The sequence below is a fragment of the Klebsiella indica genome, assembly GCF_005860775.1.
In the GTDB taxonomy this organism is placed as follows: Bacteria; Pseudomonadota; Gammaproteobacteria; order Enterobacterales; family Enterobacteriaceae; genus Klebsiella; species Klebsiella indica.
Map to the genome: position 1 here is coordinate 1 of NZ_VCHQ01000025.1, position 57,671 is coordinate 57,671.

Sequence of the window (57,671 nt, forward strand, 5' to 3'; positions counted from 1 at the left end):
CGCGGCACGTGTGGGAAGAGGCGAAAGAGAAAGCGAACGCGCTGCGGCTGACGAAATGGGGTAAAAAAGTGTACGCGAGGCGCAAGGAAACGGTGGAGAGAAGCTTCGCGGACGCGAAACAGCATCACGGTCACCGGTATGCACGGTTCCGTGGCCTGATGAAAGTGCAGATGCAGTGTCTGCTGGCGGCGACAGCGCAGAATATGAAGAAGTTGGCGCTTCTGGCGCTTTTTTACTGGCTGTTAATGGTGCAGAAAGGGCAGTCAGGAAGACCCGTAACGTCATCAGGATGGCAAAACGCCATGATGGGGTGATAAGCGAAAAAAATCGCGATCGCGACCTGTGGTCGCTACAAAAGAAGAACCCCATGCAAAAATATGGGGTTCGTCAGCAATCTGTGGCTGCCTGAAAGGGCAGCCTGTTGCTCCTTCGTCCCCGCTTTCTGCTACAATCTCCACCCCGTTCGAAGATTGAGCAAAATACTCCCATGCGTTTAAACCCTGGCCAACAACAAGCCGTCGAATTCGTTACCGGACCGTGCCTGGTGCTGGCGGGCGCCGGTTCTGGCAAGACCCGCGTTATTACCAACAAAATCGCCCATCTGATCCGCGGCTGCGGCTATCAGGCGCGTCATATCGCGGCAGTGACCTTTACCAATAAAGCGGCGCGTGAAATGAAAGAGCGCGTCGGGCAAACGCTGGGGCGCAAAGAGGCGCGCGGTTTGATGATCTCCACTTTCCACACGCTGGGGCTGGATATTATCAAACGCGAGTATGCCGCATTGGGGATGAAATCGAACTTCTCGCTGTTCGACGATACCGATCAGGTGGCGTTGCTGAAAGAGCTCACCGAAGGGTTGATTGAAGATGATAAGGTGCTGCTCCAGCAGCTGATCTCCACGATCTCCAACTGGAAAAACGATCTGAAGACCCCTTCGCAGGCTGCGGCGGGAGCAAAAGGGGAACGGGAGCGGATTTTTGCGCATTGTTACGGGCTGTACGATGCGCATATGAAAGCCTGCAACGTACTCGACTTCGACGATCTGATCCTGCTGCCGACGCTGCTGTTGCAGCGCAACGAAGAGGTACGGGAACGCTGGCAGAACAGAATTCGTTATCTGCTGGTGGATGAATATCAGGATACCAATACCAGCCAGTATGAACTGGTGAAATTGCTGGTGGGGCAGCGGGCGCGCTTTACGGTGGTAGGCGACGACGATCAGTCAATCTACTCCTGGCGCGGCGCGCGTCCGCAGAACCTGGTGCTGTTAAGCCAGGATTTCCCGGCGCTGCAGGTGATAAAGCTGGAGCAGAACTACCGCTCTTCCGGGCGTATTCTGAAGGCGGCCAATATCCTGATTGCCAATAACCCGCACGTTTTTGAGAAGCGTCTGTTTTCCGAACTGGGTTACGGCGCGGAGCTGAAGGTGCTCTCCGCGAATAATGAAGACCATGAAGCGGAACGCGTAACCGGCGAGCTGATCGCCCATCACTTTATTAATAAAACCGAATATAAGGATTATGCGATCCTTTATCGCGGCAACCACCAGTCGCGGGTTTTTGAAAAGATGCTGATGCAGAACCGCATCCCGTACAAAATTTCCGGCGGCACCTCGTTCTTTTCTCGCCCGGAAATTAAAGACCTGCTGGCCTATCTGCGGGTGTTGACCAACCCTGATGATGACAGCGCCTTCCTGCGTATCGTCAATACGCCGAAGCGTGAAATCGGTCCGGCGACGTTGCAAAAGCTGGGCGAGTGGGCGATGGGGCGTAACAAAAGTCTGTTTACCGCCAGCTTTGATATGGGGCTGACCCAGACGTTAAGCGGGCGCGGCTATGACGCGTTAACCCGCTTCACCCACTGGTTAAGGGAAATTCAGCAGCTTTCAGAGCGTGAGCCGATCGCCGCCGTCCGTGACCTGATCCGCGGGGTGGATTATGAATCCTGGCTATATGAAACGTCGCCCAGCCCGAAAGCCGCCGAAATGCGGATGAAAAACGTCAATACGCTCTTCTCGTGGATGACTGAAATGCTGGAAGGCAGCGACATCGATGAACCGATGACGCTCACTCAGGTTGTTACCCGCTTCACGCTGCGCGATATGATGGAGCGCGGCGAGTCGGATGAGGAGATGGATCAGGTGCAACTGATGACGCTTCATGCTTCAAAAGGGCTGGAGTTTCCGTACGTCTATCTGGTTGGCATGGAGGAGGGGCTGTTGCCGCACCAGAGCAGTATTGATGAAGACAATGTCGATGAAGAACGCCGTCTTGCCTACGTTGGTATTACCCGCGCGCAGAAAGAGCTGACTTTTACCTTATGCAAAGAGCGTCGCCAGTACGGCGAACTGGTGCGGCCTGAGCCGAGCCGTTTCCTGCTGGAATTGCCGCAGGATGACCTGATCTGGGAGCAGGAGCGCAAAGTTATTTCGGCGGAAGAGCGCATGCATAAAGGTCAGGCGAACGTCGCCAACATCCGGGCGATGCTGGCGAAAGCGCGTAAATAGCGGTTAACGGCTCTCTTCCTGTCGCAGCTGGAACCGGCGTAGCTGCTGGCGAGTGGGCGCGCCGTCTGAACCGGGTTTACTGACGACGATCGCCGCCACCTGGTTGCCCAGCAGCGCGGCCTGACGCAAATTCATCCCGCAGGCCAGCCCGGCGATCGTGCCCGCGCAGTGGCTGTCTCCTGCGGCAATGGTGTCGTGGACTTTCACTCGGCAAGCCGGGACATGCCGTGGCTTCACATCGGGTTCTACCACCCATGCGCCCTCTCTATCAAACCGACAAATCGCCCGCAACAGCCAGTCTCTGGCGAGCCGTGAGGCGGCGTCAGGCGTGGCGCCATCCAGGTCATACAAACGTGCGCATAGCGTTCTGAGTTCATCGCGGTTCAGGGTGAGAACGGGACGTTTTCGCAGTAACGCCTGAATAAAGTGAATATCCAGATCGTCCAGGCGGGGGCCAAAATCAACGAATAGCGTCTTATCCTCCGTAAGCGCGAGGATCCACTGGCGCAGCTCTGCGCTGGCCAGTTCGTAACCTGAAACATAAATGATAGCGCCCTTCGGCTGCGGGATTTGCGCCAGCAGACCGGCGTTCCAGTGCTGCTCGCAACCCTCAATGGTGATAAACGTCCGCTCTTTGTTTGCCTCAACGAGAGCCAGACACCAGCCGTTATCGTGGTCAGGGTGACGTAAGAGTACGGGTAAATTTTCCTGCGCCATTTTTTGCGCCACGGCTTGCCCCCACTCGCCGTTGCCTACCGGTATGGCGTTAACAGGGGCCAGTTCAAGGCGCGCGAGCGCGCGGGCGACATTAAACGCGCAGCCGCCAATCTGCCGTCCACCGTCGCAAGCGGAGATATCGCCACCGCTTTGCGGCAGCGTATCGAGATGGAGAATCATGTCGACAAAAGCGGCGCCGATAACCACGATCGGCCGCTGCGGCGATAGCCGATCAGCCGTTATTATCATGATAAGCCCCCTTTTTGGCTCCGAACATGAGATACAGCATCAGGCTCAGAATAAAAGAGATGAACAGTCCGAGGCTGGAATCCGCGAAAATCCCGACAGCAAAGGGCCCGTCGATAAAGCCGGTTTTCGATACCATCAATCCAGCCAGCGCGCCGACAATCCAGCAGGCGAGCGCGATTCGGTTTGCGCCGCTTTCGCGGAATAAGTCCGCTTCGGCATATCCGCCATGGCGGCGCAGCCGGTAAAAATCGACGATAAAAATGGCGGCCCAGGCGGCCAGAAAGACGCCGCAGAAAATCAGGAATGCGATGAACGGCCCGAGAAAATCTTTCGAGACGAACAGCACGTAGAGGGCGATCCCCAGCACCAGCACGGCGTCCAGGGCGACGGCGGAACGTTGCTGTAGCTTGATCCCCATGCTTAACAGGTTAAGACTGGCGGAATAGAGGCTCAGGACGGCGATCGTCACAACCCCGGCGGTCGCGGCGGCCAGATAGGGGATTGCCATCCAGGAAGGCAGCAGTTTGCCGATCGCGGAAATCGGGTTCTCGCTGGACGCCAGATCGGGGATCTGGGCGGTAAGCAGTATGCCGGTGAGCATCAGCAGCAACAGGGGAACGGCGGCGCCGCTGACGACGGCGAGAAAAATGCGCTTTTCACCGGAACCAGGATGCTGATCCCGGCTATAGTCGGCGCCGGCGATAGCCCAGCTGATACCGGTGCCTGCGGCAATAATAGAGACTGCCGGGAGAAAACCGGTCATCCAGTTGCCCGGAGGCAGCGCGAGGATGGCCTGCCAGTCTGCGGTAAACAGTAAATAAATCACCACCAGCAGCGTCATGGCGCCAAAGATACGGGTGATCCATTTTTGCATCATCAATACGGTATTCTGGCCGAGCACGCTGACCAGCACGGTCAATCCGCCAAACAGAAAAAGTGATAACGCGGTGGTGGTCAGACTCTCTGCAAACCCCATGGCGGCAAACATCGCGACGAGCGTGAGCGTGCCGGTAATCATATTCACCGATTCCCAACCCATCAGGTTGATCCAACAAAAGCTGGTGGGCGCGATATTACCGCGTTTGCCAAATATGATGCGGGAGAGCGTCAGCGTCGTGGTGCGCCCAATTTTTCCGGCGATACTGGTTACCCCAACCAGCGCAAAGGAGGCGACTCCCGCCACGGCGGCAAGTATCGACTGCCAGAATGAGAGCCCGAACGACACAATGACCGCGCCGTAAACGACCCCGAGAATGCCGATATTCGCCGCGCACCAGACGAAAAATAGCTGGATCGGTTTTTGGGTCTGGTGGACGGGAGGTACCAGACCGATTCCCAGCTCCGCCATGCCGGGGGTCTGGATGGTGCCATCGTATGAAGCTTTGCTGTCCATATAGATACCCTCTATGAATTATGCGAAGCGATAACCTGCAAGTTGCTGTGCGTAAGGCGTGAAATCTATATTGTTGGCCTGATTAATCTGGTGTATTGCGTCTTCAGGGAAGGCGTCGATTCCATGAAGCGCGCCGCAGATAGCGGTTGCCATCGCGCCAATGGTGTCAGTGTCGCCGCCCAAATTTGCCGCCAGCATGGCGCATTTCATTGGCTGCGTTCCGGATAGATCGACCAGCGCAATTGCTGCGGGGACGGATTCGATGACATCCATACCAGCACCGATATCCGTATAAATACGATCAATGCCTTTCAGGTGATCTGTTTCCCCCGACATCTTTTCCAGCGCCAGCTGGATGCGATTACCGAGAAGTGGACTAAAAGTGGACTCATAATGGCGCTGAGTTTCGTTCGCCAGCGATACCAGCTCCGTTTTGATTAATGACCAGTCGGCACTTTCAATGGCGCGACTGATGGCCCAGGCAATTACCACCGCACCGGCAATGGCGATATCTGATTTGTGTGTAGGCAGGCAGGACAGCCGTACTTGCTCAATGAAAAAGGCTTTGTCCCGGGTTGGCAGCAGGCAACCCATCGGCGCCACGCGCATTGCCGCGCCGTTGGTCACGCCGTTGGCGGCGATGTCATCCAGCAACTGCCCCTGCTCAAGTGCAATCAGGGACGCTTTCGAGGTCGGGCCGAGGATATTTTTTTCAAATGCCTGACAGCCTCTGGCCCACAGCAGAATATGTCTGGCGATAAGCAGTGGATTGGTGACACCGTTGTTTTCATTCAGCGCATCCATCAGTGCGATACACTGATGGGTATCATCGGTGAATTCAGCGGCGTTAAATTCGCAGGCGGCGATATTTTCTTTCGGACCGGGAAGAAAGCGTTCTATCCAGCCAAAATAGTTAATGATTCGACGCTTAGCCCATAATTCAGAAGGCATTCCCATTGCATCGCCAGTGGCTTGCCCGTAAAGGCAGCCAAGAATGCGGCGTTCCGCGGTAGACGCAGGGCGAATATCAGACATCAATGACTCCCGGCAAGAAGTGAACAAAAGTTATACTGAAAATAGATCCAGATTAAGTCCAGTTAAAGTCCTTTATCATCACACTGTGATCGACGGGACATTTTGATGATAAGAAGGGAGGCGGGAGCGTGCCGGGAGACGCGATGATGGCGCTACAGATTCCAGTATGGATCCACTATGATAAATCCACAGCCACATAATTCTGGAAGGCCACGAAATGATGCCGCAACCGCTGCTTGAGTACATAAAAGCTCGCCTGAATGCAGAGGCGCCCGCGCCGCTTTATATGCAACTAAAACAAGCTATTGAAGCAGCGATGGCGGATCGGTTACTGACTCATGGCAGTATTTTGCCCTCTGAACGTAAAATGTCTCAGGCGCTTGAATTATCACGGGTGACGGTGGTGAAAGCGCTGGAGGCTTTGCAGGAAGGCGGGCGGGTTATCAAGCGGCACGGGAAAGGGACGGAAGTGAATCAGCCGGTAAGTTATAACCTTGCCAGCGGCGGATTTTCTGCCCAGCTACAACATGCCGGGACGCTGTCCGACCGCTGGCTGGTGAGGGAAAAACTGGCGGCGGATGACGTTCTGGCACGTGAACTGGAGATCGCTGTCGGGGATCGCGTGGCGAAAATAAAACGCGTACGCCTGGTAGATTCCCTGCCGGTTTCTATCGAGACCATGTTTATCCCGGCGCGTTTCTTGCCACGCCCGGATTTATTCGAAGGTTCACTGTATGCTCACTGGGCTGAAAACGGAATTTTTCCCGATCTTCAGGATTACTCCCTGACGGTACATGTCCCTTCGGCAGAAGAACTGAGTTTACTGGATTTACCGCATGGGGTCCCATTAATGAAAATTACGCTGAAAAGCCGTAACGCTCAGGGAGACGTGTTGGAATACGGAACCGCGTTTTGCCTGAGCAATTACTTCAATTTTGATTTCAGGGTGAAGCTACAATAACGGGGCGTCGCACCAACGCACCCGCAACCTGAAATATGACGGATATCAACTCAGGATGGCTGTTCTTTGATCAACAGCGGCCAGTGAACGTAACTTTGCCACTGGCACTCCTGTTCTACCATTTCCTGGCCCAGCGGATGATTTTCCAGCCAGCCGTGCGGCAGCGTCAGCGTCAAACTTTCATCTTCGGCGGCCAGCGTAATCATCGGCAGCAAATCGTCGCGTCGGCGACTGGCGAACAGAATAGCCAGTCTCAGCAGGCGGCACATATGCTCCGCGACCTTCGGCGGAACCGCGTTTTGTTGATGAATTGAAGAGAGGTCGACAGCATTGGTCTGGTTTAACAGCAGCGTGGCCAGCAGCTTCTTTTGCGCAGGTGTAAAGCCGGGCAGGTCGAGATTGCGTACCAGCCAGGCGGAATGCAGCGGTGCTTGTTTGTATTCCACGCTCAGGCCGATTTCATGCAGCTGACAGGCACTTTGCAGCAGATCAAAGCACAATGGCTCAATTTCCCAGCGCTTTTCCACCTGATGAACGAAATGGTCGGCCAGGCGGGCAACGCGTTGTGCCTGAGCGGTATCCACCAGAAACCGGCGCTGAATATTACGTAGCGTGCGGCTACGAATATCCTGATCGACCGACAAATGCAGCATACCGTAAACGAGGCCTTCGCGTAGTGCACCGCCCGCCAGGGTCATGCTCTGTATGTTTAGCTCGCTGAAGATAGCCATCAGAATGGCCAGGCCGCTGGGGAAAACGAGCGCGCGTTCGAGCGTCAGGCCTTCAATTTCCAGCTCTTCCAGACGGCCACACTGAATCGCGCGCTGTTTAAGCTGCCGGAGCTTATCCAGAGTGATGCGTTCATCCATCCCCTGGGCCATCATGATTTCCTGTAATGCCTGAACGGTGCCGGACGCGCCGACGCACACTTTCCAGCCGTGATAGCGCAGAACATCGGCGACGGGGCGTAATACCTCACGTGCGGCGGTTTCCGCAAGATCGAAATTTTCTTTGGTGAGACTACGATCGGCGAAGTAGCGCTCCAGCCAGGTGACGCAGCCCATCGACAGGCTGAAAAGCGAGGTGGTTTGTGCTCCGGTACCGGTAACCAGTTCGGTACTGGCGCCGCCGATATCCACGACCAGGCGCTGATCCGCGCCGCCGGTGGTATGCGCCACGCCCTGATAGATCAGGCGAGCTTCTTCTTCTCCGCTGATGACCTGCACCGGGCAGCCGAGGATCTCCTGCGCTTTCTCCAGGAACTCTCCGGCGTTAACTGCCAGACGTAATGTTGCGGTAGCAACCACGCGGATTTGCGCCGTAGGGATATCCTGCAAACGCTCGGCAAACAGGCGTAAACATTGCCAGCCGCGCTCCATGGCTTCCGCTGAGAGGGTGTTGTCATTACTCAATCCAGCAGCCAGACGGACTTTACGTTTGATACGATTGAGGGTCTGGATGCTCCCGGCCACCTCGCGTACAACCAGCATATGAAAGCTATTGGAACCAAGATCGATAGCCGCATAGAGCGAGGGGGAACTCATACATTTCATCCTTCAGGCTGCCTCAGTGTTGGCTGCGTTGATTATTCGGCCCGCTCCTGGGACCCAACCCGACGGGGCGTTGTAAGCGGCGTGCAAATCTGTTGCTGACAAATTTATCACCCGAATCACTTACCCGAAAAAGCCCGTCGGGATTCGCTTCTTTGCTGCCCTGATGCAACCTGAATGACGTTGTGTATGGCATATCGTTAACCTGAACGACGACGATTACGGGGCGGACCGTTACGACGCGGGCCGTTGCCAGGGCGCGTACGCGTGAGACGTAGCGGTTTAGGCAGTCCGGTCATCAGCGCATCTGAATTGTATTTGCTTACCGGAATCGAGTGGCCGATATAGGTTTCGATAGCCGGGAGGTTCAGCGCGTACTCTTCACAGGCCAGGCTGATGGAGTGACCACTGGCGCCAGCGCGACCGGTACGACCAATGCGGTGAACGTAATCTTCGCAATCGTCCGGCAGGTCGTAATTGAAGACATGGGTAACGGCCGGGATGTGCAGGCCGCGGGCGGCGACATCGGTTGCGACCAGAATATCAATATCGCCGCGGGTGAATTCATCGAGAATACGCAGGCGTTTTTTCTGCGCCACGTCGCCGGTCAACAGACCAACGCGATGGCCGTCCGCCGCCAGATGACCCCAGATATCTTCACAACGGTGTTTGGTGTTGGCAAAAATAATGGTGCGATCCGGCCACTCTTCTTCCAGCAGCGTCTGCAGCAGACGCATTTTTTCTTCGTTGGAAGGATAGAACAGTTCTTCCTTGATGCGGTGGCCTGTTTTCTGCTCTGGTTCAACTTCGACATATTCGGCGTTGTTCATTTGTTCGAACGCCAGTTCACGTACGCGATATGAAAGGGTGGCGGAGAACAACATGTTCAGGCGCTGATTTGCGGGCGGCATCCGACGGAACAGCCAACGGATATCTTTAATAAAGCCGAGATCGTACATGCGATCGGCTTCGTCAAGGACGACAACCTGAATGGCGCTGAGGTTGATATGGTTTTGTTTGGCATAGTCGATAAGACGACCGGTTGTGCCGATCAGAATATCCACGCCGCTTTCCAGCACTTTCAGCTGTTTGTCATAGCCATCACCGCCGTAGGCCAGACCAAGCTTCAGGCCGGTTGCCCGCGCCAGCGGTTCTGCATCGGCATGAATTTGCACCGCCAGTTCACGCGTTGGCGCCATGATTAGCGCGCGCGGCTGGTTGACCTGGCGGTCAGCGATAGCCGGGTGTGTGAGAAGATAATGAAACGTTGACGTCAGGAACGCCATCGTTTTACCGGTACCGGTTTGCGCCTGCCCGGCGACATCACGACCTTCCAGCGTTAGCGGGAGGGCGAGTGCCTGAATGGGTGTGCAATTATGAAACCCTTTTTTTTCAAGGGCCTCGACGACTGCAGGGTGCAGGGCGAAGTCGGAAAACTTCTGTTCTGTTAAATGTGTTTTGCTCATAGTGTGGTAGAATATCAGCTTACTATTGCATTAAGAAAGCGTATCCGGTGAAATAACGTCAACCTTTCGTTGGCTATGCATGAAATTATTCAAGGTACGTCTGCGGCAACAGAACGCATCCTCGAAAGCTTAGACGACTAAGCGAGCCGAGGGTGGCAAATCTGCGATAAGCCAGTTTGAGCGCAGGTTGCTTTAACGTCTGCCGGTGGGAAGCCTATGATGGGGCTTATCTCGCAGGCAGTGAAAAGATGCACCCTGAAGAACAGCGTGCGTAACGTAGCATTGACACGTCGTTGATGGCTGCGACACCAACACACCAGGCTTATTCCTGTGGAGTTAAATATGAGCGATAAAATTATTCACCTGACTGACGACAGTTTTGACACGGACGTACTCAAGGCTGACGGGCTAACCCTCGTCGATTTCTGGGCAGAGTGGTGCGGTCCGTGCAAAATGATCGCCCCGATTCTGGATGAGATCGCTGAAGAGTATCAGGGCAAACTGACCATTGCGAAACTGAACATCGATCAGAACCCGGGTACGGCGCCGAAATACGGCATTCGCGGCATCCCGACTCTGCTGCTGTTCAAAAATGGCGAAGTTGCGGCGACCAAAGTTGGCGCGCTGTCTAAAGGCCAGTTGAAAGAGTTCCTCGACGCCAACCTGGCGTAAGCGGTTTGTTATTCCGGCGTCCGGGCTCCTATTTTTTGTGGATCTCTGGACGCCCGGCCAGAGTCGTGCTAAGTTAATCCCAGACTTCGTTTTAAACATACCTTTTGTTTGAATCTTGTTTTACCCAAAGCGTCCCGCAGAAAATGCGCGTGAAGCTAATAATTCCTGGCTTATCACTCATTCCGTCTAGTCGTTTCAGTTCTGTGTTTTTTCCTGTGACCAGGCAACGTACAGACACGAGATGAAGGCCGTTAACAGGCATGGATGTTCCTGCCATACCATTCACAACATTAAGTTCGAGAATTACCCCGAGTTTAAGAACCCACATCATTATGAATCTTACCGAATTAAAGAATACGCCGGTTTCTGAGCTGATTACTCTCGGCGAAAATATGGGGCTGGAAAACCTGGCCCGTATGCGTAAGCAGGATATTATTTTTGCCATCCTCAAGCAGCATTCGAAGAGTGGTGAAGATATCTTTGGCGATGGCGTACTGGAGATACTGCAGGATGGATTTGGTTTCCTCCGCTCTGCAGACAGCTCCTACCTCGCCGGTCCTGATGACATCTACGTTTCTCCCAGCCAAATCCGCCGTTTCAACCTCCGCACTGGTGATACCATTTCTGGTAAGATTCGCCCGCCGAAAGAAGGCGAACGCTACTTTGCGTTGTTGAAAGTTAATGAAGTTAACTATGACAAACCGGAAAACGCGCGTAACAAGATCCTCTTTGAAAACCTGACGCCACTGCACGCAAATTCACGTTTGCGTATGGAGCGTGGTAACGGCTCAACGGAAGACTTAACCGCGCGTGTTCTCGATCTGGCATCGCCGATCGGTCGCGGCCAGCGTGGTTTGATTGTGGCGCCGCCGAAAGCCGGTAAAACCATGCTGCTGCAGAATATCGCGCAGAGCATTGCCTACAACCATCCTGATTGTGTGCTGATGGTCCTGCTGATTGACGAGCGTCCGGAAGAAGTGACTGAGATGCAGCGTCTGGTTAAAGGTGAAGTGGTTGCTTCAACCTTTGACGAACCTGCCTCCCGTCACGTTCAGGTTGCGGAAATGGTGATCGAGAAAGCGAAGCGTCTGGTTGAACATAAAAAAGACGTTATCATCCTGCTCGACTCGATTACTCGTCTGGCGCGCGCTTACAACACCGTAGTGCCGGCTTCCGGTAAAGTCCTGACCGGTGGTGTGGACGCCAACGCCCTGCACCGTCCGAAGCGTTTCTTTGGCGCCGCGCGTAACGTCGAAGAGGGCGGTAGCCTGACCATCATCGCGACCGCGCTGATCGATACCGGTTCTAAAATGGACGAAGTTATCTACGAAGAGTTTAAAGGCACCGGTAATATGGAGCTGCACCTCTCGCGTAAGATTGCCGAAAAACGCGTCTTCCCGGCTATCGACTACAACCGTTCCGGTACCCGTAAAGAAGAGCTGCTCACCACGCAGGAAGAGCTGCAAAAAATGTGGATTCTGCGTAAAATCATCCATCCGATGGGTGAAATCGACGCGATGGAATTCCTCATCAATAAACTGGCGATGACCAAAACCAACGATGACTTTTTCGATATGATGAAGCGCTCGTAATTTAAAAAAAGCCAGAGAACGCCACGCTATTGCGTGGCGTTTTGTTTTCCGGGTTTGTATGATCCATGCAGGGAAGAAAAGCGGGTGTAAACGAATGATGTATTCAGCACGATGGCAAAGAGAGTGCGGTGCTTTAACAGCCTAAAATTTCTACAATAAATTTGTAATGTTCTGCCTTTACCCCTTCTGGAGCTGAGATATCGTCGTTATACTTCCCGCATTAACTATGCTGAGAGCACTGCATTGTGAATTTACTCACTGCTATTACTGAATTAATCAGTATTTTCTTATTTACTACCCTGTTTATATTTGTTGCTCGTAAGGCGGCGGAAAAAATTGGGCTAGTGGATAAACCAAACTATCGCAAACGGCATCAGGGATTGATTCCGTTAGTCGGTGGTATCTCAGTATATGCAGGTATATGTTTTACATTTGCCATTGCCGATTATTATATTCCCCATGCCCGGCTATATCTTGCGTGTGCCGGGGTACTGGTGCTGGTCGGCGCGCTGGACGACCGTTTCGATATCAGTGTCAAAATTCGCGCGGTTATTCAGGCCGCGATTGCCATCATTATGATGACGGTTGGCCATCTTCATCTGAGTAGCCTCGGGTTTATTTTTGGCGCGTGGGAGCTGGTTCTCGGCCCCTTTGGCTTTTTCCTTACCCTTTTTGCCGTTTGGGCCGCGATCAATGCCTTCAATATGGTGGATGGTATTGATGGCCTGCTTGGCGGCCTCTCCTCTGTCTCATTCGCGGCAATGGGAATCATCCTGTTGTTTGATGGTCAATATAGCCTGGCGATGTGGTGTTTTGCGATGATTGCCGCCATTTTACCCTATATTTTACTTAACCTCGGCGTGCTTGGCCGTCGCTATAAGGTCTTTATGGGGGACGCTGGCAGTACCATGATTGGTTTCACTATCATCTGGCTGCTGCTGGAGACCACGCAGGGAAAAACGCATCCTATTAGCCCGGTAACCGCATTGTGGATTATTGCTATCCCGCTGATGGATATGGTGGCGATTATGTATCGTCGTCTGCGTAAAGGGATGAGCCCGTTTTCTCCGGACCGGCAGCATATTCATCACTTGATTATGCGTGCCGGGTTTACTTCCCGCCAGGCGTTCGTTCTGATTACCCTGGCGGCAGCGCTACTGGCGCTGGTTGGCGTGGTGGCGGAATATACCCGCTTTGTTCCTGAATGGGTGATGTTAATACTCTTTTTATTAGCCTTCTTTCTTTATGGCTACTGTATTAAACGCGCGTGGAAAGTGGCGCGCCTGGTTAAGCGCATTAGACGCAGAATACGGCGACACAGCGGCAATAATCCAAAATTAACCAAGTAAATCTGGGGACCTGATGAGTCAACCATTACCGGGAGTTCGTGCAGTGAATGTTGAGAATGAACTGGATATTCGCGGGTTGTTTCGCGCCTTATGGTCAGGGAAAAGCTGGATAGCCGGTATCGCGGTGCTTTTTGCACTGATTGTTCTGGTTTATACCTTTTTTGCTCGCCAGGAGTGGAGCGCGACGGCGATTACCGATAGGCCAACGGTGAATATGCTGGGAGGGTACTATTCGCAACAGCAGTTCTTACGTAATCTTGATATCAAGGCCAATCTTGCTTCGGTCGATCAACCTTCGGTAATGGACGAAGCCTATAAAGAGTTCATTATGCAGCAGGCGTCATGGGATACTCGTCGTGACTTCTGGCTGCAGACTGACTACTACAAACAGCGCCAGTCGGGTAATGCTCGCGCCGACGCCGCACTGCTGGATGACCTGATTAACGATATTCAGTTTATACCGGGCGATGCGCAAAAAAACGTCAACGATAGCGTGAAGCTGACAGCCGAAACGGCACCGGATGCCAATAATCTGCTGCGACAGTATGTCGCTTTTGCCAGCCAGCGCGCGGCGGGGCATCTCAATGACGAGCTTAAAGGCGCCTGGGCTGCCCGCACCATACAGATGAAAGCGCAGGTGAAACGTCAGGAAGAGGTGGCGCGCGCGATTTTCAATCGCCGCATGCATAGCGTGGAACAGGCGCTGAAAGTTGCGCAGCAGCATAACATCTCCCGCAGTGAAACCGACGTTCCGCCAGACCAGTTGCCGGATTCTGAACTGTTTTTGCTGGGAAGGCCGATGCTGCAGGCGCGGCTGGAAAATCTACAGGCGGTGGGGCCGGAATACAGTCTGGATTATGATCAGAGCCGCGCCATGCTAACGACCTTAAACGTCGGGCCGACCCTGGACCCGCGTTTCCAGACTTACAGGTATCTGCGCACGCCTGAAGAGCCGGTAAAACGCGACAGCCCGCGTCGCGTGTTTCTGATGGTGATGTGGGGGATTGTGGGCGCGCTCATTGGCGCAGGCGTTGCGTTATCGCGTCGCCGTGTCCAGTGAATGCAGCCCGCAGTGAGACCTTGTTGATGTCGAGTTATCCCTCGTCGGCGATGCAGATGCTGCTTGAAAGACGACGAGTATCGCCTTTATCGCCTAATCGAAGAGAGTTGATGTGAAAGTACTAACGGTGTTTGGCACGAGACCAGAAGCCATAAAGATGGCGCCTCTGGTTCATGCGCTGGCAAAAGACCCTCATTTTGAGGCGAAAGTTTGCGTGACCGCGCAGCACAGGGAGATGCTCGATCAGGTATTAAAACTTTTTTCTATTGTTCCGGACTATGATCTGAACATTATGCAGCCAGGTCAGGGGCTGACGGAGATTACCTGTCGTATTCTTGAAGGCATGAAACCGGTACTGGAATCGTTCCGGCCAGATGTGGTGCTGGTGCATGGCGACACGACCACCACGATGGCGGCGAGCCTGGCTGCGTTCTATCAGCGAATTCCGGTGGGCCATGTGGAAGCCGGGCTGCGCACGGGCGATTTGAGCTCGCCGTGGCCGGAAGAGGGCAACCGGATGTTAACCGGGCGTCTGGCAACGTACCATTTTGCGCCGACGGAAACGTCACGACAGAATCTGCTGCAGGAGAATATCGCTGACAGCCGGATTACGGTCACCGGTAACACGGTTATTGACGCACTATTCTGGGTGCGTGACCAGGCATTGCGTGATGAAGCTTTGCGCAATGAGCTCGCCCAGCGTTACTCCTTCCTCTCTGATGGCAGGAAAATGATTCTGGTTACCGGGCATCGTCGGGAAAGTTTTGGCCGCGGCTTTGAGCAGATATGCCATGCGCTGGCGGAGATCGCCGCCAACAATCCGCATGTACAGATTGTCTATCCGGTGCATCTGAACCCGAACGTTAGCGAGCCGGTTAATCGTATTCTTGGCCACGTTGATAACGTCATGCTTATTGAACCGCAGGATTACCTGCCGTTCGTCTGGTTGATGAATCACGCATGGTTGATCCTGACCGACTCCGGCGGCATCCAGGAAGAGGCGCCATCGCTCGGGAAGCCGGTTCTGGTGATGCGTGACATGACCGAGCGCCCGGAAGCGGTCAGCGCCGGTACCGTGTACCTGGTGGGCACCGATAGCCAGCGCATCGTTAATGAAGTCACGCGCTTACTGCAAGATGAGTCTGCGTATCAGGCCATGAGTCGGGCGCATAACCCGTACGGCGATGGACAGGCGTGTCATCGTATTTTGTCCGCACTAAAAAATAATCAGGTAACGTTATGAGTTTTTCTACCATTTCAGTGATTGGCCTTGGATATATTGGCCTGCCAACCGCTGCCGCGTTCGCCTCCCGGCAGAAGCGGGTGGTCGGCGTTGATATCAATCAACATGCCGTGGAGACCATTAATCGTGGTGAAATTCATATCGTGGAGCCGGATCTGGCGAGCGTTGTCAAAGAGGCGGTCGAGCAGGGTTATCTGAGCGCCACCACCGCGCCGGTGGAGGCTGACGCGTACCTTATTGCGGTACCGACGCCGTTTAAAGATCTGCATGAGCCGGATATGGTTTTCGTCGAATCGGCGGCGAAGTCTATCGCCCCGACGCTAAAGAAAGGTTCGCTGGTTATCCTCGAGTCCACGTCGCCGGTCGGCGCAACCGAGCAGATGGCGACCTGGCTGGCGGAGATGCGCCCTGATCTGAGCTTTCCGCAACAGGTTGGCGAAGCGGCTGATGTGAATATCGCCTACTGCCCGGAACGCGTTTTGCCGGGGCAGGTCATGGTTGAACTGATAAAAAATGACCGCGTGATCGGCGGGATGTCTCCCGTATGCTCGGTCCGCGCCAGCGAGCTGTATAAAATTTTCCTCGAAGGCGAATGCGTGGTGACTAACTCGCGCACCGCTGAGATGTGCAAGCTAACCGAAAACAGCTTCCGCGACGTCAATATCGCTTTCGCCAATGAACTTTCGTTGATTTGCGCCGATCAGGCGATTAACGTCTGGGAGCTGATTCGCCTGGCGAATCGTCACCCGCGCGTTAATATCCTGCAACCTGGTCCGGGCGTCGGCGGCCACTGCATTGCGGTCGATCCGTGGTTTATCGTAGCGCAAAATCCGCAGCAGGCGCGGCTGATCCGCACCGCGCGCGAGGTAAACGACCATAAACCGGAATGGGTTATCGATCAGGTTAAAACGCGGGTCGCCGACTGCCTCGCCGCCAGCAACAAACGCGCCAGCGAGCTGAAAATCGCCTGCTTTGGCCTTGCGTTTAAGCCCAATATTGATGATCTGCGCGAAAGCCCGGCAATGGCGATTGCCCGGCAAATCGCCCTTTGGCATGGCGGCGAAACCCTGGTTGTTGAGCCGAATATTCAGCAACTGCCGAACAAACTTGACGGCCTGTGCGCTCTGACGCCGCTGGACGAGGCGCTGGCGAGCGCCGATGTGCTGGTGATGCTGGTCGATCATAAAGAATTTAAAGCGATAAGCGGCGACAGCGTGAGTCAGCCGTTTATCGTCGACACCAAAGGGGTCTGGCGGTGAGAACGATTCTGGTCACCGGCGGAGCCGGGTTTATCGGTTCGGCGTTGGTGCGTGAAATCATCACGGAAACTGCCGATAAGGTCGTGGTGGTGGATAAGCTGACCTATGCCGGAAATCTGATGTCGCTGGCCCCTGTTGCTCAGGACCCGCGCTTTGCCTTTGAGCGGGTAGATATCTGCGATCGGCCAGCGCTGGATCGCGTATTTGGCCACTACCAGCCCGATATCGTGATGCACCTGGCGGCGGAAAGCCACGTCGATCGCTCTATTGATGGTCCGGCGGCATTTATTGAAACCAATATTGTCGGTACCTGGATGTTGCTGGAAGCCGCACGGGCGTACTGGAATGCGCAGGCGCCCGAAAAAAAAGCGGCTTTTCGCTTTCATCATATCTCGACGGATGAGGTCTACGGCGATCTGCACGATAGCGGCGGCTTATTTACCGAAAACACCCCCTATGCCCCCAGCAGTCCCTATTCCGCCTCAAAGGCCAGCAGCGATCATCTGGTTCGCGCCTGGAAGCGAACCTATGGCCTGCCGACGCTGGTGACTAACTGCTCGAATAACTACGGGCCGTATCATTTCCCGGAAAAGCTGATCCCGCTGACCATCCTCAACGCGCTGGCGGGCAAACCGCTGCCGGTTTATGGCAATGGCCAGCAAATTCGTGACTGGCTATACGTTGAAGATCACGCCAGGGCGCTTTATCGGGTGGCAACCTGCGGCGAGCCGGGCGAGACTTACAATATCGGCGGCCATAACGAGCGTAAGAATATCGAGGTGGTAGAAACCATTTGCGAGCTGTTGGAAACCCTGGCGCCGCACAAACCTGATGGTCTGGCGCACTATCGCGATCTCATCACCTTCGTTGCCGACCGTCCCGGGCATGACCTGCGTTACGCCATTGATGCGACGAAAATTGAACGCGAGCTGGGCTGGAGGCCGGACGAAACCTTTACCAGCGGTATGCGCAAAACCGTTCAGTGGTACCTGGAGAATAGAGCCTGGTGGCAGCAGGTTCTGGACGGTAGCTATCAAGGAGAACGCCTGGGCCTGCAAGCCTGAGCGTCTGAGGGGGAAGATGAAAGGTATTATTCTGGCTGGCGGCTCGGGTACTCGCCTGCATCCGATCACACGCGGCGTTTCGAAACAGCTGCTACCCATCTACGATAAGCCGATGATCTATTATCCGCTATCGGTACTGATGCTGGCCGGTATCCGCGAGGTGTTGATTATTACTACTCCGGATGACCAGCGTGATTTTCAGCGTCTGCTTGGCGATGGTTCGGAATTCGGCGTGCAGCTAAGCTACGCCGTCCAGCCGAGCCCGGATGGACTGGCGCAGGCCTTTATCATCGGCGAGGCGTTCCTTAACGGCGAGCCTTCGTGCCTGGTGCTGGGCGATAATATCTTTTTCGGCCAGGGCTTCAGTCCGAAACTGCGTAGCGTGGCGGCCCGGACTTCCGGGGCGACGGTATTTGGTTATCAGGTGATGGATCCTGAACGCTTTGGCGTGGTGGCGTTTGATGATGCGTTCCGTGCGATTTCGCTGGAAGAGAAGCCAAAAAAACCTGAATCCAACTGGGCGGTCACCGGCCTCTATTTTTACGACGGTAAAGTGGCGGAATACGCCAAACGGGTCAGACCCTCGGCGCGCGGCGAACTGGAGATCACCTCTATCAATCAAATGTATCTCGACGATGGCGCATTGACGGTTGAGCTGCTGGGCCGCGGTTTTGCCTGGCTGGATACCGGCACTCACGATAGCCTGATTGAGGCCAGCATGTTTGTGCAGACGGTTGAAAAGCGTCAGGGCTTCAAAATTGCCTGCCTGGAGGAGATCGCCTGGCGCAACGGCTGGCTGGATGACGACGGCGTGAAGCGCGCGGCGAAACGGCTGGAAAAAACCGGCTACGGCCAATACTTACTGGATCTTCTCCGTGCCCGTCCGCGCCAGTATTGAGCCCCTGGAGTGGGAAAACCGCTTCTTCGGCGTTAACAGCGCTATCCTGCGCTTTGCCGATGACGCGCCGCTGCTGACGACGGAAGCGCTGGCTGGCTGGTCGCGAGTGCAGGCCAAAGTCGCGGCGGATGATGTCGCACGGCTGGATGCGCTACAGGCGTCAGGCTTCCGGCTGGTAGAGGGCGAAGTTGATCTCGCGCTTACGCTTACGGCTTATGATGACGTTGGCGCTGAGAGGGCGACAGAAGCGGATATTCCCCGACTGCGCGAGCTGGCAGCTCAGGCTTTTGCTCAGAGTCGTTTTCGTGCGCCCTGGTACGCCCCTGACGCCAGCGAACGTTTCTATGCCCAGTGGATTGAAAACGCGGTACTGGGGATTTTCGATCACCAGTGCCTGATTTGTCGCGCACCTGATGGTGATATCCGCGGGTTTGTCTCTCTGCGCCAGCTCAATGAGCAAGAGGCAAGAATAGGTCTGCTGGCCGGGCGCGGACAGGGCGCAACATTAATGCAGGCGGCGCAACGCTGGGCCGCGCTGCGCGGGCTGACGACGCTGCGGGTGGCGACCCAGATGGGCAACGTTGCCGCGCTTAAACGTTACATTCTCAGCGGTGCCAGTGTGGAAAGCACCGCGTACTGGTTATACAGGTGACATGATGATTCCATTTAACGCGCCGCCGGTGGTGGGAACCGAGCTTGATTATATGCAGTCCGCGATGGGAAGCGGCAAGCTATGCGGCGATGGCGGTTTTACCCGCCGCTGCCAGCAGTGGATGGAGCAGCGTTTTGCAACGGCAAAAGCGCTGCTGACGCCGTCCTGTACCGCGTCGCTGGAAATGGCGGCGCTGCTGCTGGATATCCAGCCGGGCGACGAAGTGATTATGCCGAGCTACACCTTTGTCTCCACCGCCAACGCCTTTGTACTGCGCGGGGCGAAGATCGTCTTTGTTGATATTCGTCGCGATACCATGAATATCGATGAAACGCTGATTGAGGCGGCAATCAGCGAAAAAACCCGCGCGATTGTGCCGGTCCACTATGCGGGCGTGGCCTGCGAGATGGACACCATCATGGCTATCGCCAGCAAACATAATCTGTTGGTGGTGGAGGATGCCGCTCAGGGGGTGATGTCCACTTATAAAGGCCGCGCGCTCGGCACCATCGGCCATATTGGCTGTTTCAGCTTCCATGAAACCAAAAACTACACCGCCGGCGGCGAAGGCGGGGCAACGCTGATTAACGATCGCAAGCTGGTGGAACGCGCGGAGATCATTCGCGAAAAAGGCACCAACCGTAGCCAGTTTTTTCGCGGTCTGGTGGATAAATACACCTGGCGCGATATTGGTTCCAGCTATCTGATGTCCGATTTACAGGCGGCCTATCTGTGGGCGCAGATGGAAGCGGCGGAGCGGATTAACCAGCAGCGCCTGGCGCTGTGGCAGAACTATTATGATGCCCTGTTGCCGCTTGCGCGCGCCGGGCGGATCGATCTGCCGGTCATTCCCGCCGATTGCGGACACAACGCGCATATGTTCTATATCAAACTGCGCGATATTGACGATCGCAGCAAGCTGATTGCCTGGCTGAAAGAGGCGGAGATTCTGGCGGTGTTCCACTATATCCCGCTGCATAGCTGCCCGGCAGGGGAGAACTTTGGCCGATTCCACGGTGAGGATCGCTACACCACCCGGGAGAGCGAACGCCTGTTGCGCCTGCCGTTATTCTATAATCTGTCGGGCGTAAACCAGCGCACGGTGATTAACTCGTTGCTGAGCTATTTCTCCTGATATGTCGCTGGCTAAAGCGTCTCTGTGGACCGCCGCGTCCACGATGGTCAAAATCGGCGCGGGTCTGCTGGTGGTTAAACTGCTGGCGGTCTCTTTCGGTCCGGCCGGAGTAGGTCAGGCGGGTAACTTCCGCCAGCTGGTGACCGTGCTTGGCGTGCTGGCGGGAGCCGGGATTTTTAACGGCGTGACTAAGCTGGTCGCCCAGCATCATGACGATCGCCAGCAGTTGAATCGCGTCGTCGGTACTTCATCAACGATGGTGCTGGGGTTCTCCACTCTGCTGGCGCTGATATTCCTGCTGGCGGCGGCGCCGATAAGTCAGGGGTTGTTCGGTCATCAGCATTATCAGAATCTGGTACGGCTGGTGGCGCTGGTGCAGATAGGCATTGCCTGGGCGAACTTCCTGCTGGCGTTGATGAAAGGGTTTCGTGATGCGGCGGCAAATGCGCTGTCGCTTATTGCCGGCAGCCTGATTGGCGTCGTGGCCTACTATATCTGCTACCGTTTCGGCGGCTATCAGGGGGCGCTGCTCGGCCTGGCGCTGGTGCCCGCGCTGGTGGTGGTTCCGGCGGCCATTGTGCTATGGCGGCGCGGCAATATTCCGCTGCGCGCGCTGCGCCCGCGTTGGGATAACGGCCTGGCGGGGCAACTGTCGAAATTTACCCTGATGGCGCTGATGACTTCGGTGACGTTGCCTGTCGCCTATGTGATGATGCGTAATCTGCTGGCGGCTCATTATGGCTGGGACGCGGTGGGGATCTGGCAGGGCGTGAGCAGCATCTCCGACGCCTGGTTGCAGTTTATTACCGCTTCGTTTAGCGTGTACCTGCTGCCGACGCTCTCTCGTCTGAACGCGAAAGCGGATATCACTCGCGAGATTGGCAAATCGTTAAAATTTGTCCTTCCGGCGGTGGCGGCAGGCGGCTTAACCGTGTGGCTGCTGCGCGACTTCGCCATCTGGCTACTTTTTTCCGACCGTTTTACGGCGATGCGCGATCTGTTTGCCTGGCAACTGGTGGGCGATGTGCTGAAAGTCGGGGCCTATGTTTATGGTTATCTGGTGATCGCCAAAGCCTCGCTGCGTTTTTATATTCTGACGGAAATCAGCCAGTTCACGCTGTTGACCGCATTTTCGCACTGGCTTATCCCGGCGCACGGTGCCATCGGCGCGGCGCAGGCGTATATGGCCACTTATGTTGTTTATTTCGCCCTCTGTAGCGGCGTGTTTTTACTTTGGCGTAGACGGGCATGACTGCACTGATACATGTACTGGGATCGGATATTCCGCACCACAACCAGACCGTTCTGCGGTTTTTTAATGATGAACTGGCGGTCAACGACCAGCAGGCGCGCCTGTTTATGATCGTTGGTGATGGGAAAGCGGTTCGCGAAGCGTATCCCGCACTATCCATTACTGGTTATCCGGGGAAAAAATCGCTGGCGCAGGCGGTTATCGCTCTGGCGAAGGCGAACCGGCAGCAGCGCTTTTTCTTTCATGGCCAGTTCAATACTGGTCTGTGGCTGGCGCTGCTAAGCGGCGGGATCCGTCCGGCGCAGTTTAACTGGCATATCTGGGGCGCGGACCTGTATGAGAACGCTGCCAGCCTGAAATTCCGCCTGTTCTATCCGCTGCGGCGTATGGCGCAAAGGCGAGTCGGCCGCGTATTTGCGACTCGCGGCGATCTGAGCTGGTTCACCGCCAGACATCCGGGCGTGCCCGGCGAGTTGCTCTACTTCCCGACCCGTATGGATCCGACGCTTAATGCGCTCGCCGATAGTTCCCCGCGCGGCGATACGTTGACTATTCTGGTGGGCAATTCCGGCGATCGCAGCAACGAGCATATCGCCGCGCTGCGCGCGATCCACCAGCAGTTTGGCGATACGGTGAACGTGGTTGTGCCAATGGGATATCCGGCCAATAATCGTGACTACATCAACGAAGTTCGCGAGGCCGGAGCGGCGCTGTTTAGCCCGCAGCATCTCCAGGTGCTGAGCGATAAGCTGGGGTTCGATGATTACCTCGCCCTGCTGCGTCGTTGCGATCTTGGCTACTTTCTGTTTGCCCGCCAGCAGGGTATCGGTACGCTGTGCCTGCTGATTCAGGCCGGGATCCCCTGCGTTCTCAACCGGGAGAATCCCTTCTGGCAGGATATGTCGGAACAGCATATTCCGGTACTCTTTACCGGCGACCCGCTGGATACGGCTGTCGTGCGCGAAGCGCAGCGCCAGTTAGCCGCTGTGGATAAAAATCAGATCGCCTTCTTCCGTCCGAATTATCTGGCGGGATGGCGACGGGCATTGCGGATTGCCGCGGGGGTGGGCGAATGACATTAATGCAATTTTGCGGGCTGTTGGTGGTCTGGCTGCTCTCGACGCTGTTTATCGCCACCATTACTTACTTTGAATTCCGCCGCGTGCGCTTTAACTTTAACGTCTTTTTTTCGTTGCTGTTCCTGCTGACCTTCTTCTTCGGCTTCCCGCTGACCAGCATTCTGGTGTTCCGCTTCGGGGTGGCGGTGGCTCCGCCGGAAATTCTGCTGCAGACCCTGCTGGTCTCGGTCTGCTTTTACGCGGTGTACTACGTCACCTATAAAACGCGCCTGCGCCCGGCGGCCAGGGAACGTCAGCATCGCCCGCTGTACACCATGAACCGCGTGGAGACGCACCTGACCTGGGGCATTTTACTGGGGATTGCGTTGCTCTGCCTGGGGATTTTCTTTGCGCACAACGGTTTCCTGCTATTCAGACTCAACGCCTATAGCCAGATCTTCTCCAGCGAAGTCTCCGGGGTGGCGCTAAAGCGCTTTTTCTACTTTTTCATCCCGGCGATGCTGGTGGTTTATTTTCTGCGTCAGAGTTATAAGGCGTGGCTATTCTTTCTCATCAGCACCGTCGCGTTTGGCCTGCTGACCTACGTTATCGTCGGCGGCACCCGGGCGAACATTATCATCGCCTTCGCCATTTTTCTGTTTATCGGCATTATTCGCGGCTGGATCAGCCTGTGGATGCTGGCGGTGGCGGGCGTGCTGGGCATTGTCGGTATGTTCTGGCTGGCGCTTAAGCGTTATGGCATGAACGTCAGCGGCGATGAGGCGTTTTATACGTTCCTCTATCTGACCCGCGATACCTTCTCGCCGTGGGAAAACCTGGCTTTATTGCTGCAAAACTACGACAAGATTGCGTTCCAGGGGCTGGCGCCAATGGTGCGGGATTTTTACGTTTTTATCCCCAGCTGGCTATGGCACGGTCGTCCGGGCATGGTGCTCAATACTGCCAACTATTTCACCTGGGAAGTGCTGAATAACCATTCCGGTCTGGCGATTTCGCCGACCCTGATTGGGTCGCTGGTGGTGATGGGCGGCATCTGGTTTGTGCCGTTGGGGGCGGTGGTGGTCGGGCTGATCATTAAATGGTTTGACTGGCTGTATGAGCTTGGCAACCGGGAGAGTAACCGTTATAAAGCGGCGATACTGCACAGTTTCTGTTTTGGCGCGATCTTCAACATGATCGTGCTGGCGCGCGAAGGGCTGGATGCGTTCGGTTCCCGCGTGGTTTTTTTCCTCGTTATCTTTGGCATCTGCTTACTGGCGGCAAAACTGCTGTACTGGTTCCTGGATAGCGTAGGGCTGATTCATAAGCGGATTAAGCCGCTGACGCAACCTCAAGTCTGATAAAGGGTGTACATGACTGAGACGACATCCGCGCCGTTGTACCTGCTGAGAGGGTTGCAACTCATTGGTTGGCGCGATATGCAACACGCTCTGGATTATCTGTACGCTGACGGCGAGATCCGCAAAGGTACGCTGGTGGCGATTAATGCAGAGAAGATGCTGGCGGTAGAAGACAACCCCGACGTTCGGGCGCTCATTGCAGATGCGGAGTTTAAATACGCGGATGGCATCAGCGTGGTGCGTTCAATACGCAAAAAATATCCTCAGGCGCGGGTATCGCGCGTCGCCGGGGCCGATTTATGGGAAGCGCTGATGGCGCGCGCGGGCGCGCAGGGTACGCCAGTGTTTCTGATTGGCGGCAAGTCAGAGGTGCTGGCGCAGACTGAGCAACAGCTTCGCCAGCGCTGGAAGGTAAATATTGTCGGTAGTCAGGATGGTTATTTCCCCGCCGATCAGCGTCAGGCGCTGTTTGAGCGCATTCGCGAGAGCGGGGCAAAAATCGTCACCGTGGCGATGGGCTCGCCGCGTCAGGAGATCCTGATGCGCGATTGCCGGAACGTTTATCCGCAGGCGCTGTATATGGGTGTCGGTGGGACCTACGATGTCTTTACCGGCCATGTTCAGCGGGCGCCTAAATTCTGGCAGGACCTGGGGCTGGAGTGGTTTTACCGCCTGATTTCGCAGCCGAGCCGGATAAAAAGGCAGGCTCGCCTTCTGCGCTATTTATGCTGGTATTATACCAATAAGTTTTGATATTCCACTGCACTTTCGCGGATTTTGCTGGGTATTCTGTGTAATGTATTCACTCACCTGATACTTTATTTGCCATTTCGCTAAAATTCATTAACCATTCGCAAGCTTAATACGCGACGGGTAAGTATTGCCGTCGTGTTGGCAGGGTATGACTTCATAAAAATAACCGGCATATACACACCACAGCTTGCGGTGCGCTAAAACCGGAGCAGGGCAAATACAAGAGGCTATATGACTGAGAAAAAAGCGGAACTTCAGCGAGGACTGGAGGCGCGACATATTGAGCTAATCGCACTTGGCGGCACGATTGGCGTGGGATTATTTATGGGAGCAGGAAGTACGCTGAAGTGGGCCGGGCCTTCGGTTCTGCTGGCGTATATTATCGCCGGCCTGTTTGTCTTTTTTATCATGCGTTCGATGGGCGAAATGCTGTTTCTTGAGCCGGTAACCGGTTCATTCGCCGTTTACGCTCATCGCTATATGAGCCCGTTTTTCGGCTATCTCACCGCCTGGTCCTACTGGTTTATGTGGATGGCGGTTGGGATATCAGAGATTACGGCGATCGGGGTCTATGTCCAGTTCTGGTTCCCGGAAATGGCTCAGTGGATACCGGCGCTGATTGCAGTTGGCCTGGTCGCGTTGGCGAATCTGGCGGCGGTACGACTGTATGGCGAAATTGAATTCTGGTTCGCGATGATTAAAGTCACTACCATTATCGTGATGATCGTGGTTGGGCTGGGCGTTATTTTCTTTGGCTTTGGCAACGGTGGACACTCCCTTGGCTTTGGCAATCTGACCGCGCATGGCGGTTTCTTCGCTGGCGGCTGGAAGGGCTTCCTGACGGCGCTGTGTATTGTTGTCGCGTCCTATCAGGGCGTTGAGCTTATCGGTATCACCGCCGGTGAAGCGAAGAATCCGCAGGTCACTCTGCGCAGCGCTGTAGGCAAGGTGCTGTGGCGAATCCTGATTTTCTATGTCGGCGCGATTTTTGTTATCGTCACGATTTTCCCATGGGATCAGATTGGCTCGAACGGCAGTCCGTTTGTGCTGACTTTTGCCAAAATTGGTATCACGGCGGCGGCGGGCATTATCAATTTTGTGGTGCTGACGGCAGCGCTTTCCGGCTGTAACAGCGGAATGTATAGCTGCGGACGTATGCTTTACGCGCTGGCCAGAAACCGCCAGTTGCCTGCGGCGATCGCTAAAGTCTCGCGTAACGGTGTGCCGTCGGTGGGCGTGGCGTTGTCAATAGTGATTCTGTTGGGCGGTTCGTGCCTGAACTACATTATTCCCAACCCGCAGCGGGTTTTCGTCTACGTTTACAGCGCCAGCGTATTGCCGGGTATGGTACCGTGGTTTGTGATCCTGATTAGCCAGTTGCGTTTTCGTCTGGTGCACAAAGAAGCGATGGCCAGTCATCCGTTTCGCTCGCTGTTTTTCCCGTGGGTGAACTATTTAACCATGGCATTCCTGGTTTGCGTGCTGGCAGGTATGGGATTTAACGACGATACGCGTATGTCGCTCTTTGTCGGGATGATTTTTCTGGCTGCCGTGACGTTTATTTATAAGGCGTTTGGCCTTGGGCGGCGCGGAAATGTTGATGATGTGACGGAATAAGCGACAAAACGCACAAAGCATAACCAAACGATCATTTTCTTTTAAAAGGCACTAGACAGCGGGGGAGGAAGTCCGTATTATCCGACCCCGCAACGGCGCTAAGCGCCCGTAGCTCAGCTGGATAGAGCGCTGCCCTCCGGAGGCAGAGGTCTCAGGTTCGAATCCTGTCGGGCGCACCATTCACCCGGTGCTGGAGCTGCGGTGGTTTCAATACCGCGTAAAAGATTTACAGTGGTGGCTATAGCTCAGTTGGTAGAGCCCTGGATTGTGATTCCAGTTGTCGTGGGTTCGAATCCCATTAGCCACCCCATTATTTAGAAAGTTGTGATATTGCGAAGGTGGCGGAATTGGTAGACGCGCTAGCTTCAGGTGTTAGTGTTCTTACGGACGTGGGGGTTCAAGTCCCCCCCCTCGCACCACGACTTTATAAAGAGTTGAACTAAAAATTCAAAAAGCAGTACATCGGCGAGTAGCGCAGCTTGGTAGCGCAACTGGTTTGGGACCAGTGGGTCGGAGGTTCGAATCCTCTCTCGCCGACCAATTTTGAACCCCGCTCCGGCGGGGTTTTTTGTTTTCTGATTTTGCAGAAAATGTTTCTCTTTCTGATACCGCTAGAAAATATCCCGCCGATCGCGATGCGACTTATTGTCCAGAATACTCCCAATTCCTTATGCGGATAGATGCATTTTCTACAGGTCTTGTGCGATAATCACCGGGTAGATGCTCATTCCACCTCTTATGTTCGCCTCAGGGCCTCATAAACTCAGGAATGATGCAGAGCCGTTTACGGTGCTTATCGTCCACTGACAGATGTCGCGTTTTTCGCCTCATCAAACACCATGGACACGACGTTGAGTGAAGCACCCAATTGTTGTCAAATAGATCTGTTTTAACGCCTGCTCTGGTTTCAGGGCAGGCGTTTTTTTATGGGGACGCGGAAGAGAACTGCCGGATGGCGGTTTCGCCTTATCCGGCTTACGGTGACCTGGTAGGCCCGGTAAGCGTAGCGCCACCGGGCAATGGGAAATTACTGCGGAGGATTGTTTTGCAGCGTCAGCAACAGGCCATCGCGGCGCATCGACGCGGCTTCTTCTGGCTGATGCAACCGGTCGAGGGTATCGGCAAGCCATGCGTAATCAAACGCATCCGGGCGCTGCTTGAGCGCGGCGCGGAACGCTACGCTGGCTTCCTGCCACTCGCCGTGACGCATGAGCGATTGCCCCAGCGTGCTCCATAGCAGCGGACGATCGCCGACCGTTTTAAGCTGCTGACGCAGTACTTTCTCTAATTGCTCCGGGTTATTGGTTTTCAGCCGCGGAACAGGCATCACCAGACGGTCGTCATAGTGCTTTTTCAGGCCATTAATAATAATTTGCTGAGCAGTGTCATGGTCGTCGCTTTCGATAAGCCGCTCGGCCATTGCCACCTGTAGCGTCACCTGGTTGCGGGTTTTACGGCTCTGATTTTTCCACCAGTCGCGCAAGCCTTCGCTGCCGCCGTCGGCCAGGGCTTTATCCATCAAACCAATCCACGCCATCTGTTCCAGTTCAGCACGATGCTCTTCATCGCTGACGTTAGCTTTTGCCATCGACGGGATGATATCCAGCAGCGAATTCCAGGCTCCGGTGCGGATGTAGGCCTGCTCAGCCAGCCGCAGTACTTCCGGATGACGCGGCGTGATCTCCAGCAGCTTGTCGATGCCGTGACGGGCGGCGTGGTTTTCATTACGCGCCAGCTGCAGGCGGACACGGGTAATTTCGACCGGGATCAGATCGTCGCCAGTCAGTTCGGTTGCGCGCTCCAGATGCTGGTTCGCGCGGGCTTCATCTCCACGCTGCTGGGCCGCTTCCGCCGCCAGCAGGTAATTCACCACAGGCTGTTCCGCGTGATCGGCATTTTTCGCCATCAGTTTTTCAACCTGTTGATAATCGCCTTCCGCCAGTTTTAGCAGCGCCTGCTCGGTTTGTTTGCGCGCACGGCGGCGCTTGCGGCCCACGAACCAGCCGCGGGTATGCGCACCGGTACGGAAAATACGCCGCAGCAACCATTCAATGGCAAACAACACCACCATGGTGAGGATCATGATAATCGCTAACCCGGTAACGCTGGTTTCAATGTTGTAATTATCCGTCTGGATCAGGACGTAACCCTGATGGCCGGCGATCATCGGGCCGACAACGATCCCGGCAATCAACAGCGCGAAGAGTAAGAGGATTTTCAGCATGCGTTACTCTCCTTGTGGCGCAGGTGCTGGCGCGGGGGCTGGCGTCGGGACGCTGGTCGGTGCTTCGGCCGGTTGCGCCATCAGGTTACGTACCCGCGTTTGCATAAGTTTCTCAAGCAGCGCCTGGCTCTGCAGGCTTTCCGGTACGTTCATGGTGATGCTTTGCTGGCTGAGCTTATCGATATCCTCAAGGAAAGCTTTAGTGGTCGCGTCGTCAGTATCGTAGTAGGCACGAACCCAGGTTGAGACGTTATCCAGTGCCTGCTTGTAGGTTTCTTCCTGATGGCGCGGTACCGCCTGCGCCGCAACGAGCAGCCGGGAGCGAATATTTTCGCGCAGGTAGACGTCCTGATTAGGGGCCAGCAGCGGTACGGCGGTTTCGTCACGGCGGCGGACGGTAATAAAGCTGTCCATAAAGTTCTGCCAGCTTTTTTGCAGATTGACTCGCCACTCGCTAATGGAGCTGGATAGTTCATCACTATCGGAATCCATTGGGGAGTCATCGTCGTTATTGTCCGCCAGACGTAAATTATCGACCTGGTTAGCGAGCTGGTTTACTTTCAGGATGATGCCGTCATAGTCCACCTGGTTAACGGCGGCAAGGGAGGCGATATCGTTAGTGATGGCGCGGCGAGCGCTAATCAGGCTCGGATCGTTCATATCCGCGAGGCTGGCGTCGGCGCTCTTCAGTAGCGCGGCGGCGGTTGTCACGTCCTGATCGCTCCACAGCTTACGCCCGGCCAGTTTCACCAGGAAATCGGCCTGGGCCAGCAGCCAGGTTTTGGTATCGCTACCGGAAATCACGGCGACTTTTTGCTGCACTTCATCCAGCTTCTTTGCCAGCGAATCTTGCTGCTGCCGCGCTTCCGTCAGCTGGTCGGCCTGCTGCTTAATAATGCTTTCAAGTTCGCTTTTTTGGCTTTCCTGCGCTTTTTGCAGCGCGGCGATCTGGCTGGATAGCCCGGCGCTGGTTTCGCTCTGGCGGGTCGCCTGGGTTTTCGTCAGGCCGTAAAGGCCGACGCCAGCAGCGAGTGCGATAGCGACGGCTATCGCACTCAGGGCGAGACTGACTTTACTGCCGCCACTTTTCTTTTCTACGCTATTTTCTGGCTGTGGTCTCTTTTCCACGGCCTCCCTGGTCTCTTCAACCACGGCGGATTGATTCTGTTGTTCCGTCATTATGGCTTCCAATGTTGAGAGTTATTGTAATGCGCGTAGCAGCGCATCGTTGTCGGCGCTATCGGCAACCTGGATATCCTGCCAGCCCAGTTCCCTGGCCTGTTCGGCCAGGCGTTCACTGACAACTAAAATGCGACAGCTAAGGAGCCAATGTTCACGATACCACTGCGGTATGAGCGTCCAGAGCTGCTGCAGCATCTCGCCGCTGGTAACCACCAGCGTCGACACCCCGCGAGACTGCCAGCGCATTGCTTCTTCTGCGCCATCATAGTGCCTTGCACTACGTTGATAACATTCACAAAAAGTGACATGCGCTCCGCGTTCACGGAGAGTGTCACCGAGTAGTTCCCGTCCGCCGTTTCCACGAAGGATGACGGCTTTTTTACCCGCAATATTTTGTAATTCAGGTAATTGTAGCAAGACTTCGCTGATTTCCCGATCTAACGGATAGCGAATATCATGACTGCTGACTTTGTGCAGGGCCAGCGCGGTAGTGCGACCAATTGCAAAATAATCGGGTGCAGAGGGCCAGAGCCCCCCCTGTTGCTGGAGGTGAGAATGAGCAAACTCAACGGCGTGCTGTGAGAGCGCGAAGAGTAAGTCACCCGCCTCAAGACTTGCCAGCTTGCCGCCCAGTTCCCGGAGCTGGCGACCCGGCGTAAACTCAATGAGTGGAAAGCTCCACGCCACGCGTCCCAGCGCGCGCAGGCGGCTAACTAACTCTTCGCCTTGCGGTAGCGGACGGGTGACCAGGATACTCATTGCGGTGCTTCTCCTGCGTAAACGACGGCGAGAATGTCACGAGCGCCATTTTCCAGAAGCTCTTCGGCAAGGGAGACGCCGAGGGTTTCGGCATCTTGCGGTCGACCGCGCCGCTCGCCGCGTACTACCTGCGAGCCATCCGGCATGCCGACTAGCGCGCGTAGCCACAGCTCGCCGTCGATAAGCTCGGCGTAGCTGCCGATAGGCACCTGGCAACCACCTTCAAGACGGGTATTCATTGCTCGTTCTGCCCGCACGCGTATTGCCGTTTCCGTATGGTTGAGCGGCGCCAGCAACGCTTTTGTCCATTCGTCATCAAGGCGACATTCGATACCGACTGCGCCCTGACCGACAGCCGGTAGCGACTGTTCCGGCGTCAACGGTTGACGAATACGCTCCTCCAGCTTCAGGCGTTTAAGCCCGGCAGCAGCAAGAATAATGGCGTCATACTCACCGCTATCGAGTTTCCCCAGACGCGTGCCCACATTGCCGCGCAGGGAACGGATCGTCAGATCCGGCCGCTCCGCAGCCAACTGGCACTGACGGCGCAAACTTGAGGTGCCCACGATGCTGCCATGCGGCAGGTCATCAAGGGAAGCATAGTGATTAGAGACAAACGCATCGCGCGGATCTCCGCGTTCGCAAATGGTGACCAGTCCCAGCCCTTCCGGAAACGCCACCGGCACGTCTTTCATGGAATGAACCGCGATATCGGCGCGTCCTTCCAGCATAGCCAGTTCCAGCTCTTTCACAAACAGACCCTTGCCACCTACTTTTGCAAGAGGGGTATCAAGGATCACGTCACCGCGGGTGACCATTGGCACCAGTTCAACGGAAAGCCCCGGATGGCAGGACTCCAGACGTTCTTTCACATAATGTGCTTGCCATAGCGCAAGCGGGCTTTGCCGTGTGGCAATTCTCAAAACTTTGTCTAACATGCTTGTTACCGTCATCGTCGACCACTGACCATCCTAACATTGTTGTCTTAGGGATGTTAGTTTTGTGGCGTAAGGGGCGCGGCCATCTTTTTTTAGCCTTTCATGCGTTTGCTGGTTGCCACATACGTAGCGAAGAATTTACATGTAGTAAAGGGTGCTACACTGGTATGTAGCGCATCTTTCTTTACGGTCAATCCGCAAGGTGTTAGATTGATCACGTTTTAAACCATTTGTCAGTCCGCAGTTCATCACAACCCCACCGACGACGAATGGTGACGGTTTTTGTTGAAATACTGAAACTCTCCGTACTATTGTACGTCGGGTTTTTGAACATCAGGCGATATGTCTTGTACCTCTATATTGAGACACTGAAACAGAGACTGGATGCCATCAACCAATTGCGCGTGGATCGCGCCCTTGCTGCTATGGGACCTGCTTTCCAGCAGGTTTACAGTCTACTGCCGACACTATTACATTATCATCATCCGCTGATGCCGGGTTACCTTGACGGTAACGTTCCCCGCGGCATTTGCCTCTACACGCCTGATGAAACCCAACGCCACTACCTTGACGAACTTGAACTCCATCGTGGCATGCTGGCCCAGGAACCGCCGAAAGGCGAACTGCCGATTACCGGCCTCTACTCCATGGGCAGTACTTCTTCCGTCGGTCAAAGCTGTTCTTCCGACCTTGATATCTGGGTTTGCCACCAGTCCTGGCTGGATAACGAAGAGCGCCAGTTGCTACAGCGTAAATGCAGCCTGCTGGAAAGTTGGGCGGCGTCGCTGGGGGTTGAGGTGAGTTTCTTCCTGATCGACGAAAACCGCTTCCGCCATAATGAAAGCGGTAGTCTGGGAGGGGAAGACTGCGGTTCCACCCAGCATATTCTGCTGCTGGATGAGTTTTATCGCACCGCAGTGCGCCTTGCCGGGAAGCGTATATTGTGGAATATGGTGCCATGCGAGGAAGAAGAGCATTACGACGATTACGTCATGAGCCTCTATGCGCAGGGGGTGCTGACGCCAAATGAATGGCTGGATCTCGGCGGCCTGAGTTCGCTGTCGGCGGAAGAGTACTTCGGCGCCAGCCTCTGGCAGTTGTATAAAAGCATCGACTCGCCCTATAAGGCGGTGCTGAAGACGCTGCTGCTGGAAGCGTACTCTTGGGAATATCCCAATAACCGCCTGTTGGCGAAAGATATCAAGCAACGTCTGCATGATGGCGAGATCGTGTCATTTGGCCTCGATCCTTACTGCATGATGCTGGAGCGTGTGACGCTCTATCTGCAGGCCATTGAAGACGAAACGCGCCTCGATCTGGTGCGTCGATGTTTCTACCTGAAAGTTTGCGAGAAGCTGAGCCGGGAGCGCGCCTGCGTCGGCTGGCGTCGCGAAGTGCTGAGTCAGCTGGTGAACGAATGGGGCTGGGATGACAAGCGTTTAATGATGCTCGACAATCGGGCTAACTGGAAAATTGACGAAGTACGCAAAGCGCATAACGAGTTGCTTGATGCGATGATGCAGAGCTATCGTAATCTGATTCGTTTTGCGCGGCGCAATAACCTGAGCGTTTCCGCCAGCCCGCAGGATATCGGCGTACTGACGCGCAAACTGTATGCTGCATTTGAAGCGTTGCCGGGCAAAGTAACGCTGGTGAACCCGCAAATTTCGCCGGATTTATCTGAGCCTAATCTGACCTTTATCCACGTGCCGCCGGGCCGGGCCAACCGCACCGGTTGGTATATTTATAACCGCGCGCCGGATATGGATTCAATCATCAGTCATCAGCCGCTGGAATATAACCGTTATCTTAATAAACTGGTGGCCTGGGCCTGGTTTAACGGCCTCCTGACGTCGCGAACTCGCCTGTTTATTAAGGGCAACAGTATTGTCGATCTGGCGAAATTGCAGGAGATGGTGGCCGATGTGTCGCACCATTTCCCGCTGCGCCTGCCTTCTCCGACGCCGAAAGCGTTGTACAGCCCATGCGAAATTCGTCATCTGGCGATTATCGTCAACCTGGAATATGACCCGACGGTCGCGTTTCGCAACCAGGTGGTGCATTTCGACTTCCGCAAGCTGGATGTTTTCAGCTTCGGCGAAGAGCAAAAATGCCTGATTGGCAGTGTTGATCTGCTCTATCGTAATTCGTGGAATGAAGTCCGAACCCTGCACTTCAACGGCGAGCAGGCGATGATTGAAGCGCTGAAAACCATTCTTGGTAAAATGCATCAGGACGCTGCGCCGCCGGATAGCGTCGAAGTGTTCTGCTATAGCCAACATCTGCGTGGATTAATTCGTACCCGCGTGCAGCAGATGGTTTCCGAGTGTATCGAGCTGCGTCTTTCCAGCACCCGCCAGGATACCGGTCGCTTTAAAGCGCTGCGCGTTTCCGGGCAGACATGGGGATTGTTCTTCGAGCGTCTTAATGTCTCGGTACAGAAGCTGGAGAACGCTATTGAGTTCTACGGCGCGATTTCGCATAACAAACTGCATGGGCTGTCGGTACAGGTGGAGACCAACCACGTCAGGCTACCGCAGGTGGTGGATGGTTTTGCCAGCGAAGGGATTATTCAGTTTTTCTTTGAAGATGCGGATAACGACAGCGGGTTTAACATCTATATTCTTGATGAGAGCAACCGCGCAGAGGTCTACCACCATTGTGAAGGCAGTAAAGAAGATCTGGTGCGCGATGTTAGCCGCTTCTACTCGTCATCGCACGATCGCTTTACCTATGGTTCCAGCTTTATTAACTTTAACCTGCCGCAGTTCTACCAGATTGTCGACATCGATGGCCGGGAGCAGGTGATTCCGTTCCGCAGCCAGGTGATTGCCGCCGCGACCATTCCTGCAAGTCAGGATCCTGCAACGCCGCAGATGTTGCAGCACTACTCCTGAATCCGTCTGGTCGTACAAGCCCGGATAAGACATTAGCCGCAATCCGGGAAAATTACATCAAGTGCGCCGTTAGCGAAAATTCACCGTTTCGCCAGCCTGATTTGTCGCCGCTTGCTCCAGCAGATCCCAGAAGGTTTCGCCGCTGCGGTCGCAGATCCACTCATCATCTTTTAAGTCGAAATGGTAGCCGCCTTGTTTGGTCGCCAGCCACACCTGATGCAACGGCTCCTGACGGTTGATAATGATTTTGCTGCCGTTTTCAAAACTGATAGTCAGCACGCCGCCGTTGATTTCACAGTCGATATCGCTGTCGCCATCCCAGTCGTCCAGACGTTCTTCGATGGTCATCCACAGGGTATCGGCCAGGCGATGGAATTCACTGTCGTTCATGGTTCTGTCCCGCTTTTTTGATCGTGGCGGCAGTATACCGCGAAACAAAAGCGCGCGCAGTGGGATGCTAAACGCTTGCTTTTACGTCTTCTCCTGCGATGATAGAAAGCAGAAAGAATGAATGACGGGCAACTATCCATGAAAAACGTTTTCCCTGTGCTTGCCGTTTTAGTTGCGGCCTGCAGCCTCGCTGGCTGTGGCCTGAAAGGGCCGCTGTATTTCCCACCAGCGGAAAAAACGGCATCTCCGCCAACCAAACCGGTTGATAGCGGTATTCAGAGCTCTACGCCGGATCGAAACGATCGCGGCGATAGCGATGGCCCGACTCAAGTGAATTACTGACAGTTCCGCGTAGCTGGAGTAGATGATGCAGTTCTCTAAAATGCATGGCCTTGGCAACGACTTTATGGTTGTTGACGCGGTAACACAGAATGTTTTCTTCTCACCGGAACTGATTCGCCGCCTGGCGGATCGGCATCTTGGCGTGGGGTTTGATCAACTGCTGATTGTTGAGCCGCCTTACGATCCTGAGCTTGATTTTCATTATCGTATCTTCAACGCCGACGGTAGCGAAGTGGCCCAGTGTGGTAACGGTGCGCGCTGTTTTGCCCGTTTTGTGCGTCTGAAAGGCCTGACCAATAAACGTGACATCCGCGTCAGCACGTCGAATGGCCGTATGCTATTAAGCGTAACGGAAGATGATCTGGTGCGCGTCAATATGGGCGAACCGAACTTCGAGCCGTCGCAGGTGCCATTCCGCGCAAACAAAGCGGAAAAGACCTATATTATGCGTGCCGCGGAACAGACAGTATTGTGCGGCGTGGTGTCAATGGGTAACCCACACTGCGTTATTGAGGTCGATGATGTGGAAACCGCGATGGTGGAAACGCTTGGCCCGGTGATGGAAAACCACGAACGTTTTCCGGAACGGGCGAACATCGGCTTTATGCAGGTGGTCAGCCGTTCCCATATCCGTCTGCGCGTGTACGAGCGCGGCGCGGGTGAAACGCAGGCCTGCGGAAGCGGCGCCTGTGCGGCAGTGGCGATAGGGATCCAGCAGGGATTACTGGGCGAAGAGGTACGGGTGGAGTTACCCGGCGGGCGTCTTGATATCGCCTGGAAAGGCCCGGGTCAACCGTTATTTATGACTGGCCCGGCGGCACATGTCTATGACGGATTTATTCATTTATGAAACAAATCGGGGAAGAACAGCAGGAAATCACCAGTGAGCTCAACGATCGCGCAGTGGTGGATTATCTGTTGCAACATCCTGAATTCTTTATTCGTAATGCAGCGCTGGTGGAGCACATGTCTGTTCCACATCCGGTGCGTGGTTCGGTCTCGCTGGTGGAATGGCATATGGCGCGGGCGCGGAATCATATCAATGTGCTGGAAGAGAACATGACGCTGTTAATGGAGCAGGCAACGGCTAACGAAAGCCTGTTTCAGCGCCTGTTTCATCTGCAAACGCGTCTGGCGGCGGCTGACAGCCTTGATGAAATGCTCAACCGGTTGCATCGCTGGGCGCGCGAACTGGGGCTGGCGGGGGCGACGGTGCGCCTGTTTCCCGATAGCTGGCGCCTTGGCGCACCATCCAAATTTACCCATCTGGCGATAAACCGTCAGGCGTTTGAATCCATACGCATCCAGCGTCTTGGGCAGCAACGGCATTATCTTGGCCCTTTAAATGGTCCGGAACTGCTGGTGGTGTTGCCGGAAGCGAAAGCCGTTGGCTCGGTGGCGATGTCGCTGCTGGGTGGCGATGAAGCGCCAGGCGTGATGTTGTTCAGCAGTCGCGATCCTCAGCACTATCAGCAAGGGCAGGGTACACAGCTGCTGCAGGAAATTGCGGCCATGCTCCCGGGCTTACTGGAGCGCTGGATTGAACGCGCATGACCGACTCACCTCTGTATGAATCCGTCGCGCGTTTTTTACGCTATCTCGGCGTAGAGCGCCAGCTTAGCCCGATAACGCTGCTGAACTACCGGCGTCAACTGGATGTGCTTATCGCGCTGGCGGAAAGCGCCGGGCTTAAAAGCTGGCGGCAGTGCGATGCTGCTCAGGTTCGCAGCCTGGCGACACGTAGTCGTCGTCAGGGACTGGGACCAGCCAGTCTGGCGTTACGTCTCTCCGCTTTACGCAGCTTCTTTGACTGGCTGGTGAGCCAGGGCGAACTGGCGGCTAACCCGGCGAAGGGCATTTCCGCGCCGAAAACACCACGCCATTTACCGAAAAATATCGACGTAGACGATGTTAACCGGCTGCTGGATATCGATCTTAACGATCCGCTGGCGGTGCGCGACCGGGCGATGCTGGAAGTGATGTACGGCTCGGGGCTGCGTCTTTCGGAACTGATCAATCTCGATATCAGGCATCTTGACCTGGAATCTGGCGAAGTGTGGGTAACGGGGAAAGGCAGTAAAGAGCGCCGCCTGCCGATTGGCCGCAATGCGGTGCTATGGATTGAGCACTGGCTCGATCTGCGCGGCCTGTTCGGTACGGATGATGACGCCCTGTTCCTCTCTAAACTGGGCAAGCGTATTTCAGCACGTAACGTGCAGAAACGCTTTGCCGAATGGGGCATTAAACAAGGTCTGAATAGCCACGTACATCCGCATAAACTGCGCCACTCATTCGCCACCCATATGCTGGAATCGAGTGGCGATCTGCGCGGGGTGCAAGAGCTGTTGGGCCATGCCAACCTCTCCACCACCCAAATCTATACCCATCTTGATTTTCAACACCTTGCCGCAGTGTACGATGCGGCGCATCCGCGTGCCAAACGGGGGAAATAATGCGTTTTTACCGGCCTCTGGGCCAGATTTCAGCACTGACGTTTGACCTGGACGATACCCTTTATGACAACCGCCCGGTGATTGACCGGACCCTGCATGAGTCGCTGAGCTTTGTGCGCAGCTATCACCCCCTGCTGAGCAAATTTGACGCCAGCCAGTTGAACCAACTGCGCCAGACGCTGCTGGCATCAGAGCCGGATATTTACCATGATGTCACCGAGTGGCGGCGGCGCGCACTGGAGCTGGGGATGCGCAATGTTGGGCTTTCTGCGGCGCAGGCGAAAGCGGGAGCGGATCAAGCGATGGCTAACTTTGCCCACTGGCGCAGCATGATTGATGTTCCGCAAGAGACGCATGATACGCTGGCGAAGCTGGCTGAAAAGTGGCCGCTGGTGGCGATTACCAACGGTAATGCTCAGCCGGAGCTCTTTGGGCTGAGCGACTACTTCCGCTTTGTGCTGCGCGCGGGCCCGGATGGGCGTTCTAAACCGTTTGCCGATATGTATCATTTGGCGGCGCAGCGGCTGGAACTGCCGCTGGAGCAGATTTTGCACGTTGGCGATGATTTGACTACCGATGTGGCCGGGTCGGTTCGCTGCGGAATGCAGGCATGCTGGATCAGGCCGCTGGACGCAGATCTGATGCATACCCCCGACAGCCGCCTGCTGCCGCACATCGAAATTTCACGGTTGGCATCTCTGACCTCGCTGATATAATCACCAGTAACTCTGTATATATTAACAGGGGTTCGTGGAACCCCTTTATTTCCGGCGGTGCCAATGGACGTTTCTTACCTGCTCGACAGCCTCAATGACAAACAGCGTGAAGCCGTTGCGGCATCACGCACTAACATGCTGGTTCTGGCCGGGGCGGGCAGCGGTAAGACGCGGGTGCTGGTACACCGTATTGCCTGGTTGTTGAGCGTCGAGAACTGTTCCCCTTATTCCATTATGGCAGTGACTTTTACCAACAAAGCAGCGGCGGAAATGCGCCAGCGTATTGGTCAACTGATGGGGACCTCTCAGGGGGGAATGTGGGTCGGTACTTTTCACGGGCTGGCGCATCGTCTGCTACGCGCTCATCACCTCGACGCGAATCTGCCCCAGGATTTCCAGATCCTCGACAGCGAAGACCAGTTGCGCTTGCTCAAGCGCCTGATTAAGGCCATGAATCTTGATGAGAAGCAGTGGCCGCCGCGTCAGGCGATGTGGTACATCAATAGCCAGAAGGACGAAGGTCTGCGTCCGCATCATATTCAAAGCTACGGCAACCCGGTTGAGCAAACCTGGCAGAAGGTCTATCAGGCCTATCAGGAAGCCTGCGATCGCGCCGGGCTGGTGGACTTCGCCGAGTTGCTGCTGCGTGCGCACGAACTGTGGCTGAATAAGCCGCATATCCTTCAGCACTATCGTGAGCGTTTTAGCAATATCCTGGTGGACGAATTCCAGGATACCAACAATATTCAGTACGCGTGGATCCGCCTGCTGGCGGGCGACACTGGTAAAGTGATGATCGTCGGCGATGATGACCAGTCTATTTACGGCTGGCGCGGCGCGCAGGTGGAAAACATCCAGCGCTTCCTCAAAGACTTCCCCGGCGCGGAAACTATTCGTCTGGAGCAAAACTATCGTTCGACCAGTAATATCCTTAGCGCGGCGAACGCCCTGATTGAGAACAACAGCGGGCGTCTGGGCAAAAAGCTGTGGACCGACGGCGCCGACGGCGAGCCGATTTCACTTTACTGTGCGTTTAACGATCTTGATGAGGCGCGTTTTGTCGTCAACCGCATCAAAACCTGGCAGGAGAACGGCGGGGCGCTGGAGCAGTGTGCGATTCTGTATCGCAGCAACGCCCAGTCGCGCGTGCTGGAAGAAGCGCTACTGCAGGCCAGCATGCCGTACCGTATTTATGGCGGCATGCGCTTCTTTGAACGTCAGGAGATCAAAGATGCGCTCTCTTATCTTCGTCTGATCGCTAACCGCAATGACGATGCGGCGTTTGAGCGGGTGGTGAATACCCCAACGCGCGGCATCGGCGATCGTACCCTTGATGTGGTGCGCCAGACCTCGCGCGATCGTCAACTGACGCTGTGGCAGGCCTGTCGTGAGCTGTTAAAAGATAAAGTGCTCGCCGGGCGCGCCGCCAGTGCGCTGCAGCGTTTTATGGAGCTGATTGACGCGTTAGCGCAGGAAACCGCCGATATGCCGCTGCATGTACAGACTGACCGGGTGATTAAAGATTCCGGCCTGCGCATGATGTACGAGCAGGAGAAAGGCGAGAAAGGCCAGACGCGTATCGAAAACTTAGAGGAACTGGTGACGGCAACGCGTCAGTTCAGCTACAACGAAGAAGACGAAGATCTCATGCCGCTACAGGCGTTTCTTTCCCACGCCGCGCTGGAAGCGGGCGAAGGGCAGGCGGATACCTGGCAGGACGCGGTACAACTGATGACCCTGCACTCAGCGAAAGGGCTGGAGTTTCCGCAGGTGTTTATCGTCGGTGTGGAAGAAGGCATGTTCCCGAGTCAGATGGCGCTTGATGAAGGCGGGCGTCTGGAAGAGGAGCGCCGTCTGGCCTACGTTGGCGTGACCCGCGCGATGCAGAAGCTGACCCTGACCTACGCGGAAACCCGCCGCCTGTATGGCAAAGAGGTTTATCATCGCCCGTCGCGCTTTATCGGCGAACTGCCGGAATCGTGCGTGGAAGAGGTACGGCTGCGGGCGACGGTGAGCCGTCCCGTCAGCCATCAGCGTATGGGAACGCCGATGGCGGAAAACGATACCGGCTATAAACTGGGCCAGCGGGTGCGCCACGCGAAGTTTGGCGAGGGCACCATTGTCAATCTCGAAGGCAGCGGCGAACACAGTCGGCTACAGGTTGCATTTCAGGGGCAAGGGATTAAATGGCTGGTTGCCGCTTATGCCCGGCTGGAAACAGTATAACGTTAAGAAAAATATCATTATTTTGTAATATTTTTCTCTCTTTATATCTTAAGGAGACTGATTTTTTCTTAAGCGTTCCGTTGCGTGTTGACGCCGTTTTTGCGCTGGCGTAACATGCGCGCACGATTACGCTAAGAGGACATTCGCCTTGGACACACCCAGTAGATGCTGGCTCAATTTCCTGCCCATCAGGAACAACTCCTAAGGCTATCCTCTTATGCTGATAGCCTTAGCGGTTGTCGGCGACTCGTTCTATTCCCGTCGCGCTGAGTCAGGCTTAATGGTCTGAAACCTAAATTGTTTCTGTGTGCCCATACGAACTGTCCAATAATTTTTTGCATTGGGAGTCCCGGTCATGCTGAGCGCATTTCAACTGGAAAATAATCGTTTAACGCGCCTGGAAGCCGATGAGATCAAGCACCTCGCCAGTTCGGTGTGGGTCGATCTTGTCGAGCCTGATGACGATGAACGAAGCCGCGTGCAAACGGAACTGGGCCAGAACCTGGCGACTCGTCCGGAACTGGAAGATATCGAAGCGTCAGCGCGTTTCTTTGAGGACGAAGACGGCCTGCATATCCACTCGTTTTTCTTCTTCGAAGATGCAGAGGATCACGCCGGTAACTCCACCGTGGCGTTTACTATCCGCGAAGGGCGACTGTTTACGTTGCGCGAGCGAGAGTTGCCTGCTTTCCGTCTGTACCGCATGCGTGCCCGCAGCCAGGCAATGGTTGACGGTAATGCTTACGAGCTGCTGCTCGACCTGTTCGAAACCAAAATTGAACAGCTGGCAGATGAAATTGAAAACATTTACAGCGATCTGGAAAAGCTCAGCCGGGTGATTATGGAAGGCCGCCAGGGCGATGATTATGACGAAGCGCTCTCTACGCTGGCGGAGCAGGAAGATATCGGCTGGAAAGTTCGCTTGTGTCTGATGGATACCCAGCGGGCGCTGAACTTCCTCGTGCGCAAAGCGCGCTTACCCACTGGCCAACTGGAACAGGCGCGTGAAATCCTGCGCGATATCGAATCCCTGCTGCCGCATAATGAATCGTTATTTCAGAAGGTTAACTTCCTGATGCAGGCGGCGATGGGCTTTATCAATATTGAACAGAACCGCATCATCAAGATCTTCTCGGTGGTTTCCGTGGTGTTCCTGCCCCCGACGCTGGTGGCTTCCAGCTACGGGATGAATTTTGAGTTTATGCCCGAGCTGCACTGGAGTTTTGGTTATCCCGGGGCGATTGTCTTTATGATGCTCGCGGGCCTGGCGCCGTATCTGTACTTTAAGCGTAAAAACTGGCTGTAAAAAAGTCTTTTTGACGCGAGGAAAGACGGTTTAACGTCTCAGCCGGGTGGCGGCTGTCGCCTTGCCCGACCTATGTGCCCCGAGATATCACCTGGCTCGTCTGCGCAAGCGAAGCGCCGCCCGGCAATGGCGGCGGATCGCATCCTGCCTGTCACCTGAAAGGCGCTTCGGTTCCTTTTTCATTATGGCCTACGCGTTCTGCGTATTGTGTAAACCGCATCCATCACAAAGATCGCCAGCGCGACCCAGATAAAGGCGAAGGTCACCATTTTGTCCGCATCCGGCACTTCGCCATAAAACATCACCGCCAGCAGGAACATCAGCGTTGGGCCGATATACTGGAAAAATCCCAGCGTGGAGAGACGCAGACGTGTCGCCGCGCCGGTAAAGCACAGCAGTGGAACGGTCGTGACAACACCCGCCGCCATGAGCAACAGGTTCAGGGACCATGGGTTCTGCCCCATATGGCTGGTCGGGCTATCGGCGAGGCCAAATAAATAAACAGCGGCGACGGGCAGCAGCCATAGGGTTTCAAATAGCATCCCGGTTTGTGCATCAACGGCGATTTTTTTACGCAGCAGCCCATAAAAAGCGAAGCTGAACGCCAGGCCGAGCGCGATTATCGGCAGAGAACCAAAGGTCCAGAGCTGCACCAGAACGCCGCATGCGGCCAGCAGTACTGCCAGCCACTGCATCCGGCGAAAGCGCTCGCCAAGGAAGATCATTCCCAACAGAATATTCACCAGCGGATTTATAAAATAGCCAAGACTGGCTTCCAGCATATGATGATTATTCACCGCCCAGATGAATAACAGCCAGTTACCGCCTACCAGCACAGCGGACAGCGCCAGCAGAAGCACCTTTTTCGGCGTTTTAAGCAGCTTTTTAACCTGCGGCCACTGGCGGCTGATGCTGATCAGCGCCACCATGAAGAAGAAGGACCAAATCACGCGGTGAGTCAGAATTTCATCGGCGGGAACATAGTCGATAAGCTTGAAGTACGCAGGCGCGATACCCCAGATAAGATAGGCGGCGAGAGCCAACAGAACCCCCACCCGCGTTTGTTTCGCATCCATCAGTACAAATCCATTGCCAAAGAGAGTGATGTTACTCGATTTATGGCAATCAACCCACCATATACGTTGCCGTGGCGCTGGCGATATAAACCTGTTCTTCGTTATGCAGCTCTACACGGGCGACCGCCACTTTGTTACCGGCGCGCAGCAGGCTGCTGGTGGCGGTAAAGCGTTCTCCGCGTCCCGGACGCAGATAGTCGACCCGTAGATCGATGGTGCCCATCCGCGACAGGCGCTGGCGCAGCTCTTCTTCATTGATGGTGTCGTGGCGCGTCAGCGTACTGCCTACGCAGACCAGCCCTGCGGCGACATCCAGCGCTGAGGCGATCACTCCGCCATGTAAAATGCTTTGTGCCCAGTTGCCGACCATCATCGGCTGGTTGTTAAAACTAAGTTGAGCAAACTCTTTTTCATAGCGCTCCAGTTCCAGCCCTAAAGCACGATTAAAAGGCATATGATAAACGAAGATTTCTCCCACCAGCTTAAGAGCGGCATCGGCGGTAAGTTCAGACATAACAACATTCCATAAGTTAACGAGATGTTGATTTTATGCTTCTGAAATATTGATTTCTACTTTAAGAACAGATAACGGCTCAGAAAGCGCCTAATCCAGGTAGAATACAGACAGGGTTAAACAGAAATAATAATTATCCATCCAGGAGAACAGCAATGCGTATCTCTTTAGCCTGCCTGCTGGCGCTTGTTGCGCTTCCGGTCGGCGTTCTGGCGCAGGACGCGCCGGCGAATGAACAGGTTCATGACACTCCGGCCGTTCGTGGGAGTATTATCGCTAACCTGTTGCAGGACCATGATAATCCGTTTTTACTTTATCCCTATGAGAGCAACTATCTGCTCTATACGTGGACCAGCGATCTTAACAAAGAGGCGATTCGCAGCTATGACTGGGCTGAGAATGCGCGGAAAGACGAAGTGAAGTTCCAGCTCAGCCTGGCATTTCCGCTGTGGCGGGGGATCCTCGGCGATAACTCGCTGCTGGGGGCCTCTTACACGCAAAAATCCTGGTGGCAGCTCTCCAATAGCAAAGAATCCGCGCCGTTTCGTGAAACCAACTATGAGCCGCAGCTGTTTCTCGGTTTTGCGACCGACTACACGCTCGCCGGCTGGACGCTCCGTGACGTTGAGATGGGTTATAACCACGACTCTAATGGTCGTTCCGATCCCACCTCCCGCAGCTGGAACCGGCTCTATACCCGGCTGATGGCGCAAAACGGCAACTGGCTGGTGGAAGTGAAGCCCTGGTACGTTATTGGCAGCACCGACGACAATCCGGATATCACTAAATATATGGGTTATTACCGCCTGAAAGTGGGCTATCAACTGGGTGATGCGATTTTCAGCGCACAGGGGCAATATAACTGGAATACCGGCTATGGCGGCGCTGAGCTGGGGGTGAGCTATCCGATAACCAAACATGTGCGCGTCTATACGCAGGTCTATAGCGGTTATGGTGAGTCGCTCATTGATTATAACTTTAATCAGACTCGCGTCGGCGTTGGGGTGATGCTCAACGATCTGTTTTAATCATTGCACTCTGCTGCTCAGGCGCTGAAAATAGCGCCTGTTTTCTTTTCTGGGATGTGGGGTCAACGTGGCGCAGGCGGAAGTATTAAATCACGAATCGCTGGCTAAGCAGGTTTTACAGCAAACCTTTGGCTACCAGCAGTTTCGCCCCGGCCAGCAAACCATTATTGATACGGCCCTGGCCGGACGGGATTGTCTGGTTGTGATGCCGACCGGCGGCGGAAAGTCTCTGTGTTATCAGGTTCCGGCGCTGGTGCTGGGCGGCCTGACCGTTGTGGTGTCACCGTTGATCTCGCTGATGAAAGACCAGGTCGATCAACTGCTGGCCAACGGCGTGGCGGCGGCGTGCCTGAACTCAACGCAGGGCCGCGAACAGCAGCAGGAGGTGATGGCGGGCTGTCGCAGCGGGCAGATTCGCTTACTGTATATCGCCCCGGAACGTCTGATGCTGGATAACTTCCTTGAGCATCTCACGCACTGGAATCTGGCGATGGTGGCGGTGGATGAGGCACACTGTATTTCCCAGTGGGGGCACGATTTCCGCCCGGAATACGCCGCTCTGGGACAACTGCGTCAGCGGATCCCGCAGATCCCGTTTATGGCGCTGACCGCCACCGCTGATGACACCACCCGCCGCGATATTGTCCGCCTGCTGGGGCTAAGCGATCCGCTGATTCAGGTCAGTAGCTTCGACCGTCCCAATATCCGCTATATGCTGATGGAAAAGTTTAAACCGCTGGATCAACTGATGCGTTATGTGCAGGAGCAGCGCGGCAAGTCGGGCATTATCTACTGCAATAGCCGCTCGAAAGTGGAAGATACCGCCGCACGTTTGCAAAGCCGCGGGATCAGCGCAGCGGCCTATCACGCCGGTCTGGAAAACAATATTCGCGCCAATGTGCAGGAGAAGTTCCAGCGTGACGACCTGCAAATCGTAGTGGCGACGGTGGCCTTCGGGATGGGCATCAACAAACCGAACGTCCGTTTTGTGGTGCATTTCGATATTCCCCGCAATATTGAATCCTACTATCAGGAGACCGGGCGCGCCGGGCGTGATGGCCTGCCTGCCGAGGCGATGTTGTTTTACGATCCGGCGGATATGGCGTGGCTCAGGCGCTGTCTTGAAGAGAAGCCCGTCGGGCCATTGCAGGATATTGAGCGCCATAAGCTCAACGCGATGGGGGCGTTTGCTGAAGCGCAAACCTGCCGTCGTCTGGTACTGCTCAACTATTTTGGTGAAGGGCGTCAGGAGCCTTGCGGCAACTGCGACATCTGCCTCGATCCGCCGAAACAGTACGACGGCTTAATGGACGCGCGTAAGGCGCTATCGACGATTTACCGCGTGAATCAGCGTTTCGGTATGGGGTACGTGGTGGACGTGCTGCGCGGCGCTAATAACCAGCGGATTCGCGAGATGGGGCACGATAAGCTGCCGGTCTATGGTATCGGGCGCGAGCAGAGCCATGAACACTGGGTCAGCGTGATCCGCCAGCTTATCCATTTGGGGCTGGTGACGCAGAATATTGCCCGCCATTCCGCACTACAGCTTACCGAAGCCGCCCGCCCGGTGCTACGCGGGGACGTTTCGTTGCAGCTTGCGGTACCGCGTATTGTGGCGCTGAAGCCGAAGGCGATGCAGAAATCCTTTGGCGGTAATTACGATCGCAAGCTGTTTGCTAAGCTGCGTAAATTGCGTAAAGCCATTGCTGATGAAGAGAATATTCCGCCCTATGTGGTGTTTAACGACACGACGCTGATTGAGATGGCTGAGCAAACGCCGCTTAGCGCCAGTGAGATGCTTAGCATCAACGGCGTCGGCATGCGGAAACTCGAGCGTTTCGGTAAAGCGTTTATGGCTTTGATTCGCAGTCACGTGGATGGTGATGATGAGTAGTCAGCCAGGCGAAAAAGTGCAAATATAGTTTCTGTTCTGACTATTTTCCTGCGAGCCGATCATGTTGACACTCTTCTTCACCGTGGCGCTGGTGCATATCATTGCGCTGATGAGTCCGGGTCCGGACTTCTTCTTTGTCTCACAAACCGCTGTCAGTCGCTCCCGCAAGGAGGCGATGATGGGCGTGCTGGGGATCACCTGCGGCGTCATGGTGTGGGCGGGCGTTGCGCTGCTCGGCCTGAATCTGATCATCGAGAAGATGGCCTGGCTGCACACCATTGTTATGGTTGGCGGCGGGTTGTATCTGTGCTGGATGGGCTTGCAGATGTTGCGTGGCGCGCTTAAGAAAAGCCAGGCGGCGGCGGAACCTCAGGTTGAGCTGGCGCGTAGCGGTCGTAGCTTCCTGAAAGGGCTACTGACCAACCTGGCTAACCCAAAAGCGATTATCTACTTTGGCTCCGTTTTCTCGCTGTTTGTGGGAGATGACGTGAGTTCAGGCGTGCGCTGGGGCATTTTCCTGCTGATCGTGCTGGAGACGCTGGCCTGGTTTACGGTGGTTGCCAGCCTGTTTGCGCTGCCGGGAATGCGTCGCGGCTATCAGCGGATGGCGAAGTGGATCGACGGTATTGCCGGTACGCTATTTGCCGGTTTTGGTATTCATCTGATTATTTCGCGTTAGGCATCCTGCGGCCCACCCATGAGGGCCGGGTGGGCCTGATTTTAGTGACGGAGTTGTTGTAAATACCGCGGTATCGTCAATGTCCCGTTCGGGATTCTGTACGACTTCCTCCAGCCGCTTCTCAGGCGTGACGGGCGGAGGCCAGCAGCGCACCAACCAGCATAAATAGCGAACCGAATACCTTATTCAGCGCTTTCATCTGCTTCGGCCCTTTGATCCATGCGGCGATGCGTTGCGCCAGCGTCGCGTAGCCAATCATCACGATGATATCGACCACGATGGTGGTAACGCCAAGTATCAGGTACTGCATCATCTGGGGCTGGTGTGGCACGATAAACTGCGGGAACAGCGCCGCGAGGAACACAATACTTTTTGGGTTGGTCAGGTTCACGAATATCGCCCGTTTAAACAACTTCCCGCGGGTTTGCACTTTTGCCAGGGTATTCAGGTTGATAGCGCCCGCAGCCCGCCACTGCTGAATACCGAGCCAGATAAGATAGGCGGCGCCCGCCCATTTGAGGATTTCGAAAGCCAGTACGGAACGCGAAAACAGCGTCCCCAGGCCGACGCCGACCAGTACGATATGGATGCCCAGCCCGGTCTGTAGTCCGGCGATAGATGCCGCCGTGCCGCGGTAGCCATGGTTGATTGAGGTGGTCATCGTATTTATCGCCCCGGACCCCGGCGACAGGCTGAGAATAATTGATGTCAGCAGATAGGCAAACCACCACTCGAACGTCATGAGAAACTCCCTGATTGTCTGTTTTTATGCCACAATACGCTATTGTGTGAGCATTGTGTGATACACGATAAAAAAACGATTTTCAGCGGTTATCAGGGGTGTAAACCCGATGTTTTTGCAGCAAAAGGACTGGGAAACACGAGAAAACGCGTTTGCGGCCTTTACTATGGGGCCGTTGACCGATTTCTGGCATCAGCGGGAAGAGGCGGAATTTACGGGAGTGGATAATGTCCCGGTACGCTTTGTTCGTTTCTGCGCTCAACATCATGACCGGGTTGTTGTTATCTGCCCGGGTCGCATTGAAAGTTATGTGAAGTATGCCGAACTGGCTTACGATCTCTTCCTCAGCGGCTTTGATGTGATGATTATCGATCATCGTGGTCAGGGGCGTTCCGGACGGATGCTTTCCGATACCCATCGCGGGCACGTTGTTAATTTCAGTGATTATGTTGAGGATCTTGCCGCCTTCTGGCAGCAGGAAGTGGTTCCCGGACGTTGGCGGAAACGTTTTATACTGGCCCATTCAATGGGCGGAGCTATCGCGACGTTATTTTTACAGCGTTACCGGCAGCATTGTGATGCGATGGCGCTCTGCGCGCCGATGTTCGGCATTGTCATACGTTTACCTGAATGGATGGTGCGCCATATTCTGGATTGGGCTGAGGGCCATCAGCGCATTCGTGAAGAATACGCCATCGGAACCGGTCGCTGGCGGGCGTTGCCTTTTGCGGTCAATGTATTGACGCATAGCCGTCAACGCTATCGCCGCAACCTGCGTTTTTATGCCGATGAACCACAGTTGCGGGTCGGCGGGCCGACGTTTCACTGGGTGCGTGAGGGGATTCTCGCTGGCGAAGAGGTACTGGCCGGTGCGGAAAAAGACGTCACGCCCACGCTGTTGCTCCAGGCGGAGGACGATCGGGTGGTCGATAATCGAATGCACGATCGTTACTGTGCACTCCGCACCGCTGGCGGTCACCCTTGTGAAGGAAATAAACCATTTGTCATACACGGGGCATACCATGAGATCCTTTTTGAAAAGGACGCCATGCGCTCAGTCGCGCTGAATGCTATCGTCGATTTTTTTGGTCGACATCATTAATCCGGCGAAACGCTAGTCGCCCTGCTTAGAGGTTAAAATTTTTATGTACCAGGTTGTTGCGTCTGACTTAGATGGCACGCTGCTTTCCCCCGATCACCGCTTAACGCCCTACGCCAAAGAGACGCTAAAGCTGCTTACCGCCCGCGGCATCAACTTTGTGTTTGCGACTGGCCGTCATTACATCGATGTCGGGCAAATTCGCGATAATCTCGGCATTAAATCCTACATGATCACCTCTAACGGCGCGCGTGTGCACGATAGCGAAGGGAAGCAGATATTTGCCCACAACCTTGACCGCGATATCGCCACCGATCTGTTTGAGATGATGCGTAGCGATCCGGCGATTGTGACCAACGTGTATCGTGATGATGAGTGGTATATGAACCGCCATCGTCCGGAAGAGATGCGTTTCTTCAAAGAAGCGGTGTTCAGTTATAAGCTATATGCGCCGGGCGAGCTGGACCCTGAAGGGATCAGTAAGGTCTTTTTTACCTGCGACAAGCACGAGCATTTGTTGCCGCTGGAGCAGGCGATCAACGCCCGCTGGGGCGATCGCGTCAACGTCAGTTTTTCTACCGTAACCTGCCTTGAAGTGATGGCGGGCGGGGTGTCGAAGGGGCATGCGCTGGAAGCGGTGGCGAAAATGCTCGGTTATAGCCTCAAAGAGTGCATCGCCTTCGGCGACGGCATGAACGATGCGGAAATGCTGTCGATGGCGGGTAAAGGCTGCATCATGGCTGACGCCCACCAGCGTCTGAAAGATCTGCACCCTGAACTGGAGGTGATTGGCAGTAACGCCGATGACGCCGTCCCTCACTATTTGCGTAAACTGTATCTCGACTAAAAAAGATTGACGATTGCTCGGTAAGTGAACAGTTGTCAACCGTTCACTCCGCTACAATGAATGTTCTTTACTCTACGAGACATTTATTGTGGCGCTACTGATTATCACCACTATCCTGTGGGCTTTCTCTTTTAGCCTGTATGGCGAATACCTGGCTGGCCATGTCGATAGCTATTTTGCGGTGCTGGCGCGGGTTGGCCTGGCCGCTCTGGTGTTTTTGCCTTTCCTGCGCACCCGTGGGCAGAGCCTGGCAACCATCGGCCTGTATATGCTGGTGGGCGCGATGCAGCTCGGCATCATGTATATGCTGAGTTTCCAGGCCTATCTTTACCTGACGGTTTCTGAACTTCTGCTGTTTACCGTCCTGACACCGCTCTACATCACGCTGATTTACGATCTCATGAGCCGACGTCGTCTGCGCTGGGGCTATGCCTGTAGCGCGTTACTGGCGGTTATCGGCGCCGGAATTATCCGTTATGACCAGGTGACCAACCATTTCTGGACCGGTTTGATACTGGTGCAACTCTCCAACATCAGCTTCGCTATCGGGATGGTTGGCTATAAGCGGCTGATGGAAACGCGCCCTATGCCGCAGCATAACGCTTTTGCCTGGTTCTACGTCGGGGCGTTTCTGGTGGCGGCTATTGCCTGGTCTCTGCTGGGTAATACGCAGAAAATGCCGGAAACGTCGCTTCAGTGGGGAATTCTGGTATTTCTTGGCGTGGCGGCATCGGGAATTGGCTATTTTATGTGGAACTACGGCGCCACCCAGGTGGACGCCGGTACGCTCGGCATCATGAACAATATGCATGTGCCAGCCGGACTGCTGGTGAACCTTGCCATCTGGCAAGAGCAACCCCGCTGGCCGAGCTTTATTATTGGGGCTCTGGTGATCCTTGCCTCGCTGTGGGTCCATCGCCGCTGGGTCGCTCCGCACTCCGCACAAACGGCAGGTGGTCGCAAGCGTGGTTCCGTGCTGAGCGAATAAACGCCTCAGTGACCGGCTGGCGCTGCTCGCCATCGCGAACCGCGGCGTACAGTCGACTCCACAATCCTTCGCCCAGGGTTTTGGTTACCACCAGACCCTGGCGTTCAAAACTCTCCACTACCCAGTGCGGCAGGGCGGCAATCCCCATCCGTGCGGCAACCATTTGAATTAACAGCAGCGTATTATCGACGCTCTTTAACTGCGGGCTGATCCCGGCAGGTTGCAGGAAGTGACGCCAGATATCCAGGCGCCCGCGCTGCACCGGATAAATCAGCAGTATCTCCGTTGCTAAATCTTCAGGCGCGATGCGCGTTCTGGTTGCCAGCGGGTGATCCGGCGCCATCACCAGGCGCACTTCGTAATCAAACATCGGCGAATAGTGCAGACCGCTGCGCGGCAGGATATCGGATGTCATCACCAGATCCAGCTCGCCCTGCTGCAGACCGGGCTGCGGGTCGAAGGTGACGCCGGACTGGAAATCCACTTCCACATGCGACCAGCGGGCACGGAAATTCTCCAGCGCGGGGGTGAGCCACTGAATGCAGCTATGGCATTCAATGGCGATACGCAGACGGGTTTGCTGCGGTTCATTGCAATCCTGCAGGGCGCGACTGATTTGTGGCAGCACCTGATTTGCCAGCTGCAGCAGAATCTCGCCTTGCGGCGTAAAACGCAGCGGCTGGCTTTTACGCACAAAAAGACGAAAGCCAAGGCGCTGTTCCAGATCGCTGAACTGGTGGGACAAGGCGGATTGGGTCTGATGTAGGGCCATTGCGGCACCTGCCAAAGAACCGCTGTTCCGCAACGCCTGGAGCGTTTTCAGGTGTTTAATCTCGATCATGAAAGTCCTTCACTTCGGCATGAATAATTTGCGCTTGAGGAATATACAGTAACCGCCAATTATGGATGTGTAAACATCTGGACGTCTAAAAAATCCGTCGTCTTTTAAATTAATCGTGCGTTGGCTACGTTTCCTCATCCCGGTCACTTACTTATGTAAGCTCCCGGGGATAAGCAAACTTGCCGCCTTCTCTGAATTTAAAATCCTTAGGATTTGCACATTATGAGGTTATAAAAATGACAATTATTAATCATACCCTCGGTTTCCCTCGCGTTGGTCTGCGTCGTGAGCTGAAAAAAGCGCAAGAGAGCTACTGGTCGGGGAACATCAGCCGCGAAGAGCTGCTGGCTGTTGGCCGTGAACTGCGCGCCCGCCACTGGGAACAGCAGAAGCAGGCGGGCATTGACCTGCTGCCGGTGGGCGATTTCGCCTGGTACGACCATGTTCTGACCACCAGCCTGTGGCTTGGCAATGTGCCGGCTCGTCATCAGAACAAAGACGGTTCCGTTGATATCGATACCCTGTTCCGCATTGGCCGTGGCCGCGCGCCGACTGGTGAACCGGCTGCGGCGGCGGAAATGACCAAATGGTTTAACACTAACTATCACTACATGGTGCCGGAGTTCGTCAAGGGGCAGCAATTCAAACTGGCCTGGACCCAACTACTGGATGAAGTGGACGAGGCGCTGGCGCTCGGCCATAAGGTGAAACCGGTTCTGCTGGGTCCGGTGACGTATCTGTGGCTGGGTAAAGTCAAAGGCGAACAGTTCGATCGCCTGAGCCTGCTGAACGATATCCTTCCGGTCTACCAGCAGGTGCTGTCTGAGCTGGCGAAACGCGGCATTGAGTGGGTACAGATCGATGAACCGGCGCTGGTGCTGGAACTGCCGCAGGCGTGGCTGGACGCCTTTAAACCGGCTTACGAAGCGCTTAGCGGCCAGGTTAAGCTACTGCTGACCACCTACTTTGAAGGCATTACCGACAATCTCGACACCATCGCCGCACTGCCGGTACAGGGGCTGCACGTGGATCTGGTACACGGCAAAGATGATGTCGCAGAACTGCATAAACGTCTGCCTGCTGACTGGCTGCTCTCTGCGGGCCTGATTAACGGCCGCAACGTCTGGCGCGCCGATCTCACCGAGAAATATGCGCAAATTAAAGATATCGTCGGCAAACGTGAACTGTGGGTGGCCTCTTCCTGTTCGCTGCTGCACAGCCCGATCGACCTGAGCGTGGAAACGCGCCTTGATGCGGAAGTGAAGAGCTGGTTTGCCTTCGCCCTGCAAAAATGCGTCGAGCTGGCGCTGCTGCGGGATGCCCTGAACAGTGGCGATACGACTGCAATCGCCGAATGGAGCGCGCCGATCCAGGCTCGTCGCCATTCAACCCGCGTGCATAATCCTGCGGTAGAAAAACGGCTGGCGGCGATCTCCGCTCAGGACAGCCAGCGAGCGAATGGCTATGAAGTCCGCGCTGCCGCGCAACGGGCGCGCTTTAAGCTTCCGGCCTGGCCGACCACCACCATCGGTTCTTTCCCGCAGACCACCGAGATCCGCAGCCTGCGTCTGGACTTCAAAAAGGGCAATCTTGACGCGAACCGCTACCGTACCGGCATTGCTGAGCATATCAAGCAGGCGATTATTGAGCAGGAGCGCCTGGGCCTGGATGTACTGGTGCACGGTGAAGCCGAGCGTAACGATATGGTGGAATACTTTGGTGAACACCTGGATGGTTTTATTTTCACCCAGAATGGCTGGGTGCAGAGCTACGGTTCCCGCTGCGTAAAACCTCCGGTAGTAATTGGCGACATCAGCCGTCCGGAGGCGATTACCGTTGAGTGGGCGAAATATGCCCAGTCGCTGACCGACAAGCCGGTAAAAGGCATGTTGACCGGTCCGGTAACGATTCTCTGCTGGTCTTTCCCGCGTGAAGACGTGACTCGCGAAACCATTGCTAAGCAGATCGCGCTGGCGCTGCGTGACGAAGTGGCGGACCTGGAAGCGGCCGGCATCGGTATCATCCAGATTGACGAACCGGCGCTGCGTGAAGGGCTGCCGCTGAAGCGCAGCGACTGGGATGCCTATCTGGCGTGGGGCGTGGAGGCTTTCCGTATCAATGCCGCCGTAGCGCGGGATGAGACGCAGATCCACACTCATATGTGTTATTGCGAGTTTAACGACATCATGGATTCCATCGCCGCGCTGGATGCGGATGTCATCACCATCGAAACCTCGCGTTCTGACATGGAACTGCTGGAGTCGTTTGAAGCGTTCGACTACCCGAACGAAATCGGGCCGGGGGTTTATGATATTCACTCGCCGAACGTGCCGAGCGTGGAATGGATTGAAGCGCTGCTGAAGAAAGCCGCGCAGCGAATCCCGGCAGAGCGCCTGTGGGTGAACCCGGACTGCGGCCTGAAAACCCGCGGCTGGCCGGAAACCCGCGCCGCGTTAGCGAACATGGTTAAAGCCGCGCAGAATCTGCGCCAGGCGTAACTAAGCGGCATCCGGGTACGCCCGTCCTCAAGGCGTTGACCACAGATGCTCGCTACCCCGATCTGACGCAAACGCTTCCCCGGAAGCATTCCATCACTCCGTAACCGGGGTAATGGCAGGTCGTCAACGTCGTTTGCTCAGAGGTAAGCGCTTTGACTACAGTTAAGCATCTGCTGCTAACTGTCCGGAGGTGAATGATGCGTGAACTCGACGAGCAAGAAGGGGATTTGCGGTTTGCCATTAACCTGGGTAACCCGGTTCTGGCGACAGTGTTACCGGATGGTTCTCCGGGCGGGATAACCGTTGAACTGGCGAAAATGCTGGCGGCAGAGTGCCAGCGCGAAGCGCGGTTTATTACCTGGCCGACGGCCGGACAGGTGGTCGATGTGGCGTTGAAAGGGGAGTGGGATATCGCCTTTCTCGCCATCGATCCGGCCCGGGAGGACAGGCTTTGCTTTACACCTCCCTACGTCACGATTGAAAGCTCATTAATCGTTAAAAACGGCAGTACGATACAGTCGGTACAGGAGAGGGATCGCGAAGGCGTGGTGATTAACGTCGGCAAAGGCGCGGCCTATGCGCTGTATCTGAGCCGCACATTAAAACATGCGACGTTGCACCAGTACGCCACGTCCCAGGATGCTATCCGCGCATTTATTGCTGGCGAAGGCGATATGGCGGCCGGTATTCGCCAGCCGCTGGAAAGCGCCGTGCGAGACCATCCCCAGTTTCGCATTTTGCCCGACAATTTCAGTCAGATACGTCAGGCCATTTGCGTGCCGCGCAACGCTCCGCAGCACTATGAGTGGGTGTGCCGCTGTCTTTCTTTATGGATAGCGGACGGGACTATTGCCGGAATGGTGAGCCGCCATATCGGCAATCGCTAATCGTTAACTGCGCTTCCCGCTATATTGCGCGAACCATGCCAGCATTCGCTGCCAGCCCTCTTTCGCCGACTCTTCATGGTAGCTGGCGCGATAATCGGCGTTAAAGGCATGACCTGCCTGCGGATACACGACGATTTCCGCCGTGGCATTGGCGGCCCGTAGCGCCTGACGCATGGTTTCTACCGTGTCCTGCGGGATGCTGTCATCTTTCGCGCCGTAGAGCCCTAACACCGGGGCGTTCAGATCAACGGCGATATCTACCGGATGCCTCGGCGAGTTAAGCGACTTCTCGCCAACCAGTTTACCGTACCAGGCAACGGCGGCTTTGAGCTGCGGATTATGCGCGGCGTACAGCCAGGTGATGCGTCCGCCCCAGCAGAAGCCGGTAATGAGCAGGCGATGGGCGTCGCCACCGTTGCGGGAAGCCCAACTGGCGACGTGATCGAGGTCGGCCAGCACTTGAGAGTCCGGTACCTTTTGGACGAGTCCCTGGAATAGCGAAGGGATGTCGCTAAAATCATTGGGATCGCCCTGGCGGAAGTACAGCTCTGGCGCGATAGCCAGATATCCCTCCTTCGCCAGACGGCGGCAAATATCACGAATATGTTCGTGCACGCCGAAAATTTCCTGCACAACGATAACGACGGGCAGTGGGCCTTCGACCTTGTCCGGACGGGCATGGAATGCGGGCATGTTATCCCCCTGGGAAGGGATAGATGTCTCCCCGAAGACGATGTTCTCATCTGATGTGTGCACAGCGGTAGAGGCATGCGGCGTGGCTGCAGGCGCAAAGCCGGTTTGCTTGGTTGTCGTCATGGCATTCTCCGTACCCTTAATGTATTAGCGCATCAATAACTATAGCTGCTCTGGACAGGACGTTAGCCAAACACAGTGCCCGAAACCGGCTATCTTTTGTTCAGGGTTCTGTGATTCAGTTTGTTAATGTGATGTTTATCACTATTTTGTGGAAAATTATTGCAATGAGTTTAATTCATAGTGATAAGGGTCACAAAAATGAACCAGTAGCTTCTGTAAAGTACCGTTTTGCTTCTGCTGATAATTCTACCCACAGAGGAGTTTTTTATGTCCAGGTCTGATGTCTTTCATCTCGGGCTCACCAAAAATGATTTACAAGGGGCTACGCTGGCTATCGTCCCTGGCGATCCTGAGCGTGTGGAAAAGATCGCCGCGCTGATGGATAAGCCAGTTAAACTGGCATCTCATCGTGAATTCACCACCTGGCGGGCTGAGCTGGAGGGTAAAGCGGTGATTGTCTGCTCTACCGGTATCGGCGGCCCATCGACCTCTATTGCCGTGGAAGAACTGGCTCAACTGGGCATCCGTACTTTTCTGCGTATCGGTACTACCGGCGCGATTCAGCCGCACATTAATGTCGGCGATGTGCTGGTGACTACCGCTTCCGTTCGCCTGGACGGCGCCAGTCTGCACTTTGCGCCTATGGAGTTCCCGGCGGTGGCTGATTTTGAATGTACCACCGCGTTGGTTGAAGCGGCGAAATCCGTTGGTGCGACAACGCATATTGGCGTAACGGCTTCCTCTGATACCTTCTATCCGGGACAGGAACGTTACGATACCTTCTCTGGGCGCGTCGTGAGCCGTTTTAAAGGCTCAATGGAAGAGTGGCAGGCGATGGGCGTGATGAACTATGAAATGGAATCCGCCACCCTGCTGACCATGTGTGCCAGCCAGGGTCTGCGTGCCGGGATGGTTGCCGGAGTTATCGTAAACCGTACCCAGCAGGAAATTCCGAACGCAGAGACCATGCAGCAAACCGAAAGCGATGCGGTGAAAATCGTCGTGGAAGCGGCGCGCCGCCTGCTGTAGTAAAGGAGCTCTGGCGAGATTTATTGGGGCCATTTTTTATCCCGGGCGAAATGCCCGGGATATCCATCATACCTGCGACGGTATACTCTTACGAAATGCCCAAATCCCCCGAACGACAGGAGTGAGTAGCGTAATTGTTGCGAGAGCAAGCAATGCCAGCGTTATTGGGCGAGTGTAGAGAAAATCCCAGCTTCCGGCAGAAAGAGACAGTGCACGGCGAAGATTACTTTCCGCCATCGGTCCCATAATCAGCGCCAGTACGACGGGCGAAGCTGGATAACCCCCTCTTTGCATAAAGTAGCCCACCACGCCGGCAATAAGCATAATCCCAACATCGAACAGGCTATTGTTCAGCGCATAGGTACCCACTACGCAAAGTGCAAGGATAAGCGGCGTCAGGATATTGGTTGGAATTTTGACCACGTTACTGACCACTTTCAGGGATAAAAGCCCCAGAA

52 protein-coding genes and 4 tRNA genes (1 of these 56 running past the window's edge) are annotated in these 57,671 nt (G+C 55.1%); 40 read left to right on the forward strand and 16 right to left on the reverse strand.

Annotated features, from left to right (window positions below; translation table 11 throughout):
- On the forward strand, positions 1-314 hold a 314-nt coding region (locus FE839_RS17500), incomplete at its 5' end, for a transposase (protein ID WP_171034908.1).
- A 173-nt stretch (positions 315-487) separates the two neighbouring features.
- The gene (gene rep / locus FE839_RS17505; protein WP_138362063.1) at positions 488-2,506 is read left to right on the forward strand and encodes a DNA helicase Rep; all 2,019 of its coding nucleotides are present in this window, start codon (positions 488-490) and stop codon (positions 2,504-2,506) included.
- A gap of 3 nt (positions 2,507-2,509) precedes the next feature.
- Here the strand turns inward: rep and FE839_RS17510 are convergent, their stop codons facing one another.
- From FE839_RS17510 to FE839_RS17520, 3 genes are read right to left on the reverse strand one after another with little or no spacing between them, the layout of a single operon-like run.
- A complete protein-coding gene (locus FE839_RS17510) occupies positions 2,510-3,472 on the reverse strand; it encodes a PfkB family carbohydrate kinase (protein ID WP_138362064.1) in 963 nt (320 codons plus the stop codon).
- Positions 3,456-4,865 carry a purine-cytosine permease family protein gene (locus FE839_RS17515; protein ID WP_138362065.1) on the reverse strand — a complete coding sequence of 470 codons (1,410 nt, stop codon included), beginning with the start codon at positions 4,863-4,865 and terminating at the stop codon, positions 3,456-3,458. The genes FE839_RS17510 and FE839_RS17515 overlap by 17 nt, the downstream gene beginning before the upstream one ends.
- A gap of 18 nt (positions 4,866-4,883) precedes the next feature.
- Positions 4,884-5,900, reverse strand: coding sequence for an ADP-ribosylglycohydrolase family protein (locus FE839_RS17520; protein ID WP_138362066.1), 1,017 nt, complete (start codon positions 5,898-5,900; stop codon positions 4,884-4,886).
- 220 nt (positions 5,901-6,120) lie between these two features.
- Here FE839_RS17520 and FE839_RS17525 point away from each other — a divergent pair, with 220 nt between their 5' ends.
- The gene (locus FE839_RS17525) at positions 6,121-6,861 is read left to right on the forward strand and encodes a GntR family transcriptional regulator (protein WP_138362128.1); all 741 of its coding nucleotides are present in this window, start codon (positions 6,121-6,123) and stop codon (positions 6,859-6,861) included.
- Positions 6,862-6,911: 50 nt separating this feature from the next.
- Here FE839_RS17525 and gppA read toward each other — a convergent pair whose 3' ends face one another.
- Entirely contained in the window at positions 6,912-8,414 is a 1,503-nt protein-coding gene (gppA, locus tag FE839_RS17530; protein WP_171034909.1) for a guanosine-5'-triphosphate,3'-diphosphate diphosphatase, read from the reverse strand.
- 197 nt (positions 8,415-8,611) lie between these two features.
- On the reverse strand, positions 8,612-9,877 hold the full coding sequence (gene rhlB / locus FE839_RS17535; protein ID WP_138362068.1) for an ATP-dependent RNA helicase RhlB: 1,266 nt from the start codon (positions 9,875-9,877) through the stop codon (positions 8,612-8,614).
- 342 nt (positions 9,878-10,219) lie between these two features.
- Here rhlB and trxA point away from each other — a divergent pair, with 342 nt between their 5' ends.
- From trxA to FE839_RS17635, 19 genes are all read left to right on the forward strand, one after another.
- The gene (gene trxA, locus FE839_RS17540; protein ID WP_004097507.1) at positions 10,220-10,549 is read left to right on the forward strand and encodes a thioredoxin TrxA; all 330 of its coding nucleotides are present in this window, start codon (positions 10,220-10,222) and stop codon (positions 10,547-10,549) included.
- A 332-nt stretch (positions 10,550-10,881) separates the two neighbouring features.
- Positions 10,882-12,141, forward strand: coding sequence for a transcription termination factor Rho (rho, locus tag FE839_RS17550; protein ID WP_002883293.1), 1,260 nt, complete (start codon positions 10,882-10,884; stop codon positions 12,139-12,141).
- Positions 12,142-12,386: 245 nt separating this feature from the next.
- Complete coding sequence (wecA, locus tag FE839_RS17555) at positions 12,387-13,490, forward strand: UDP-N-acetylglucosamine--undecaprenyl-phosphate N-acetylglucosaminephosphotransferase (RefSeq protein ID WP_138362070.1); 1,104 nt, start codon at positions 12,387-12,389, stop codon at positions 13,488-13,490.
- Positions 13,491-13,503: 13 nt separating this feature from the next.
- A complete protein-coding gene (gene wzzE, locus FE839_RS17560; RefSeq protein WP_138362071.1) occupies positions 13,504-14,550 on the forward strand; it encodes an ECA polysaccharide chain length modulation protein in 1,047 nt (348 codons plus the stop codon).
- Positions 14,551-14,662: 112 nt separating this feature from the next.
- Positions 14,663-15,793, forward strand: coding sequence for a non-hydrolyzing UDP-N-acetylglucosamine 2-epimerase (gene wecB, locus FE839_RS17565; protein ID WP_138362072.1), 1,131 nt, complete (start codon positions 14,663-14,665; stop codon positions 15,791-15,793).
- On the forward strand, positions 15,790-17,052 hold the full coding sequence (wecC, locus tag FE839_RS17570) for a UDP-N-acetyl-D-mannosamine dehydrogenase (RefSeq protein ID WP_138362073.1): 1,263 nt from the start codon (positions 15,790-15,792) through the stop codon (positions 17,050-17,052). The genes wecB and wecC overlap by 4 nt, the downstream gene beginning before the upstream one ends.
- Positions 17,049-18,116 carry a dTDP-glucose 4,6-dehydratase gene (gene rffG, locus FE839_RS17575; RefSeq protein WP_138362074.1) on the forward strand — a complete coding sequence of 356 codons (1,068 nt, stop codon included), beginning with the start codon at positions 17,049-17,051 and terminating at the stop codon, positions 18,114-18,116. The genes wecC and rffG overlap by 4 nt, the downstream gene beginning before the upstream one ends.
- Positions 18,117-18,132: 16 nt before the next feature.
- Positions 18,133-19,014 carry a glucose-1-phosphate thymidylyltransferase RfbA gene (rfbA, locus tag FE839_RS17580; protein ID WP_138362075.1) on the forward strand — a complete coding sequence of 294 codons (882 nt, stop codon included), beginning with the start codon at positions 18,133-18,135 and terminating at the stop codon, positions 19,012-19,014.
- Entirely contained in the window at positions 18,992-19,666 is a 675-nt protein-coding gene (gene rffC, locus FE839_RS17585; protein ID WP_138362076.1) for a dTDP-4-amino-4,6-dideoxy-D-galactose acyltransferase, read from the forward strand. Before rfbA ends, rffC begins: the two co-directional genes overlap by 23 nt.
- A gap of 4 nt (positions 19,667-19,670) precedes the next feature.
- On the forward strand, positions 19,671-20,801 hold the full coding sequence (rffA, locus tag FE839_RS17590) for a dTDP-4-amino-4,6-dideoxygalactose transaminase (protein WP_138362129.1): 1,131 nt from the start codon (positions 19,671-19,673) through the stop codon (positions 20,799-20,801).
- A gap of 1 nt (position 20,802) precedes the next feature.
- Positions 20,803-22,053 carry a lipid III flippase WzxE gene (wzxE, locus tag FE839_RS17595; RefSeq protein ID WP_138362077.1) on the forward strand — a complete coding sequence of 417 codons (1,251 nt, stop codon included), beginning with the start codon at positions 20,803-20,805 and terminating at the stop codon, positions 22,051-22,053.
- A complete protein-coding gene (locus tag FE839_RS17600) occupies positions 22,050-23,129 on the forward strand; it encodes a TDP-N-acetylfucosamine:lipid II N-acetylfucosaminyltransferase (protein WP_138362078.1) in 1,080 nt (359 codons plus the stop codon). The genes wzxE and FE839_RS17600 overlap by 4 nt, the downstream gene beginning before the upstream one ends.
- Positions 23,126-24,472 carry an ECA oligosaccharide polymerase gene (wzyE, locus tag FE839_RS17605; protein WP_138362079.1) on the forward strand — a complete coding sequence of 449 codons (1,347 nt, stop codon included), beginning with the start codon at positions 23,126-23,128 and terminating at the stop codon, positions 24,470-24,472. The genes FE839_RS17600 and wzyE overlap by 4 nt, the downstream gene beginning before the upstream one ends.
- Before the next feature lie 12 nt (positions 24,473-24,484).
- Positions 24,485-25,225 carry a lipopolysaccharide N-acetylmannosaminouronosyltransferase gene (gene wecG / locus FE839_RS17610; RefSeq protein ID WP_138362080.1) on the forward strand — a complete coding sequence of 247 codons (741 nt, stop codon included), beginning with the start codon at positions 24,485-24,487 and terminating at the stop codon, positions 25,223-25,225.
- Between the two features lie 231 nt (positions 25,226-25,456).
- On the forward strand, positions 25,457-26,842 hold the full coding sequence (gene thrP, locus FE839_RS17615) for a bifunctional threonine/serine APC transporter ThrP (RefSeq protein WP_138362081.1): 1,386 nt from the start codon (positions 25,457-25,459) through the stop codon (positions 26,840-26,842).
- A 102-nt stretch (positions 26,843-26,944) separates the two neighbouring features.
- A tRNA-Arg gene (locus tag FE839_RS17620) sits at positions 26,945-27,021 on the forward strand.
- 55 nt (positions 27,022-27,076) lie between these two features.
- A tRNA-His gene (locus FE839_RS17625) sits at positions 27,077-27,152 on the forward strand.
- A 22-nt stretch (positions 27,153-27,174) separates the two neighbouring features.
- A tRNA-Leu gene (locus tag FE839_RS17630) sits at positions 27,175-27,261 on the forward strand.
- Positions 27,262-27,305: 44 nt separating this feature from the next.
- A tRNA-Pro gene (locus FE839_RS17635) sits at positions 27,306-27,382 on the forward strand.
- Between the two features lie 487 nt (positions 27,383-27,869).
- On the opposite strand, the gene hemY is transcribed toward FE839_RS17635, so the two are convergent.
- From hemY to hemC, 4 genes are read right to left on the reverse strand one after another with little or no spacing between them, the layout of a single operon-like run.
- On the reverse strand, positions 27,870-29,066 hold the full coding sequence (gene hemY, locus FE839_RS17640) for a protoheme IX biogenesis protein HemY (protein WP_138362082.1): 1,197 nt from the start codon (positions 29,064-29,066) through the stop codon (positions 27,870-27,872).
- Positions 29,067-29,069: 3 nt separating this feature from the next.
- Positions 29,070-30,245 carry a uroporphyrinogen-III C-methyltransferase gene (gene hemX, locus FE839_RS17645; RefSeq protein WP_138362083.1) on the reverse strand — a complete coding sequence of 392 codons (1,176 nt, stop codon included), beginning with the start codon at positions 30,243-30,245 and terminating at the stop codon, positions 29,070-29,072.
- A gap of 21 nt (positions 30,246-30,266) precedes the next feature.
- Positions 30,267-31,007, reverse strand: coding sequence for a uroporphyrinogen-III synthase (hemD, locus tag FE839_RS17650; RefSeq protein ID WP_138362084.1), 741 nt, complete (start codon positions 31,005-31,007; stop codon positions 30,267-30,269).
- Positions 31,004-31,945 carry a hydroxymethylbilane synthase gene (gene hemC / locus FE839_RS17655; RefSeq protein ID WP_138362085.1) on the reverse strand — a complete coding sequence of 314 codons (942 nt, stop codon included), beginning with the start codon at positions 31,943-31,945 and terminating at the stop codon, positions 31,004-31,006. Before hemC ends, hemD begins: the two co-directional genes overlap by 4 nt.
- A 347-nt stretch (positions 31,946-32,292) precedes the next feature.
- Between hemC and cyaA the strand changes: the two genes are divergently transcribed.
- Entirely contained in the window at positions 32,293-34,842 is a 2,550-nt protein-coding gene (gene cyaA, locus FE839_RS17660) for a class I adenylate cyclase (protein WP_138362086.1), read from the forward strand.
- A 69-nt stretch (positions 34,843-34,911) separates the two neighbouring features.
- Here the strand turns inward: cyaA and cyaY are convergent, their stop codons facing one another.
- Entirely contained in the window at positions 34,912-35,232 is a 321-nt protein-coding gene (gene cyaY / locus FE839_RS17665; protein ID WP_138362087.1) for an iron donor protein CyaY, read from the reverse strand.
- A 138-nt stretch (positions 35,233-35,370) separates the two neighbouring features.
- Between cyaY and lptM the strand changes: the two genes are divergently transcribed.
- From lptM to corA, 8 genes are all read left to right on the forward strand, one after another.
- Complete coding sequence (gene lptM / locus FE839_RS17670) at positions 35,371-35,574, forward strand: LPS translocon maturation chaperone LptM (protein WP_138362088.1); 204 nt, start codon at positions 35,371-35,373, stop codon at positions 35,572-35,574.
- 25 nt (positions 35,575-35,599) lie between these two features.
- The gene (gene dapF, locus FE839_RS17675) at positions 35,600-36,424 is read left to right on the forward strand and encodes a diaminopimelate epimerase (RefSeq protein ID WP_138362130.1); all 825 of its coding nucleotides are present in this window, start codon (positions 35,600-35,602) and stop codon (positions 36,422-36,424) included.
- On the forward strand, positions 36,421-37,128 hold the full coding sequence (locus FE839_RS17680) for a DUF484 domain-containing protein (RefSeq protein WP_138362089.1): 708 nt from the start codon (positions 36,421-36,423) through the stop codon (positions 37,126-37,128). The genes dapF and FE839_RS17680 overlap by 4 nt, the downstream gene beginning before the upstream one ends.
- On the forward strand, positions 37,125-38,027 hold the full coding sequence (gene xerC / locus FE839_RS17685) for a tyrosine recombinase XerC (protein WP_138362090.1): 903 nt from the start codon (positions 37,125-37,127) through the stop codon (positions 38,025-38,027). Before FE839_RS17680 ends, xerC begins: the two co-directional genes overlap by 4 nt.
- On the forward strand, positions 38,027-38,743 hold the full coding sequence (gene yigB, locus FE839_RS17690) for a 5-amino-6-(5-phospho-D-ribitylamino)uracil phosphatase YigB (protein ID WP_138362091.1): 717 nt from the start codon (positions 38,027-38,029) through the stop codon (positions 38,741-38,743). Before xerC ends, yigB begins: the two co-directional genes overlap by 1 nt.
- A gap of 63 nt (positions 38,744-38,806) precedes the next feature.
- On the forward strand, positions 38,807-40,969 hold the full coding sequence (gene uvrD, locus FE839_RS17695) for a DNA helicase II (protein WP_138362092.1): 2,163 nt from the start codon (positions 38,807-38,809) through the stop codon (positions 40,967-40,969).
- A gap of 148 nt (positions 40,970-41,117) precedes the next feature.
- Entirely contained in the window at positions 41,118-41,174 is a 57-nt protein-coding gene (ysgD, locus tag FE839_RS25145; protein ID WP_349817343.1) for a YsgD/CorL family protein, read from the forward strand.
- A 150-nt stretch (positions 41,175-41,324) separates the two neighbouring features.
- Entirely contained in the window at positions 41,325-42,275 is a 951-nt protein-coding gene (gene corA, locus FE839_RS17700; RefSeq protein WP_138362093.1) for a magnesium/cobalt transporter CorA, read from the forward strand.
- A 182-nt stretch (positions 42,276-42,457) separates the two neighbouring features.
- Here the strand turns inward: corA and rarD are convergent, their stop codons facing one another.
- Both rarD and yigI read right to left on the reverse strand, forming a co-directional pair.
- Positions 42,458-43,351: an EamA family transporter RarD gene (gene rarD, locus FE839_RS17705; RefSeq protein ID WP_138362094.1), complete on the reverse strand. Its 894-nt coding sequence runs from the start codon at positions 43,349-43,351 to the stop codon at positions 42,458-42,460.
- Between the two features lie 49 nt (positions 43,352-43,400).
- A complete protein-coding gene (yigI, locus tag FE839_RS17710; RefSeq protein ID WP_138362095.1) occupies positions 43,401-43,865 on the reverse strand; it encodes an acyl-CoA thioesterase YigI in 465 nt (154 codons plus the stop codon).
- A 155-nt stretch (positions 43,866-44,020) separates the two neighbouring features.
- Between yigI and pldA the strand changes: the two genes are divergently transcribed.
- From pldA to rhtC, 3 genes are all read left to right on the forward strand, one after another.
- Positions 44,021-44,893, forward strand: coding sequence for a phospholipase A (gene pldA / locus FE839_RS17715; RefSeq protein ID WP_138362096.1), 873 nt, complete (start codon positions 44,021-44,023; stop codon positions 44,891-44,893).
- Between the two features lie 67 nt (positions 44,894-44,960).
- Positions 44,961-46,787 carry an ATP-dependent DNA helicase RecQ gene (recQ, locus tag FE839_RS17720; RefSeq protein WP_138362097.1) on the forward strand — a complete coding sequence of 609 codons (1,827 nt, stop codon included), beginning with the start codon at positions 44,961-44,963 and terminating at the stop codon, positions 46,785-46,787.
- A 61-nt stretch (positions 46,788-46,848) separates the two neighbouring features.
- Positions 46,849-47,466 carry a threonine export protein RhtC gene (rhtC, locus tag FE839_RS17725; protein WP_138362098.1) on the forward strand — a complete coding sequence of 206 codons (618 nt, stop codon included), beginning with the start codon at positions 46,849-46,851 and terminating at the stop codon, positions 47,464-47,466.
- 121 nt (positions 47,467-47,587) lie between these two features.
- On the opposite strand, the gene rhtB is transcribed toward rhtC, so the two are convergent.
- Positions 47,588-48,208: a homoserine/homoserine lactone efflux protein gene (gene rhtB, locus FE839_RS17730; protein WP_138362099.1), complete on the reverse strand. Its 621-nt coding sequence runs from the start codon at positions 48,206-48,208 to the stop codon at positions 47,588-47,590.
- Between the two features lie 109 nt (positions 48,209-48,317).
- Between rhtB and pldB the strand changes: the two genes are divergently transcribed.
- The 3 genes from pldB (at position 48,318) to FE839_RS17745 (ending at position 51,142) form a co-directional block, all read left to right on the forward strand.
- On the forward strand, positions 48,318-49,310 hold the full coding sequence (pldB, locus tag FE839_RS17735) for a lysophospholipase L2 (protein WP_138362100.1): 993 nt from the start codon (positions 48,318-48,320) through the stop codon (positions 49,308-49,310).
- Between the two features lie 43 nt (positions 49,311-49,353).
- Entirely contained in the window at positions 49,354-50,154 is an 801-nt protein-coding gene (gene yigL, locus FE839_RS17740) for a sugar/pyridoxal phosphate phosphatase YigL (protein ID WP_138362101.1), read from the forward strand.
- Between the two features lie 88 nt (positions 50,155-50,242).
- Positions 50,243-51,142, forward strand: coding sequence for a carboxylate/amino acid/amine transporter (locus FE839_RS17745; RefSeq protein ID WP_138362102.1), 900 nt, complete (start codon positions 50,243-50,245; stop codon positions 51,140-51,142).
- Here FE839_RS17745 and metR read toward each other — a convergent pair.
- Positions 51,030-51,983 (reverse strand): HTH-type transcriptional regulator MetR, encoded by a 954-nt coding sequence (gene metR, locus FE839_RS17750; protein WP_138362103.1) that lies wholly within the window; start codon positions 51,981-51,983, stop codon positions 51,030-51,032. The genes FE839_RS17745 and metR overlap by 113 nt on opposite strands.
- Positions 51,984-52,219: 236 nt before the next feature.
- On the opposite strand from metR, the gene metE reads away from it, so the two are divergent.
- Both metE and FE839_RS17760 read left to right on the forward strand, forming a co-directional pair.
- Positions 52,220-54,481, forward strand: a complete 2,262-nt coding sequence (metE, locus tag FE839_RS17755) for a 5-methyltetrahydropteroyltriglutamate--homocysteine S-methyltransferase (RefSeq protein ID WP_138362104.1) — start codon at positions 52,220-52,222, stop codon at positions 54,479-54,481.
- A gap of 194 nt (positions 54,482-54,675) precedes the next feature.
- Positions 54,676-55,368, forward strand: coding sequence for a transporter substrate-binding domain-containing protein (locus FE839_RS17760; protein WP_395034100.1), 693 nt, complete (start codon positions 54,676-54,678; stop codon positions 55,366-55,368).
- A gap of 3 nt (positions 55,369-55,371) precedes the next feature.
- Here FE839_RS17760 and FE839_RS17765 read toward each other — a convergent pair whose 3' ends face one another.
- Positions 55,372-56,184 (reverse strand): dienelactone hydrolase family protein, encoded by an 813-nt coding sequence (locus tag FE839_RS17765; protein WP_138362105.1) that lies wholly within the window; start codon positions 56,182-56,184, stop codon positions 55,372-55,374.
- A 267-nt stretch (positions 56,185-56,451) separates the two neighbouring features.
- On the opposite strand from FE839_RS17765, the gene udp reads away from it, so the two are divergent.
- The gene (udp, locus tag FE839_RS17770; RefSeq protein WP_138362106.1) at positions 56,452-57,213 is read left to right on the forward strand and encodes a uridine phosphorylase; all 762 of its coding nucleotides are present in this window, start codon (positions 56,452-56,454) and stop codon (positions 57,211-57,213) included.
- A 66-nt stretch (positions 57,214-57,279) separates the two neighbouring features.
- Here the strand turns inward: udp and FE839_RS17775 are convergent, their stop codons facing one another.
- A protein-coding gene (locus FE839_RS17775; RefSeq protein WP_138362107.1) for a tripartite tricarboxylate transporter permease crosses the window boundary here: on the reverse strand, positions 57,280-57,671 show its 3' end. The gene runs 1,114 nt beyond the window's last position; the window shows 392 of its 1,506 coding nt (coding positions 1,115-1,506); its start codon lies beyond the right edge, outside the window; it ends in the stop codon at positions 57,280-57,282.

Excerpts from the sequence above, each read along its gene's own strand:
- FE839_RS17515 (WP_138362065.1), bottom strand. The coding sequence starts at position 4,865 with ATGGACAGCAAAGCTTCATACGATGGCACCATCCAGACCCCCGGCATG.
- rarD (WP_138362094.1), bottom strand. The coding sequence starts at position 43,351 with ATGGATGCGAAACAAACGCGGGTGGGGGTTCTGTTGGCTCTCGCCGCC.
- yigI (WP_138362095.1), bottom strand. The coding sequence starts at position 43,865 with ATGTCTGAACTTACCGCCGATGCCGCTCTTAAGCTGGTGGGAGAAATC.
- corA (WP_138362093.1), top strand. The coding sequence starts at position 41,325 with ATGCTGAGCGCATTTCAACTGGAAAATAATCGTTTAACGCGCCTGGAA.
- wzyE (WP_138362079.1), top strand. The coding sequence starts at position 23,126 with ATGACATTAATGCAATTTTGCGGGCTGTTGGTGGTCTGGCTGCTCTCG.
- wecC (WP_138362073.1), top strand. The coding sequence starts at position 15,790 with ATGAGTTTTTCTACCATTTCAGTGATTGGCCTTGGATATATTGGCCTG.
- yigB (WP_138362091.1), top strand. The coding sequence starts at position 38,027 with ATGCGTTTTTACCGGCCTCTGGGCCAGATTTCAGCACTGACGTTTGAC.
- pldB (WP_138362100.1), top strand. The coding sequence starts at position 48,318 with ATGTTTTTGCAGCAAAAGGACTGGGAAACACGAGAAAACGCGTTTGCG.
- hemY (WP_138362082.1), bottom strand. The coding sequence starts at position 29,066 with ATGCTGAAAATCCTCTTACTCTTCGCGCTGTTGATTGCCGGGATCGTT.
- wzxE (WP_138362077.1), top strand. The coding sequence starts at position 20,803 with ATGTCGCTGGCTAAAGCGTCTCTGTGGACCGCCGCGTCCACGATGGTC.
- wzzE (WP_138362071.1), top strand. The coding sequence starts at position 13,504 with ATGAGTCAACCATTACCGGGAGTTCGTGCAGTGAATGTTGAGAATGAA.
- metE (WP_138362104.1), top strand. The coding sequence starts at position 52,220 with ATGACAATTATTAATCATACCCTCGGTTTCCCTCGCGTTGGTCTGCGT.
- rfbA (WP_138362075.1), top strand. The coding sequence starts at position 18,133 with ATGAAAGGTATTATTCTGGCTGGCGGCTCGGGTACTCGCCTGCATCCG.
- rffA (WP_138362129.1), top strand. The coding sequence starts at position 19,671 with ATGATTCCATTTAACGCGCCGCCGGTGGTGGGAACCGAGCTTGATTAT.
- rep (WP_138362063.1), top strand. The coding sequence starts at position 488 with ATGCGTTTAAACCCTGGCCAACAACAAGCCGTCGAATTCGTTACCGGA.
- FE839_RS17520 (WP_138362066.1), bottom strand. The coding sequence starts at position 5,900 with ATGTCTGATATTCGCCCTGCGTCTACCGCGGAACGCCGCATTCTTGGC.
- yigL (WP_138362101.1), top strand. The coding sequence starts at position 49,354 with ATGTACCAGGTTGTTGCGTCTGACTTAGATGGCACGCTGCTTTCCCCC.
- rhlB (WP_138362068.1), bottom strand. The coding sequence starts at position 9,877 with ATGAGCAAAACACATTTAACAGAACAGAAGTTTTCCGACTTCGCCCTG.
- rhtC (WP_138362098.1), top strand. The coding sequence starts at position 46,849 with ATGTTGACACTCTTCTTCACCGTGGCGCTGGTGCATATCATTGCGCTG.
- FE839_RS17600 (WP_138362078.1), top strand. The coding sequence starts at position 22,050 with ATGACTGCACTGATACATGTACTGGGATCGGATATTCCGCACCACAAC.
- uvrD (WP_138362092.1), top strand. The coding sequence starts at position 38,807 with ATGGACGTTTCTTACCTGCTCGACAGCCTCAATGACAAACAGCGTGAA.
- hemD (WP_138362084.1), bottom strand. The coding sequence starts at position 31,007 with ATGAGTATCCTGGTCACCCGTCCGCTACCGCAAGGCGAAGAGTTAGTT.
- FE839_RS17525 (WP_138362128.1), top strand. The coding sequence starts at position 6,121 with ATGCCGCAACCGCTGCTTGAGTACATAAAAGCTCGCCTGAATGCAGAG.
- FE839_RS17760 (WP_395034100.1), top strand. The coding sequence starts at position 54,676 with ATGATGCGTGAACTCGACGAGCAAGAAGGGGATTTGCGGTTTGCCATT.
- FE839_RS17765 (WP_138362105.1), bottom strand. The coding sequence starts at position 56,184 with ATGACGACAACCAAGCAAACCGGCTTTGCGCCTGCAGCCACGCCGCAT.
- metR (WP_138362103.1), bottom strand. The coding sequence starts at position 51,983 with ATGATCGAGATTAAACACCTGAAAACGCTCCAGGCGTTGCGGAACAGC.
- hemX (WP_138362083.1), bottom strand. The coding sequence starts at position 30,245 with ATGACGGAACAACAGAATCAATCCGCCGTGGTTGAAGAGACCAGGGAG.
- udp (WP_138362106.1), top strand. The coding sequence starts at position 56,452 with ATGTCCAGGTCTGATGTCTTTCATCTCGGGCTCACCAAAAATGATTTA.
- hemC (WP_138362085.1), bottom strand. The coding sequence starts at position 31,945 with ATGTTAGACAAAGTTTTGAGAATTGCCACACGGCAAAGCCCGCTTGCG.
- FE839_RS17680 (WP_138362089.1), top strand. The coding sequence starts at position 36,421 with ATGAAACAAATCGGGGAAGAACAGCAGGAAATCACCAGTGAGCTCAAC.
- wecG (WP_138362080.1), top strand. The coding sequence starts at position 24,485 with ATGACTGAGACGACATCCGCGCCGTTGTACCTGCTGAGAGGGTTGCAA.
- cyaY (WP_138362087.1), bottom strand. The coding sequence starts at position 35,232 with ATGAACGACAGTGAATTCCATCGCCTGGCCGATACCCTGTGGATGACC.
- trxA (WP_004097507.1), top strand. The coding sequence starts at position 10,220 with ATGAGCGATAAAATTATTCACCTGACTGACGACAGTTTTGACACGGAC.
- rho (WP_002883293.1), top strand. The coding sequence starts at position 10,882 with ATGAATCTTACCGAATTAAAGAATACGCCGGTTTCTGAGCTGATTACT.
- pldA (WP_138362096.1), top strand. The coding sequence starts at position 44,021 with ATGCGTATCTCTTTAGCCTGCCTGCTGGCGCTTGTTGCGCTTCCGGTC.
- xerC (WP_138362090.1), top strand. The coding sequence starts at position 37,125 with ATGACCGACTCACCTCTGTATGAATCCGTCGCGCGTTTTTTACGCTAT.
- thrP (WP_138362081.1), top strand. The coding sequence starts at position 25,457 with ATGACTGAGAAAAAAGCGGAACTTCAGCGAGGACTGGAGGCGCGACAT.
- rhtB (WP_138362099.1), bottom strand. The coding sequence starts at position 48,208 with ATGACGTTCGAGTGGTGGTTTGCCTATCTGCTGACATCAATTATTCTC.
- gppA (WP_171034909.1), bottom strand. The coding sequence starts at position 8,414 with ATGAAATGTATGAGTTCCCCCTCGCTCTATGCGGCTATCGATCTTGGT.
- FE839_RS17510 (WP_138362064.1), bottom strand. The coding sequence starts at position 3,472 with ATGATAATAACGGCTGATCGGCTATCGCCGCAGCGGCCGATCGTGGTT.
- dapF (WP_138362130.1), top strand. The coding sequence starts at position 35,600 with ATGCAGTTCTCTAAAATGCATGGCCTTGGCAACGACTTTATGGTTGTT.
- lptM (WP_138362088.1), top strand. The coding sequence starts at position 35,371 with ATGAAAAACGTTTTCCCTGTGCTTGCCGTTTTAGTTGCGGCCTGCAGC.